51 protein-coding genes and 3 pseudogenes are annotated in these 55846 nt (G+C 69.5%); 28 read left to right on the top strand and 26 right to left on the bottom strand.

The genetic code is table 11. The features are described 5' to 3' along the window. Together R6V09_RS00945 and R6V09_RS00940 are read right to left on the bottom strand one after the other, a co-directional pair. Nucleotides 1–166 (bottom strand): annotated as a pseudogene (locus R6V09_RS00945) (IclR family transcriptional regulator); the annotation flags it as partial. A gap of 22 nt (nucleotides 167–188) precedes the next feature. Continuing rightward, complete coding sequence (locus tag R6V09_RS00940; RefSeq protein WP_262057552.1) at nucleotides 189–614, bottom strand: MarR family winged helix-turn-helix transcriptional regulator; 426 nt, start codon at nucleotides 612–614, stop codon at nucleotides 189–191. A 278-nt stretch (nucleotides 615–892) separates the two neighbouring features. Here R6V09_RS00940 and R6V09_RS00935 point away from each other — a divergent pair, with 278 nt between their 5' ends. From R6V09_RS00935 to R6V09_RS00920, 4 genes are read left to right on the top strand one after another with little or no spacing between them, the layout of a single operon-like run. Next, a complete protein-coding gene (locus tag R6V09_RS00935; protein ID WP_317879367.1) occupies nucleotides 893–1810 on the top strand; it encodes an SDR family NAD(P)-dependent oxidoreductase in 918 nt (305 codons plus the stop codon). 11 nt (nucleotides 1811–1821) lie between these two features. Then, nucleotides 1822–2691: an amidohydrolase family protein gene (locus R6V09_RS00930; protein WP_317879371.1), complete on the top strand. Its 870-nt coding sequence runs from the start codon at nucleotides 1822–1824 to the stop codon at nucleotides 2689–2691. A 10-nt stretch (nucleotides 2692–2701) separates the two neighbouring features. Next, a complete protein-coding gene (locus tag R6V09_RS00925; protein WP_317879366.1) occupies nucleotides 2702–4213 on the top strand; it encodes an acyl-CoA synthetase in 1512 nt (503 codons plus the stop codon). 14 nt (nucleotides 4214–4227) lie between these two features. Further along, nucleotides 4228–4683: a MaoC family dehydratase gene (locus R6V09_RS00920; protein ID WP_200714626.1), complete on the top strand. Its 456-nt coding sequence runs from the start codon at nucleotides 4228–4230 to the stop codon at nucleotides 4681–4683. 28 nt (nucleotides 4684–4711) lie between these two features. Here the strand turns inward: R6V09_RS00920 and R6V09_RS00915 are convergent, their stop codons facing one another. The 8 genes from R6V09_RS00915 to R6V09_RS00880 form a co-directional block, all read right to left on the bottom strand. Then, nucleotides 4712–5548 (bottom strand): hypothetical protein, encoded by an 837-nt coding sequence (locus tag R6V09_RS00915; RefSeq protein ID WP_317879365.1) that lies wholly within the window; start codon nucleotides 5546–5548, stop codon nucleotides 4712–4714. After that, entirely contained in the window at nucleotides 5548–7221 is a 1674-nt protein-coding gene (locus tag R6V09_RS00910) for a histidinol-phosphatase (protein WP_317879364.1), read from the bottom strand. The genes R6V09_RS00915 and R6V09_RS00910 overlap by 1 nt, the downstream gene beginning before the upstream one ends. Nucleotides 7222–7248: 27 nt before the next feature. Beyond that, entirely contained in the window at nucleotides 7249–9102 is a 1854-nt protein-coding gene (locus R6V09_RS00905; RefSeq protein WP_317879363.1) for a LamG-like jellyroll fold domain-containing protein, read from the bottom strand. 53 nt (nucleotides 9103–9155) lie between these two features. Beyond that, entirely contained in the window at nucleotides 9156–12077 is a 2922-nt protein-coding gene (locus R6V09_RS00900; protein ID WP_317879362.1) for a glycoside hydrolase family 2 TIM barrel-domain containing protein, read from the bottom strand. After that, nucleotides 12077–12940, bottom strand: a complete 864-nt coding sequence (locus tag R6V09_RS00895) for a carbohydrate ABC transporter permease (RefSeq protein ID WP_317879361.1) — start codon at nucleotides 12938–12940, stop codon at nucleotides 12077–12079. The genes R6V09_RS00900 and R6V09_RS00895 overlap by 1 nt, the downstream gene beginning before the upstream one ends. Nucleotides 12941–12953: 13 nt before the next feature. Then, nucleotides 12954–13913, bottom strand: a complete 960-nt coding sequence (locus tag R6V09_RS00890; protein ID WP_317879360.1) for a carbohydrate ABC transporter permease — start codon at nucleotides 13911–13913, stop codon at nucleotides 12954–12956. Next, a complete protein-coding gene (locus tag R6V09_RS00885) occupies nucleotides 13913–15199 on the bottom strand; it encodes an ABC transporter substrate-binding protein (RefSeq protein ID WP_317879359.1) in 1287 nt (428 codons plus the stop codon). The genes R6V09_RS00890 and R6V09_RS00885 overlap by 1 nt, the downstream gene beginning before the upstream one ends. 98 nt (nucleotides 15200–15297) lie before the next feature. Continuing rightward, entirely contained in the window at nucleotides 15298–16314 is a 1017-nt protein-coding gene (locus R6V09_RS00880; protein ID WP_317879358.1) for a carbohydrate kinase family protein, read from the bottom strand. Between the two features lie 151 nt (nucleotides 16315–16465). Between R6V09_RS00880 and R6V09_RS00875 the strand changes: the two genes are divergently transcribed. The 5 genes from R6V09_RS00875 to R6V09_RS00855 all read left to right on the top strand — a co-directional run bounded on the left by R6V09_RS00875 (nucleotide 16466) and on the right by R6V09_RS00855 (nucleotide 24125). Then, on the top strand, nucleotides 16466–17230 hold the full coding sequence (locus R6V09_RS00875; protein ID WP_317879370.1) for a DeoR/GlpR family DNA-binding transcription regulator: 765 nt from the start codon (nucleotides 16466–16468) through the stop codon (nucleotides 17228–17230). After that, a complete protein-coding gene (locus R6V09_RS00870; protein WP_317879357.1) occupies nucleotides 17227–18564 on the top strand; it encodes a 6-phospho-beta-glucosidase in 1338 nt (445 codons plus the stop codon). Before R6V09_RS00875 ends, R6V09_RS00870 begins: the two co-directional genes overlap by 4 nt. Before the next feature lie 101 nt (nucleotides 18565–18665). Then, the gene (locus R6V09_RS00865; protein WP_317879356.1) at nucleotides 18666–21725 is read left to right on the top strand and encodes an alpha-mannosidase; all 3060 of its coding nucleotides are present in this window, start codon (nucleotides 18666–18668) and stop codon (nucleotides 21723–21725) included. A gap of 91 nt (nucleotides 21726–21816) precedes the next feature. Continuing rightward, nucleotides 21817–23067 (top strand): alpha-L-fucosidase, encoded by a 1251-nt coding sequence (locus tag R6V09_RS00860; protein WP_317879355.1) that lies wholly within the window; start codon nucleotides 21817–21819, stop codon nucleotides 23065–23067. Nucleotides 23068–23240: 173 nt separating this feature from the next. Further along, nucleotides 23241–24125: a sulfotransferase family protein gene (locus R6V09_RS00855; RefSeq protein ID WP_317879354.1), complete on the top strand. Its 885-nt coding sequence runs from the start codon at nucleotides 23241–23243 to the stop codon at nucleotides 24123–24125. 3 nt (nucleotides 24126–24128) lie between these two features. Here the strand turns inward: R6V09_RS00855 and R6V09_RS00850 are convergent, their stop codons facing one another. Together R6V09_RS00850 and R6V09_RS00845 are read right to left on the bottom strand one after the other, a co-directional pair. Continuing rightward, nucleotides 24129–25814: a carbohydrate binding domain-containing protein gene (locus R6V09_RS00850; RefSeq protein ID WP_317879353.1), complete on the bottom strand. Its 1686-nt coding sequence runs from the start codon at nucleotides 25812–25814 to the stop codon at nucleotides 24129–24131. Between the two features lie 154 nt (nucleotides 25815–25968). Further along, a complete protein-coding gene (locus tag R6V09_RS00845) occupies nucleotides 25969–27117 on the bottom strand; it encodes an ATP-grasp domain-containing protein (protein ID WP_317879352.1) in 1149 nt (382 codons plus the stop codon). Nucleotides 27118–27428: 311 nt separating this feature from the next. Here R6V09_RS00845 and R6V09_RS00840 point away from each other — a divergent pair, with 311 nt between their 5' ends. Then, nucleotides 27429–28337 carry a metallophosphoesterase family protein gene (locus tag R6V09_RS00840; RefSeq protein WP_317879351.1) on the top strand — a complete coding sequence of 303 codons (909 nt, stop codon included), beginning with the start codon at nucleotides 27429–27431 and terminating at the stop codon, nucleotides 28335–28337. Further along, nucleotides 28285–28965 (top strand): 4'-phosphopantetheinyl transferase family protein, encoded by a 681-nt coding sequence (locus R6V09_RS00835; protein ID WP_317879350.1) that lies wholly within the window; start codon nucleotides 28285–28287, stop codon nucleotides 28963–28965. Before R6V09_RS00840 ends, R6V09_RS00835 begins: the two co-directional genes overlap by 53 nt. A gap of 6 nt (nucleotides 28966–28971) precedes the next feature. On the opposite strand, the gene R6V09_RS00830 is transcribed toward R6V09_RS00835, so the two are convergent. Continuing rightward, on the bottom strand, nucleotides 28972–29199 hold the full coding sequence (locus R6V09_RS00830; RefSeq protein ID WP_317879349.1) for a hypothetical protein: 228 nt from the start codon (nucleotides 29197–29199) through the stop codon (nucleotides 28972–28974). Between the two features lie 218 nt (nucleotides 29200–29417). Here R6V09_RS00830 and R6V09_RS00825 point away from each other — a divergent pair, with 218 nt between their 5' ends. Then, a complete protein-coding gene (locus R6V09_RS00825) occupies nucleotides 29418–30443 on the top strand; it encodes an alpha/beta fold hydrolase (RefSeq protein ID WP_317879348.1) in 1026 nt (341 codons plus the stop codon). A gap of 33 nt (nucleotides 30444–30476) precedes the next feature. Here the strand turns inward: R6V09_RS00825 and R6V09_RS00820 are convergent, their stop codons facing one another. Beyond that, nucleotides 30477–31133: a helix-turn-helix domain-containing protein gene (locus tag R6V09_RS00820; RefSeq protein WP_317879347.1), complete on the bottom strand. Its 657-nt coding sequence runs from the start codon at nucleotides 31131–31133 to the stop codon at nucleotides 30477–30479. 223 nt (nucleotides 31134–31356) lie between these two features. Here R6V09_RS00820 and R6V09_RS00815 point away from each other — a divergent pair, with 223 nt between their 5' ends. Then, nucleotides 31357–32019 carry an MmyB family transcriptional regulator gene (locus tag R6V09_RS00815; protein WP_317879346.1) on the top strand — a complete coding sequence of 221 codons (663 nt, stop codon included), beginning with the start codon at nucleotides 31357–31359 and terminating at the stop codon, nucleotides 32017–32019. 38 nt (nucleotides 32020–32057) lie between these two features. Here the strand turns inward: R6V09_RS00815 and R6V09_RS00810 are convergent, their stop codons facing one another. Both R6V09_RS00810 and R6V09_RS00805 read right to left on the bottom strand, forming a co-directional pair. Beyond that, complete coding sequence (locus tag R6V09_RS00810) at nucleotides 32058–32819, bottom strand: cache domain-containing protein (protein WP_317879345.1); 762 nt, start codon at nucleotides 32817–32819, stop codon at nucleotides 32058–32060. Nucleotides 32820–32857: 38 nt separating this feature from the next. Then, entirely contained in the window at nucleotides 32858–33601 is a 744-nt protein-coding gene (locus R6V09_RS00805; protein ID WP_317879344.1) for a FadR/GntR family transcriptional regulator, read from the bottom strand. 113 nt (nucleotides 33602–33714) lie between these two features. Between R6V09_RS00805 and R6V09_RS00800 the strand changes: the two genes are divergently transcribed. The 14 genes and pseudogenes from R6V09_RS00800 to R6V09_RS00735 all read left to right on the top strand — a co-directional run bounded on the left by R6V09_RS00800 (nucleotide 33715) and on the right by R6V09_RS00735 (nucleotide 48047). Next, nucleotides 33715–34752, top strand: coding sequence for an ABC transporter ATP-binding protein (locus tag R6V09_RS00800; RefSeq protein ID WP_317879343.1), 1038 nt, complete (start codon nucleotides 33715–33717; stop codon nucleotides 34750–34752). Between the two features lie 45 nt (nucleotides 34753–34797). Next, a complete protein-coding gene (locus tag R6V09_RS00795; protein WP_317879342.1) occupies nucleotides 34798–35991 on the top strand; it encodes an ABC transporter substrate-binding protein in 1194 nt (397 codons plus the stop codon). Between the two features lie 3 nt (nucleotides 35992–35994). Continuing rightward, the gene (locus R6V09_RS00790) at nucleotides 35995–36858 is read left to right on the top strand and encodes an ABC transporter permease (protein WP_317879341.1); all 864 of its coding nucleotides are present in this window, start codon (nucleotides 35995–35997) and stop codon (nucleotides 36856–36858) included. Between the two features lie 36 nt (nucleotides 36859–36894). Further along, the gene (locus R6V09_RS00785) at nucleotides 36895–37710 is read left to right on the top strand and encodes an ABC transporter permease (protein WP_317879340.1); all 816 of its coding nucleotides are present in this window, start codon (nucleotides 36895–36897) and stop codon (nucleotides 37708–37710) included. 49 nt (nucleotides 37711–37759) lie between these two features. Further along, entirely contained in the window at nucleotides 37760–38113 is a 354-nt protein-coding gene (locus R6V09_RS00780) for a VOC family protein (protein WP_317879339.1), read from the top strand. Nucleotides 38114–38135: 22 nt separating this feature from the next. Beyond that, nucleotides 38136–38477, top strand: a pseudogene (locus R6V09_RS00775) (FAD-dependent oxidoreductase); the annotation flags it as partial. A gap of 80 nt (nucleotides 38478–38557) precedes the next feature. Beyond that, the gene (locus R6V09_RS00770; protein WP_317879338.1) at nucleotides 38558–38869 is read left to right on the top strand and encodes a (2Fe-2S)-binding protein; all 312 of its coding nucleotides are present in this window, start codon (nucleotides 38558–38560) and stop codon (nucleotides 38867–38869) included. 468 nt (nucleotides 38870–39337) lie between these two features. After that, nucleotides 39338–39699 (top strand): annotated as a pseudogene (locus R6V09_RS00765) (GntR family transcriptional regulator); the annotation flags it as partial. Nucleotides 39700–39818: 119 nt separating this feature from the next. Continuing rightward, nucleotides 39819–40817, top strand: a complete 999-nt coding sequence (locus tag R6V09_RS00760; RefSeq protein WP_200715892.1) for a LacI family DNA-binding transcriptional regulator — start codon at nucleotides 39819–39821, stop codon at nucleotides 40815–40817. Between the two features lie 109 nt (nucleotides 40818–40926). Then, complete coding sequence (locus R6V09_RS00755) at nucleotides 40927–42273, top strand: ABC transporter substrate-binding protein (RefSeq protein ID WP_317879337.1); 1347 nt, start codon at nucleotides 40927–40929, stop codon at nucleotides 42271–42273. Between the two features lie 4 nt (nucleotides 42274–42277). Further along, nucleotides 42278–43234, top strand: a complete 957-nt coding sequence (locus tag R6V09_RS00750) for a carbohydrate ABC transporter permease (RefSeq protein WP_317879336.1) — start codon at nucleotides 42278–42280, stop codon at nucleotides 43232–43234. Beyond that, entirely contained in the window at nucleotides 43231–44106 is an 876-nt protein-coding gene (locus R6V09_RS00745) for a carbohydrate ABC transporter permease (RefSeq protein ID WP_317879335.1), read from the top strand. The genes R6V09_RS00750 and R6V09_RS00745 overlap by 4 nt, the downstream gene beginning before the upstream one ends. 39 nt (nucleotides 44107–44145) lie before the next feature. Further along, nucleotides 44146–45744, top strand: a complete 1599-nt coding sequence (locus R6V09_RS00740) for a glycoside hydrolase family 13 protein (protein ID WP_317879334.1) — start codon at nucleotides 44146–44148, stop codon at nucleotides 45742–45744. A gap of 122 nt (nucleotides 45745–45866) precedes the next feature. After that, nucleotides 45867–48047, top strand: coding sequence for a discoidin domain-containing protein (locus R6V09_RS00735; RefSeq protein ID WP_317879333.1), 2181 nt, complete (start codon nucleotides 45867–45869; stop codon nucleotides 48045–48047). Here the strand turns inward: R6V09_RS00735 and R6V09_RS00730 are convergent. Genes R6V09_RS00730 through R6V09_RS00715 form a run of 4 tightly spaced genes read right to left on the bottom strand, consistent with a single transcriptional unit; the run spans nucleotide 48016 to nucleotide 51369 of the window. After that, nucleotides 48016–48834, bottom strand: coding sequence for an ABC transporter ATP-binding protein (locus tag R6V09_RS00730; RefSeq protein WP_317879332.1), 819 nt, complete (start codon nucleotides 48832–48834; stop codon nucleotides 48016–48018). The genes R6V09_RS00735 and R6V09_RS00730 overlap by 32 nt on opposite strands. A 20-nt stretch (nucleotides 48835–48854) precedes the next feature. Then, on the bottom strand, nucleotides 48855–49634 hold the full coding sequence (locus R6V09_RS00725) for an ABC transporter permease (RefSeq protein ID WP_317879331.1): 780 nt from the start codon (nucleotides 49632–49634) through the stop codon (nucleotides 48855–48857). Next, nucleotides 49631–50404 carry an ABC transporter permease gene (locus R6V09_RS00720; protein ID WP_317879330.1) on the bottom strand — a complete coding sequence of 258 codons (774 nt, stop codon included), beginning with the start codon at nucleotides 50402–50404 and terminating at the stop codon, nucleotides 49631–49633. Before R6V09_RS00720 ends, R6V09_RS00725 begins: the two co-directional genes overlap by 4 nt. After that, nucleotides 50401–51369, bottom strand: coding sequence for an ABC transporter substrate-binding protein (locus R6V09_RS00715; protein WP_317879329.1), 969 nt, complete (start codon nucleotides 51367–51369; stop codon nucleotides 50401–50403). The genes R6V09_RS00720 and R6V09_RS00715 overlap by 4 nt, the downstream gene beginning before the upstream one ends. A 199-nt stretch (nucleotides 51370–51568) precedes the next feature. On the opposite strand from R6V09_RS00715, the gene R6V09_RS00710 reads away from it, so the two are divergent. Next, complete coding sequence (locus R6V09_RS00710) at nucleotides 51569–52384, top strand: IclR family transcriptional regulator domain-containing protein (RefSeq protein ID WP_317879328.1); 816 nt, start codon at nucleotides 51569–51571, stop codon at nucleotides 52382–52384. On the opposite strand, the gene R6V09_RS00705 is transcribed toward R6V09_RS00710, so the two are convergent. From R6V09_RS00705 to R6V09_RS00680, 6 genes are all read right to left on the bottom strand, one after another. Continuing rightward, the gene (locus R6V09_RS00705) at nucleotides 52335–53270 is read right to left on the bottom strand and encodes a PDR/VanB family oxidoreductase (protein WP_317879327.1); all 936 of its coding nucleotides are present in this window, start codon (nucleotides 53268–53270) and stop codon (nucleotides 52335–52337) included. The genes R6V09_RS00710 and R6V09_RS00705 overlap by 50 nt on opposite strands. Then, the gene (locus tag R6V09_RS00700) at nucleotides 53267–53446 is read right to left on the bottom strand and encodes a hypothetical protein (RefSeq protein ID WP_317879326.1); all 180 of its coding nucleotides are present in this window, start codon (nucleotides 53444–53446) and stop codon (nucleotides 53267–53269) included. The genes R6V09_RS00705 and R6V09_RS00700 overlap by 4 nt, the downstream gene beginning before the upstream one ends. Further along, nucleotides 53443–54507, bottom strand: coding sequence for an aromatic ring-hydroxylating dioxygenase subunit alpha (locus R6V09_RS00695; RefSeq protein ID WP_317879325.1), 1065 nt, complete (start codon nucleotides 54505–54507; stop codon nucleotides 53443–53445). The genes R6V09_RS00700 and R6V09_RS00695 overlap by 4 nt, the downstream gene beginning before the upstream one ends. Before the next feature lie 198 nt (nucleotides 54508–54705). Then, nucleotides 54706–55248 (bottom strand): hypothetical protein, encoded by a 543-nt coding sequence (locus R6V09_RS00690; protein WP_317879324.1) that lies wholly within the window; start codon nucleotides 55246–55248, stop codon nucleotides 54706–54708. A gap of 12 nt (nucleotides 55249–55260) precedes the next feature. Next, nucleotides 55261–55575 (bottom strand): RyR domain-containing protein, encoded by a 315-nt coding sequence (locus R6V09_RS00685; protein ID WP_317879323.1) that lies wholly within the window; start codon nucleotides 55573–55575, stop codon nucleotides 55261–55263. Then, a partial coding sequence (locus R6V09_RS00680; protein ID WP_317879322.1) for a hypothetical protein occupies nucleotides 55572–55846 on the bottom strand: 275 nt, incomplete at its 5' end. The genes R6V09_RS00685 and R6V09_RS00680, both read right to left, overlap by 4 nt.

Below are 55846 nucleotides of genomic sequence, written 5' to 3'. Positions count from 1 at the left end.
GGCCGATGTCGGACAGCGACAGCGCCGCGTGCTCGTGGTCGAAGGCGGCGAGCACGGCGAGCAGCCGGTCGGGAGCGGAACGCGCGGTGCGCGCGGACCGCGTCGCGGGCGTGGACCGGGCGGTCGTTTCGGACTGAACGGTCGTCCCGGACCGGGTGGTGGTCATCGCCGTGCCTCCTTGTCCGGCGTCAGGCGAGTCCGTCCTCGGCGACCTGTTGCAGCAACGTGTGCAGGGTCTCCCGCTGGGTCGCGTCCAGCGGGCCGAGCAGTTCGTTCGTCACCCGCAGGCCGGCCTCGTCCGTGTCGCGAAGGAAGCCGCGGCCGTCCTCCGTCAGGACCACGATGCGGCTTCGCCGGTCGTCGGGGGAAGGGCGCCGCTCGGCGAATCCCAGCTTCTCCAGGTCGTCGACCAGGCCGACGATCGCGCTCGGGTCGTAGCCGAGACGCGTGCTCAGTTCGCGCTGGAGGGCGCCCTCGGACGTGGCCAGGAAACGGAGCAGCGCGTAGTGGCGCAGGCGCAGGCCCGACTCCTGGAGGAACGTGTTGAAGAGCTGGCCGGAGCGCAGGCCCAGCCGGTACAGGAGGTAACCGGTGTCCGCGTGCAGCCCGCGCATCCACGGCTCGTGCGCGTCGATCGGGGGATTCGCGGCGTGCTGCTGGCGGGCGATGGCGGGCTCCCTGGGTCGAGGCCCCGGGCGGGGCGTGCGGTGGTTCGGGGCCAGTGTGACGCACATGGTCCATCGGCAACAACTATTGACGTCAACAATTATTGCTCTTAGCTTCGATCTCGAAGCCGCACCGGTGCCGCTCGCAGTCGTCGCAGTCCTCGCGCTCTTCGCAGTGACGGTCCCGGTGTGTCGTACCGCAGCCTCGTCTTGTGAAGGGACCGCTCGTGTCCAGCATCGATCTGACCGGCAAGGTCGCCGTCGTCACCGGCAGCGGCCGGGGCCTCGGCCTCGCCTACGCCCACGCCCTGGCCGCCCACGGCGCGTCCGTGGTCGTCAACGACATCGACGAGGCGGTGGCCGACCAGGCCGTGAAGTCGATCACCGAGGCGGGCGGCACCGCCGTCGCCGAGGTCGTCCCGGTCGGCACGACGGAGGCCGCCGAGCGGCTGGTCGGCCGTGCCGTCGAGGAGTTCGGGCGGCTCGACGTCCTGGTCACCAACGCGGGCATCCTGCGCGACAAGGTGCTGTGGAAGATGACCGACGAGGACTTCGACGCGGTGATCACCACCCACCTCAAGGGCACCTTCACCTGCGCCCGCGCCGCCGCCGTACGGATGCGCGAACAGGGCGAGGGCGGCAGCCTGATCCTGGTCGGCTCGCCGGCCGGCCAGCGCGGCAACTTCGGCCAGACGAACTACTCGGCCGCCAAGGCCGGCATCGCCGCCTTCACCCGCACCTGGTCGATGGAACTGGGCCGGGCCGGCATCACCGTCAACGCGATCGTGCCGGTCGCCGCGACCGCGATGACCGAGACGATCCCCGCGTTCGCCCCCTACGTCGAGGCCATGAAGAACGGCGAGGCGCTGCCCGACTTCCTCCGCAAGGGCGAGGGCTTCGGCACCCCCGAGGACTGCGCCGCCCTCGTCCCCTTCCTCGCCTCCGGGGCCGCGCGCTCCATCACCGGCCAGGCCATCGGCATCGGCGGTGACAAGGTGGCACTCTGGTCCCACCCGCAGGAGATCAGCACGGCCTACGCCGACGGCGGCTGGACCCCCGAAACCCTGGCCGTCGCCTTCGCCACCTCGGTGGGCGCCGAACTCCAGTCGGTGGGCATTCCCGCACCGAAGCTGCCGGAGGCGTGATGGCACCCCCCATGGACATCGACGGACTCGTCGCGATCGACGTCCACACCCACGCGGAGGTGTCCTCCAAGGGCCACTCCTCCCTGGACGACGACCTGCACGACGCCTCCTCCGCCTACTTCAAGGTCGAGGGCAAGCGGAAGCCGACCCTGGAGGAGACCGCCGCGTACTACCGCGAGCGGAGCATGGCCGCCGTGATCTTCACGGTCGACGCCGAGTCCGCGACCGGCACCGAGCCCGTCCCGAACGAGGAGGTCGCCGAGGCCGCCGCCGCCAACGCGGACGTGCTCATCCCCTTCGCGTCCATCGACCCGTTCCGGGGCCGGGCGGGCGTGAAGCAGGCGCGTCGGCTGGTCGAGGAGTACGGGGTGAAGGGCTTCAAGTTCCACCCCAACATCCAGGGCTTCTTCCCGAACGACCGGGCCGTGGCCTACGCCCTGTACGAGGTCATCGAGGAGACGGGCGCCATCGCCCTCTTCCACACCGGCCAGACGGGCATCGGCGCGGGGGTACCGGGAGGCGGCGGCATCCGCCTCAAGTACTCCAACCCCCTCCATGTGGACGACGTCGCCGCCGACTTCCCCCAACTCAAGATCATCCTGGCGCACCCGTCCTTCCCCTGGCAGGACGAGGCCCTCGCCGTCGCCACCCACAAGCCGGGCGTGCACATCGACCTGTCCGGCTGGTCGCCGAAGTACTTCCCGCCGCAGCTGGTGCAGTACGCCAACACCCTGCTCAAGGACAAGGTCCTCTTCGGCTCCGACTACCCCGTCCTCACCCCGGACCGCTGGCTCGCCGACTTCGAGAAGCTGCCGATCAAGGACGAGGTCAGGCCGAAGATCCTCAAGGAGAACGCCGCCCGCCTCCTCGGACTGACGTAAGGGGCACCGGATGCGCAACGAGGGACTGGGGTCGTGGCCCGCACGCCGGGCCCGCAAGACCCCGCACCGCACGGCTTTGGTACACGGTGGGTCGTCGACCGACTACGGCACATTGCATACACGAACCACACGCCTGGCCCACGCGCTCCGGACAAGCGGCGTCCGCCGCGGCGACCGCATCGCCTATCTCGGCCCCAACCACCCCTCCTACCTGGAGACCCTGTTCGCGGCGGGCACGCTCGGCGCGGTCTTCGTCCCCCTCAACGCCCGCCTCACCGCCCCGGAGATCGCCTACCAACTCGCCGACTCCGGAGCCAGGATCCTGGTCCACGGCCCGACGCACGCCGGTCTCGTCGCCGGACTGCCGGGCAGCACCGACGTCCGCACCTACGTCGAAGTCGGCACCGAATACGAGGAGTTGCTCGCCGGGGTCGCGTCCGCAGCCGAACCCGTCGACGAACGCGTCACCGCCGACGACACCTGCATCATCATGTACACCTCGGGCACGACCGGCCGCCCCAAGGGCGCCATGCTCACCCACGGCAACCTGACCTGGAACGCCCTCAACGTCCTCGTCGACACCGACCTGATCGCCGACGAACGTGCCCTGGTCTCCGCCCCGTTGTTCCACACGGCCGGCCTCAACATGCTCACCCTGCCGGTGCTGCTCAAGGGCGGTACCTGTGTCCTGGTCGAGGCCTTCGACCCGGACGCCACCTTCGACCTGGTCGAACAGCACCGGATCACCTTCATGTTCGGGGTGCCGACGATGTTCGACCAGATCGCCCGGCATCCCCGCTGGGCCGACGCCGACCTGTCCTCGCTGCGCATCCTCACCTGCGGCGGCTCCCCGGTCCCGTCACCGCTGATCTCCACTTACCAAGAGCGGGGCCTGACCTTCCTCCAGGGCTACGGCATGACGGAGGCCTCGCCCGGAACCCTGTTCCTGGACGCCGAACACGCGGTGAGCAAGGCGGGTTCGGCGGGCGTGCCGCACTTCTTCAGCGACGTACGGGTCGTACGGCCGGACCTCACCCCCGCCGACGTCGGCGAGACCGGCGAGGTCGTGGTGCGCGGACCGCATGTCATGCCCGGCTACTGGGGGCTGCCCGAGGAGACGGCCGCGGTCTTCGCCGACGGCTGGTTCCGCAGCGGGGACGCGGCCCGGACCGACGACGACGGGTACGTGTACATCGTCGACCGTATGAAGGACATGATCATCTCCGGTGGGGAGAACATCTACCCCGCCGAGATCGAGGACCTGCTCCTGGCCCACCCCGACGTCGTCGAGTGCGCGGTCATCGGCGTCGCGGACGACAAGTGGGGCGAGGTGCCACGGGCGGTCGTCGTACCGCGGGAAGGTGCCTCGCTGGACCCCGACGAGGTACTGGCCTCGCTGGCCGGCCGCCTGGCCAAGTACAAGATCCCCAAGTCGGTGGTGGTCGCGGACGAACTCCCGCGCACCGCCTCGGGGAAGCTCCTCAAGTCCCGGGTGCGCAAGCGCTTCGGCACCAACTCTTAAGTAGGGAAGGCGATATGGGCATCACCGTCAACGGCCTCGACGAACTCAAGAAGCTCGCGGGCAGCGACCTCGGCACCAGTGAGTGGATCGAGGTCACCCAGGAACGCATCGACACCTTCGCCGACGCGACGGGAGACCACCAGTGGATCCACGTCGACCCGGAGAAGGCCGCGGCGGGCCCCTTCGGCGCGCCCATTGCGCACGGCTATCTGACCCTCTCCCTCTTCATCCCGCTCTTCACCGAACTGCTGGACGTCGAGGGCGTGTCCACGAAGGTCAACTACGGCCTGAACAAGGTGCGTTTCCCCGCACCGGTCAAGGTGGGTTCGCGGATCCGGCTCGTCGCGAAGCTCGCCTCGGTGGAGGACGTGCCGGGCGGGGTGCAGATCGCCGTCGACGGAACGATCGAGATCGACGGCGGGCCGAAGCCCGCCGCCGTCCTGCAGAGTCTCTCGCGGTTCTACGCCTGACCGGCGGCTGCTGTCGACTGCTGTTTGTCTACTGCTGCCTGTACGAGTAGACGCTGGTCGACACCACGCACACGCCCGGCTGCACGACCTCGGCACGCAACGTGCCGCTGTTCACGTCGTAGTCGATGCCCTCGGCCTCGAACGTGCCCGTGCAGATGCTGCGTTGGGGCAGCGCGAACAGGCTCGTCACCGTGCCGGTGATCGGCTGGCCGTCCAGCTTGTGCGGCAGGTCGACCTGGAGGAGCGGGCGGATCTCGGGGAACTTGGTCCCCGAGGCGTCGTCCGAGACGCACACCAGGCGGGTGTCCGTCACGAAGTCGCAGCCCTGGATGTCGTTCACCGTCTTGTCCAGGGTGATCTGCCCGGCCTGCGGCAGCGTTCCGCCCGTCGCCGGAGTGGACGGGTTGAGCAGGGGAGTGGGGAAGACCTGGAGTCTGGACTGGTCGCCCCACTCGCCCGACACCATCCACTGCGTGTCGGGCGAGATGGCGTCGAACGAGTTGTTGATCTTCTCGCCCGAGTCGAGCGGGTGGACGTACGTGTAGCGCGTCCCGGACGGCGTGGTGACCGCGAACATCTTGGACGTGCCCGTGTCGGCGGCCTGGTAGGCGTCGAAGACGTAGCCGTTCGCGATGTCCGGGTCACCGATGTGGTTCCAGCCCTGGATGCGCAGATCCACCGGGATGGATGCCAGTCCGCGGTACAGCAGCGAGCCGTCCGCCTGGCTGGCGACACCCTCACCGCCGCCGAGACTGCCGGTGTACGCCGTGCCGGTCTCCACCCAGGTGGTGGCGGCCGAGGCGGTGCTCACGCCGAGCGTGAAAGCACTCAATAAGCAAGCGAGGAGGGTGAGTTGACGCTTCATCAGTTACCTGCCAGGTCGACGAAGATGGGGTTGGAATAGAACCATGTGTCGGCCCACGGGTCACCGTTTCCGGGCTCGTGGGGGATCGGGCCGTGCGGGTCGGTCGCGGCACCGAGGTAGCCCGCCCCGTGCCGCTTGCCGTCGCTGCCGCGCAGCCGCAGGTAGAAGGACTCGTCCCCGGCGGTCACCGGGATGCGCAGGGTGTACGTCCCCTTGCGGCCGCTCACGTCCGCCGTACGCACGACCTTCGTGTCCGGCGCCCGCCACGCGTCCCGGTCGGACACCGCACCGCGTACCGCGCCCCGGATCACGTCCACGTGCGCCAACTCCGGCAGGATTCCCTGGGCGTTGGGGCGCGAGGCGGTCGTCACCGTGACGCTCAGCGTGAGTCTGTCGCCCTTGCGGACCCGCAGTCGGCCGCCCAGCGTGACGCCCCGGCCGGGGTCGCAGTCCCGCTTCAGGCGGACATCGAGCCCGTCCAGCAGATGCCCGTGGTCGACCCAGACCCGGCCCGCGCGCATCCCCGCCATCACCGCGCCGTAGCCGTAACGGGTCACACCGACATGCGTGCGGCTGAACTCGCCGGGCCAGAAGTCGCTGCCGGGCTGCGGGGCGCCGGTCTGCACCGGGTCGGGCAGCTTGCCGGTGTTGTCGAAGTTCTGCCCGTCGGGCCAGGCACCGTTGGCCCAAGTGTCGTAGACCGTACGGTGGTTGTCGGAGTTCGTGGTGATCGAGAACAGCCGGCCCTCGGCCAGCATCGAGTCCCACAGCCCGCCGACGGTCGCCGTCGCCCAGTCGAAACCGCCGTACGTCAGATACGCGTCCGCCGGATAACCCGACCAGGACTGCGCCGACGGCTTGTTCTCGTACTCGCCGCGGATCGACGTCGCACCACGCCAGCCGGGCAGGGCCGCGCCCTGGGCGCCGGGCGCACCCTCCATGCCGATCATGATCTCGGGGGCCGCGTCCCGCCAGGCCCGTATCTCGTGCGGGGAGTCGATGCCGAGGCGCAGCGGGTGGTTGGCGAGGACCAGGACGTCGTCGACGTAGCCCGAACGGCGCTGCTCCGCCAGCCACTTGATGGCCTTCACGGCGTGAGCCTCGTTGCGCGCGGTGTCCGTCGCTCCGGCCGAGCCTTCCGTGTAGCCCAACAGCTTGCCGTCGTAGGCGAGTTCGAACTGCGTGAGCAGATCCACCTCGTGGCGGCCGGGTGCGGCGAACACCGTGCAGTGCTCGGCGGCCGGGATGTACCACTCCAGGCCCTGGAAGATCAGCTGGCGCGGGTTCTCGGCGCGTGCCTTGAGGATCTCGGCGTGCTCCAACTTCGCGCCGTAGTTGGCGTGTCCGAAGTTGGAGTGCTCGTTGAACACCATCCAGTCGAGGCCGTACTTCGCGGCGGCCGTCGCCTGCTGGGAGAACGTGTACTTCGCGTCGTGGCTGTACACGGAGTGCACATGGTGGTCGCCGACAAGGTAGGCGAGGCGCGGGTCGTTGCCGCCGTAGCCCCGCCCGGCCGCCACCGCGGGCGTGGCGAGCGGGCCTGCGCCGAGGGTGAACGCGGCGCCGAACAGGCCCGCGCGGCGCAGGAGTTGACGTCGGGAGACGCCTTGGGCGTCGAGGGCGGTGGGGGAGACGGACGGGTCGGCCCAGGTGGGCAGTTGCTGCTCGGCCATGATCTTTGTGAGTCCTCTGGAGGGCTGTCAGTGGGTCATGAAGGAGGTCACGGGCAGCGCCCGGGAGACGATCCGGACGTCGCCGAGGCGGCCGTGCAGGATCTGGTCGATCTTGTCCGCGTACTCGTATCCGCCGAGCAGCCAGGGCCGGCCGGAGGACGCGATGCCGATCGCGGGGGCGTGCGGGTTGCGGGCCACCGGGCAGCCCTGGACGTACATCGTGGTGTGCCGTCCGTCGTTGACGACGGCGAGGTGCCACCAGATCTCGGGGTCGGTCTCGTCACCCCAGTTGGTGGCCAACTGCTGCTGGTTCAGGGGGTGTACGGCCCACTGCGGGCCCGGCCCGTCGGACAGGGAGAGGGTGGCGAGGGGCTCGTCGGGGTCGTCCGTCACCGTGCCGACGGAGCCGTTGCGGCCGGTACGGCTGACCAGACCGGCCCAGGCATTGTGCGAGGCGTTCCAGTCGGCGGGCAGCCAGTAGAACGCCTCGATGGTGTAACCGTCCCTGAACGTCGCCGAGTTGAGCGGCGCGCCGTCGACGGTCCGCAGGTAGGCGCCCTTCAGCGGGGACTTGTAGCCCGTGAACTCCAGGCTGCCGTGGCCGGGTTGGTCGGGGTGGTGGTCCGCCGACCAGCCGAGGGTGCCGCCGTTCACGGAGACCACGGCGAGGTCGTTGCCGCGGCCGGACAGGTCACGGACGGTGCCGGAGACCGGGGACTCGAAACGCCAGTAGGCCGCCGTGCCCGGGATCAGCATCCTCGACGCGGGGCGCGCCGCGCGGACCGGCACCGGGTCGAAGCCCGCGAAGCGGTCCGCGAAGTCGATGCCGACGGAGAACCGGTCGGCGTCGCCGCTGAGTTCGATCTCCTGCCGCTCCAGCTCGTTGAGGCCCTTCGCCGCCCGGCCCAGGATCCACGGCGACACCGTCTCCACGTCGATGACGTCGCGGTCCAGGTCGAAGTGGTAGAGGCGGATCATCGCCGCGCCGCCGAAGTAACGGTTCTGATAGTTCGTCAGGTGCAGGTGGACGTCATTCCCCGCCGCGTTCTTGCGCGTTGCCCGGCGAGCCGGCCAGTAGTGGCCGTTCAGGGTCAGGAAGATCTGGTCGTGGTCCGCGATCAGCTGGTCCCACAGCTGCTGCCCGTAGTCCGACAACGTGTCGTCGTCCACGACCAGTTCGTGCGTGGTGAGAATGACCGGCGTCTTCGGGTGCCGCGCGATGACGTCCTTCGCCCACGCGTAGCCCTTCGCCGACAGCCGCCAGTCCAGCGCCAGCACGAGCCACTCCCGCCCGGCCGCCTTGAACACGTGGTACGTGTTGTAGCCGTCCGAAGAGGCGCCGCCGAACGTGGACTTGTTCTTGAACCGCTGCGGGCCGAACGCGTCCAGGTAGGGCGACGAGCCGCGCTGGTCGTCGGTCGACGACTTGATGTCGTGGTTGCCGGCCAGCACGCTGTAGCCGACGCCCCGCCGGTCCAGCAGCTTGAACGCCTCCCCGATGGCGGTGAATTCGGGCACGGCTCCGTTCTGCGTCAGGTCGCCCAGATGGGACAGGAAGACGATGTTGTCGTCCTTGCCGTGCTCCAGGAGATAGCGCAGTGATGCCTCGATCGGCGCCTTGTCGATGCTCGGCCCGTCGAAGAGGTACTGGGTGTCCGGCATCACGGCGAGCGTGAAGCGTCGGCTGTCGGTGTCGGGCCGCCAACTCGCCGTCGCCGACGCCGAGATCGGGTCTGCCTCGGCGACGCCCGGCAGCGCGACACCGGCCGTGGCGGCGGCGCCGAGCAGCGCAGTCGCCCGGAGGAAACTGCGTCGCCCGGCGCCGGCCTGGGCCGTCTCGCACTGATCGTGCTCATACTCGTGCTCATGCGAAGTACACATGTGGTGCTCCGTACAGGGTGAGTGCTCGTGAAAGCTGCTGAGAACTGGGGAGTTCAGAGAACGCGCAGGGTCCAGCTCCAGCGATGGACACCCGGTGCGACGAGATACTGCGGTGTGGTGTCGGGCCCGCACGAAGCCGTGCCCAACCCCCGGTGCGCCGCGTCGAGATGCACTACACAGGACGCACGCGGCACCAGCTCGTCGTGATGCCGTACGGCGGTCAGATCCTCGGCGCGATGGCGGGTCACCGAGACCTGGCGGGGCTCGTCGAGTTCGACCGTGAGACCGGTGGCGTCCGGTGCCGACAGCGTGAACCGCCGTACCCCGTGCCGGCCACCGCTCTCCTGCGGGCGCAGATACGGGGTGAACAACTCGTCGACGGGGACCGAGTGGTGGCCCACGGGCGCGCCCGTGCTGCGGTCGGGGTACGACTCCCATGGACCCCGGCCGAACCACTCCAGCAGATCAAGACCCGGCACCGTCTCGAACACGGTGCCCACCCGGGCCACGTCGTCGAACTCCTCGGGCAGCTCGGCCGACTCCTCGACCCGCACCCCGCCCCCGACCGGAGTGAACACCTGGCAGTGCCGGACGACACCGACGGCCCCGGCGTACTCGGCGACCGTGGTCACCCGCTCGCCGTCCCGCCGTACCGAAACGACCTTGCGGACCAGCGAGTCGAGCCCCCAGGTTCGCCAGCGCGCCGCCATACCGCCCAACTCGTCGTTGTCGGTGGGCGCCCGCCACAGGGACAGGGTCGGGGCGAGGGCCAGCAGCGGGTGGAGCAGCAGGCCCTCCCCGTCGACCTCGACACGGCCGCCGCCAACCACCGGCGGTGTCACGGGAGTTGCCGCCCGCAGCCGTACCTGGGGCGCGCACACCTCCGTGCCGCGCGGCGCCCACACCTGGTCCTCGGCGGTGGTCACCCGCAGCGTCAGCCAGGCCTCGCCGCCGTCCTCCGGCAGCGCGAACGGCAGCGGTACGGCCGCCGTCTCACCCGGGCGCAGGGCGGGCAGTTCGGCCGGAGCGATCAGCGTGCGGCCGTCCGCGAGCGCCAACTCCCAAGTCCCGGACAGCCATTCGAGGCCCCGGAAGTGCTGGTGGTTGCCGAGGACGATGCCCTCGTGCCGGAAGCACTCGATACGCACCGGCGCCGCGATCTCCCGGTGCTCGAACATCACCGGCTTGGGCGTGCGGTCGGGAAACACCACGCCGTCCGCGATGAACGCGCCGTCGTGGATCGCCTCGCCGAAGTCACCGCCGTACGCCCAGCGTTGACCGGGCGCGGTGACACCGTTGTCATACAGTCCGGCGCCCGCGCGGCCGGTGGGTCTTCCGTCGCTCACACGCTGCAGGATTCCGTGGTCCCAGAACTCCCAGATGAAGCCGCCCTGAAGACCCGGGGTTGACTCGATGGCAGCCCAGTGGTCCGCGAGGGTCCCGTTGCTGTTGCCCATCGCGTGCGAGTACTCGCACTGGATCAACGGCTTGGTCTGCTCACCGGACAGCGCGTGCGCGACACAGTCCTCCAACGGCGCGTACATCGGACACGCGATGTCGGAGGCCAGGCCCGGATCGGCCCAACCGCGCTTGGCCGCACCCTCGTACTGGATCGGTCTCGTGGGGTCGTGCCGTCTGACCCAGCCTGCCGCCGCGTCGTGGTTGGCGCCGTAGTCGGACTCGTTGCCCAGCGACCAGACGATGATCGACGGGTGGTTCTTGTCCCGCAGCACCATCCGCGACACCCGGTCCACGAACGCGTTCAGATAGCGCGGGTCGTCCGCGATCTCGTGCGCGTGGTCGTGCGACTCGATGTCCGCCTCGTCGACGACATACAGACCGAGCTCGTCGGCCAGGTCGTACAGCGCCGGGTCGTTCGGGTAGTGCGAGGTGCGGACCGCGTTGAATCCGAACCGCTTGAGCAGCACCAGATCCGCGCGCATGTCGTCGTACGACACCGTCCGGCCGGTCAGCGGATGGAAGTCGTGCCGGTTGACACCCCGGATGAACATCCGCTCACCGTTGACGAGCAGGTCCCGCCCGACGATCTCCACGTCACGGAAACCGATGCGCCGGTACGACATGTCGGCGACCGTTCCGTCGGCCCGGTGCAGCCGGACCGTCAGGCCGTACAGCTCGGGCGTCTCGGCGTTCCAGGTGCGCACCTCGGGGACGGACGCCCGGATACGGGCCTCGCCGAGGAAGTCGGAGACGCGGTCGTCCTCGGCGTTGAAACGGTCGAACTCCCCGTCCTGGGTGAGGAGTTGACCGTCGAGATCGCCACTGATGTACCACCCGGCGGGCAGCGCACCGCCCGCGTTCCGCACCTGGCAGTCGACCAGCAGATCGCCGTCGTAGCGCGCCCGCACGGTAACGTCCGCGAGATGCAGCGGGTCGGTCGCGTACAGCAGCACCGCCCGCGAGATGCCCCCGTGCCACCACTGGTCCTGGTCCTCGATGTGCGAGGCGTCCGACCACTTGACCACCGTCAGCCGTACGGCGGCCGGCTCACCGGGACGTACGACGCCCGACAGATCGAAGTCGGCGGCGAGATGGGAGTCCTTGGAGATGCCGACGGGCCGCCCGTCCACGTGCACGAGCAGCACACTCTCGGCGGCCCCGACCTGGAGCACGATGCGCCGACCGGCCCACTCGGCGGGGACGTCCACCTCACGCTCGTAGACACCCGTCGGATTGTCGGCGGGCGACAGTGGAGGGAATTCTGCATACGGCATACGGACGTTCGTGTACTGCGGAAGGTCGTCCGTATCCTGCATGGTCCATACGCCGGGCACGTATGCCATGGACCATACGTCGGCCGGCGGGGCGTCGGGCGACGGCAGCAGCTGGAAGCGCCAGTCCCCGTCGAGGGAGACCGCATCCGGTCGGCGGTCGACGGCCGACATGGGCAACCGCCCCCAGGAGGTCACCTCGGGTGACTCCCAGGGGCGGAGCGCGAAGAGCGGGTCGGTCATCAGCGGATGGCTCCCTTGCCGAGGTCGCCGATGATCTGCTTGGCGCCGACCGCGAACACGATCAGCAGGGGGACGAGGGCGAGGAGCGCGCCGGTCATGACCATTCCGTAGTCGGTGGTGCCGTGGGTGCCGTTGAGCTGGGACAGGGCGACCTGGAGGGTGACGTTGTTCGGGTTGGTGAGGGCGATCAGGGGCCAGGCGTAGTCGTTCCACTGGCCCATGAAGGTGAAGATGCCGAGGAAGGCGAGGCCCGGCCGGACCACGGGGAGGGCCACGTGCCAGTACTGGCGCAGGAAGCTCGCGCCGTCGATGCGGGAGGCGTCGAGGAGTTCGTCGTGGATCGCGCTCTTCATGTACTGGCGCATCCAGAAGATGCCGAACGCGTTGGCCGCCGCCGGCACGATCAGCGCGGTCATCGAGCCGATCCAGCCGAGCTTCGCCATGATGACGAACTGCGGGATGGCCGCGAGCTGCGCCGGCACCATGAAGATGACCATCAGCAGGGCGAACAGCACGTTCTTGCCGGGGAAGTGGAACTTGGCGAAGACGAACGCGGCCAGCGAGTCGAAGAGCAGGACCAGGAAGGTCACCGACCCCGCCACTAGCACCGAGTTGAACATCGAGCCGAAGAAGTCGATGTTGTCGAAGAGGCTGCGCACGTTCTCCAGGAAGTGCGTGCCCGGCAGCAGCTTCGGCGGGTAGGAGAAGATCTCCGACGAGGTGTGCGTCGACATGATCACGGCCCAGTAGAACGGGAAGGCCGAGAGCAACACGCCCAGGATCAGGGAGACATGGAGGGCGATGCCGCGGCTCCGGTCGCCCCGGATGCCCTTCGGTCGCCGTGTGCCTTGGAGGAATGCCATGGTGACCGACTCCCTAGTCTTCGCCCCGGCGCTGCACCAGGCGCCAGTTGACGATGGAGAAGATGATGACGACGAGGAAGATGCCCCAGGCCACGGCGGCCCCGTAACCGAAGTCGTTGTTGTCGAAGGTCTGTTGGAAGAAGTACAGGACCATCGTCTGGCCGGAGTGGCCCGGACCGCCCGCGAACGTCGAGTCGTTCGAGGTGTTCTGCAGCAGCACCTGTGGTTCGGAGAAGCTCTGCAGACCGGTGACCGTCGAGATGACGAGCACGAACAGCAGCACCGGGCGCAGCATCGGCAGCGTGATCCGGAAGAAGGTCTGCACCGGTCCGGCGCCGTCCATCCGTGCCGCTTCGTACAGTTCGCTCGGGATGGTCTGCAGACCGGCGAGGAAGATGATCGCGTTGTAGCCGGTCCACTGCCAGGTCATCAGCGTCGCGATGGCGATCTTGATGCCCCACGGTGTGTTCAGCCAGGCGATCTGGTCGATGCCCACCGCCTGCAACAGGGCGTTCACCAGGCCGAAGTTGGTGGAGAACACCGAGCCGAAGACGATCGCGATCGCCACCACCGAGGTGACGTTCGGGAGGAAGTAGGCGAAGCGGTACACGTTCTTGAAGCGGACCGCCGAGTTGAGCATCACGGCCGTGATCATCGCGAGGAAGATCATGGGGAATGTGGCCAGCGCCCAGATGATCAGCGTGTTGCCGATCGAGTTCCAGAAGTCGCTGTCCGCCAGCAGGTACTTGTACTGCGACAGACCCGCCCACTCCATCGAGCCGAGGCCGTCCCAGCGGTGCAGGGAGAGGTAGAACGAGAACCCGACGGGGATCAGCCCGAAGCAGAGGAACAGCAGATAGAACGGGGAGATCGCGGCATACAGATGCCAGTACTTGCGGAAGCCGCTCCTGGGCCGCGAGGTGGCGGACGAACTGTCCACGGCGGCGGGGGGCTTGTCCAGTGCGGTGGCCATCAGTAACTCACCCCCAGGTGGTCCGCGATGCGCCGGCACTTGCTCATGGCGTCACTCCAGGCCTTCTTGGGGTCCTTGCCGAGGACACCGACGTTCTTGATCTCGTCCTTGAGGGGCTGCCCGAGCGCGATGTCGAACGGGCTGTTGTAGGCGACCGTGATCTTCTGCGCGGCCGGCCCGAAGATGTCCATCGTGTCCTGGCCGCCGAAGAAGGGGTCCGCCACACGCACTGTCTTCAGGTCGTACGAGGCGGGGGTGGAGGGGAACAGGCCCGCGTCGACGAAGCCTTGGGCCTGGTTGGCCGCGTTCATCATCCAGGTGATGATCCGGAAGGCCTGCTCGGGCTCGCGGCACGCCTTGGTGATCGACAGGAACGAACCGCCGTTGTTGGCCGGCCGCACCGGCATGTCGGCGACCCGCCACCTGCCCTTGGTCTTCGGCACACCGGTCTTGAGGTCGCTGGTGGCCCAGGAAGCACCCAGCTGACTGGGCAACTTGCCGTCCTGCACGGCCGAGAGCTGGTCCGGGGTGCCGCTGACCAGGTCGGAGACGATCTGGCGCCGCTTGGCCTCCACCGCCAACGCCCAGGCATTGCGCACGTGTTCCTGGTCGCCGATGAAGTGGCGGTCCTTGTCGACGTACCGTTTGGAGCCCTGGTTCACCACGTTCTCGAAGATGCTGTTGACGTCGGTGACCAGAGACGCTCCGGAGACCCGCTTCTTGAGCTGCTCACCCGCCGCGAAGAACTTCTCCCAGGTGTTCAACTCCGCTGACACGTCGGCCGGTTCGTACGGCAGCCCCGCCTTGCGGAACACGGCGTACTGGTAGAAGTGCGCCACCGGACCGCAGTCGATCGGGAAGCCGACCATCGTGCCGTCGTCGGCGATGCCCTGCTCCCACTTCCAAGTCAGGTACTGGCTCTTGTACTTGTCCGCGCCCAGTGTCCTGAGGTCCACGAACTGGTCGGCGTTGGGCAGATAGGACGCCATGTCCTCACCCTTGAGGCCGGCGATGTCGGGGATGTGGGCCCGGCCGGCCATCGTGGTGATCAGCTTCGACCGGTAGTAGCCGCCGATCTTGATCGCCTGGAGGTCGACCGTACTGTCGTAACGCGCCTTGGCGTTCTTGACGACCGTGTCGCCGAGGCCGCCGTCCCAGTACCACAGGACCATGTTCCGGCCGGTGGAACCGGTCGGAACGGCGCAGCCGGACGCCAGGCCGCCGAGCGCCGTGGCGGCCGTACCGGCCAGGCCCGCACGGAGCAGGCCTCTTCGTGAGAGCCGCACAGCTCCCACCGCCTTTCGGATCTGTTCGATCTGTTCGGGTCGTGCATACGAGGGGCGAAGTGGGGGGACTTGCAAAGGACTTGCCAGGTGGTGGGGGGTTACTGCCGTGCGGGGGGAGTGACGGGCGCGTAGGAGACGGGCGGGCCGGGATCGGCCGGGATCCGGTCGACGAGGAAGCCGTATGCAGTCCGCAGTTCGGGATCGCGGACTGTATGCAGCCAACGGTCGACGCCGTACCAGCCGGGTGCCGCCAGCGCGCCGCCGTGGTGCTGGACGGACAGCCCGGCCGCGAGCACCGCGAACCGCAGCCGTTCCTCCAGCGGCCAGCCGCCGAGCGAGGCCGCGACGAAGCTCGCGCCGAACACGTCACCGGCGCCCGTCGCGTCCAGGACGTCGACGTCCAGGGCCGGGACCTCCGCGTACTCGCCCGTCGTCTGGTCGACGGCGATCGCCCCGTCGCCGCCCCGCGTGATCACCGCGACCGGCACCAGTTCGGTGAGGGTGCCGAGCGCCGCGACCGCGCTGTCGGTGCGGGTGTAGGCCATCGCCTCGGCCTCGTTCGGGAGGAAGGCGTGGCACAGGGCGAGCTGGTCGAGCAGGTCACGCGACCACTGCTCGGTGGGGTCCCAGCCGACGTCGGCGTAGATCTGCGTGCCGTTCGCGGAGGCCTTGGCGAGCCAGGCCCGGGGCTCGGCCTCCAGGTGCACCAGCGCCGTCCGCGCCTCGGGCGGGTCGCCCATCAGTACGTCCTGCGAGTACGGCGGTTCCTGGCCGTGGGTGACCAGCGCCCGGTCGTCACCGTGCGCGAGCGAGACGGTGACGGGGGTGTGCCAGCCGTTCGCGGTGCGGGACAGGGAGAGGTCGACGCCCTCCTGGCCGGCGAGGACCTCATGGCAGTACGCGCCGTAGAAGTCGTCGCCGAAGACCGTGGCCAGGGACGTCCTCAGGCCGAAGCGGGACGCGGCGACCGCCAGGTTCGCGATGCCGCCGGGGCCGCAGCCCATGCCGGTCGTCCAGATCTCCTCGCCCGGCGTCGGCGGCTGCCCCAGACCCGTGAGGACGAGGTCGTAGAAGAGCAGCCCGGTCAGCAGCACATCGGGCCGGTCGTCGTCCACGCGCACATCCTCTCGTCGGCACGGCGTCTGGAGAGTTCGTCAAAACTCTTCATTTCGGTGACCGGAATCGTGCGCTGCTCGACGAGATTGGTCAATACCCAAGCAGAACTGAGCATAGAAATGATTGAAGATGACGAGTAGTGTTCGCGACGTGCTGGCAGAACGACGACATCAACTCATCCTGCGGGCCCTGCGCTCCGGGGGCCCCGCGGCCGTGACCGATCTCTCCGAGCAGCTGGGTGTGAGCCCCGCCACGATCAGGCGTGACCTGCTCAAACTGGAGGAGGACGGACTGCTCACCCGGGTCCACGGCGGCGCCGTGGCCGACGAGGGCGACCAGCCCTTCGCCGAGGTCGCCGAGGTGCGGGTGGCCGAGAAGGACGCGATAGCCGCGCACGCCGCCGCCATGGTCGCGGACGGCCAGTCGGTCCTCCTCGACATCGGCACCACCGCCTACCGGCTGGCGCGCCAGCTGCACGGCCGCCGGCTCACCGTGATCACCAGCAACCTCGTGGTCTACGAGGAGCTGGCCGACGACGAGGGCATCGAACTGGTGCTGCTCGGCGGCATGGTCCGGCGCGAGTACCGCTCCCTGGTGGGCTTCCTCACCGAGGACAACCTGCGCCAGCTGCACGCCGACTGGCTCTTCCTCGGCACCAGCGGCGTGCGGCCCGGCGGACAGGTGATGGACACGACGGTCGTCGAGGTGCCGGTCAAACGAGCCATGATCAAGGCCGGCGAAAAGGTCGTCCTGCTCGCCGACGCGCAGAAGTTCCCGGGGACGGGGATGGCGAAGGTGTGCGGTCCCGAGGACCTGGACGCGGTGGTGACGAACGCCCCGGTCGACCCGGCGACCCGCTCCTCCCTGGAGGAAGCGGGCGTCGAGGTCGTCGTGGCAGGAAAGGTGAAAGCGTGAAGCTGACGATTCTGGGCGGCGGCGGGTTCCGGGTGCCGCTCGTCTACGGGGCACTGCTGACGGACCGCGGCGAGGGCCGGGTCACCGAGGTGGTGCTGCACGACCTCGACGACAGTCGACTGTATGCCGTCGCCCGTGTACTGGCTGAACAGGCCGCCACCGTGCCCGACGCCCCCACGGCCACCGCCACCACGGACCTCGACGAGGCCCTGCGCGGCGCCGACTTCGTCTTCTCCGCGATCCGCGTTGGCGGCCTGGAAGGACGGGCGAACGACGAGCGTGTGGCGCTAGCGCAGGGCGTCCTCGGCCAGGAGACGGTCGGCGCCGGCGGTATTGCCTATGGTCTACGAACCGTGCCGGTCGCCGTCGACATCGCCCAGCGCGTGGCCCGTCTCGCCCCCGACGCCTGGGTCATCAACTTCACCAACCCCGCGGGCCTGGTCACCGAGGCCATGTCCCGCCACCTCGGCGACCGCGTCATCGGCATCTGCGACTCACCGGTCGGCCTCGGCCGCCGTATCGCCAAGGTGCTCGGCGCGAACCCGCGCGAGGCCTTCATCGACTACGTCGGCCTCAACCACCTCGGCTGGGTACGCGGCCTGCGCGTCGCCGGCCGCGACGAACTCCCGCGCCTGCTCGCCGACCCGGACCTGCTCGGCTCCTTCGAGGAGGGCAAGCTCTTCGGCACCGACTGGCTCCAGTCCCTGGGCGCCATCCCGAACGAGTACCTGCACTACTACTACTTCAACCGCGAGACCGTCCGCGCCTACAGCGAGGTCGAGCGGACCCGCGGCGCGTTCCTCCGCGACCAACAGGCCCAGTTCTACGACGAGATGAAGCGTCCGGACACGTCCGCGCTGACCGCCTGGGACCGTACCCGCGCCGAGCGCGAGGCGACCTACATGTCCGAGAACCGGGAGACGGCCGGCGCCGGCGAACGCGACGCCGACGACCTCTCCGGCGGCTACGAGAAGGTCGCCCTGGCCCTGATGCGGGCCATCGCCCGCGACGAACGCACCACCCTGATCCTCAACGTGCGCAACCAGGGCGCGCTGTCGGTCCTCGACGCGGACGCCGTCATCGAGGTGCCGTGCCTGGTCGACGCCAACGGCGCCCACCCCGTCGCGGTCGCCCCGCTGCCCGACCACGCCACCGGCCTGGTCTGCGCGGTCAAGGGCGTCGAACGCGAGGTCCTCGCGGCAGCCGAGAACGGCTCCCGTACGACGGCGGTGAAGGCCTTCGCGCTGCACCCGCTGGTCGACTCCGTGAACGTCGCGCGCCGCCTGGTCGAGGGCTACACCGAGGTCCACCCGGGTCTGGCGTACCTTAAGTAGGCACCGTTCGGTAAGCGCTTTCCCCGAGCTCTCGGCGACTCACCGAGTTCTCGGCAGCACCCCAAGTTCTCAGCAGCTCCCTGGTTCCCTGGAGACTTCCCATGCACGACGAACGCCGCCGGATCGAGGAGCGCGTCGAGCGCGCCCACAACCAGCGCATCAAGCCCGCGATCTACGCGGCCACCGCGCCCTTCACGGTCGAGGCCTGGCAGGCCCCCGGTGAGCCGGTCCCCTTCGAGGAGGCCGCGGCGGCGCCGTACAAGCCGTTCGCGATGGACACCCCGTGGGGTCCGCCCTGGGGTACCACCTGGTTCCGGATGCGGGGGCAGGTGCCCGCGGAGTGGGCCGGGAAGCGCGTCGAGGCCGTCATCGACCTCGGGTTCGTGGGCGACTGGCCGGGCAACCAGGCCGAGGCGCTGGTCCACCTCGTGGACGGGACGCCGCTGAAGGCGGTCAACCCGCTCAACCAGTACGTGGCGATCGCCAACCCGGCGACGGGCGGCGAGGTGATCGACTACCTGGTCGAGGCGGCCTCCAACCCCGACATCCTCGCCAACGACTTCTCCGAGCCGACACCCCTCGGCGATGTACTGACGGCGGGCGACCGTCCACTGTATACATTCCGCCGCGCCGACCTCGCCGTCCTCGACGAGGAGGTCTTCCACCTCGACCTCGACGTCCAGGTGCTGCGCGAACTGATGCTGGAACTCGGCGAGCACGACCCCCGCCGGCACGAGATCATGCACGCCCTCGACCGCGCCCTGGACCTCCTCGACCTGGACGACGTCGCCGGTACGGCCGCCGATGTACGGGCCGTGCTCAAGCCGGTGCTGTCCAAGCCCGCCAACGCCAGCGCGCACGTCATCTCCGGTGTCGGGCACGCGCACATCGACTCGGCGTGGCTGTGGCCGATCCGCGAGACCAAGCGCAAGACGTCCCGCACCTTCTCGAACGTGACCTCCCTCGCCGACGAGTACGAGGACTTCATCTTCGCCTGCTCGCAGGCCCAGCAGTACGAGTGGGTGCGCGACAACTACCCGCAGGTGTGGGCCCGCATCCAGGAGTCCGTCAAGCGCGGCCAGTGGGCGCCGGTCGGCGGCATGTGGGTCGAGTCCGACGGCAACCTGCCCGGCGGCGAGGCCATCGCCCGCCAACTCGTCCACGGCAAGCGGTTCTTCATCGAGCACTTCGGCGTCGAGACCAAGGGCGTCTGGCTGCCCGACTCCTTCGGCTACAACGCGGCCTACCCGCAGCTCGCCAAGCTCGCCGGCAACGAGTGGTTCCTCACCCAGAAGATCTCCTGGAACCAGACCAACAAGTTCCCCCACCACACCTTCTGGTGGGAGGGCATCGACGGTACCCGCATCTTCACGCACTTCCCGCCGGTCGACACTTACAACGCCCGCTTCAGCGGCGAGGAGATGTCCCGCGCGGTCCGCAATTACCAGGAGAAGGGCAACGCCACCCGCTCCCTGGCCCCCTTCGGCTGGGGCGACGGCGGTGGCGGCCCCACCCGCGAGATCATGGAACGGGCGCGCAGGCTCGCCGACTTGGAGGGCTCGCCGAAGGTCGTCGTTGAGCACCCGGACGAGTTCTTCGCCAAGGCCCGCGCCGAGTACCCCGACGCCCCGGTCTGGGTCGGCGAGCTGTACCTCGAACTCCACCGCGCCACCTACACCTCCCAGGCCCGCACCAAGCAGGGCAACCGCCGCAGCGAACACAAGCTCCGCGAGGCCGAGTTGTGGGCGACCACGGCCGCGCTGCACGCACCGGGCTACGCGTACCCGTACGAGAAGCTCGACCAGCTGTGGAAGACGGTCCTGCTGCACCAGTTCCACGACATCCTGCCTGGTTCCTCCATCGCCTGGGTACACCGCGAGGCCGAGGCCGAATACGCCCGTGTGGCAACGGAGTTGGAGGAGCTGACGGCGGCGGCCGTGGCCGCGCTCGGCGGCAGCGGAACCCGCGTCTTCAACACCAGCCCCTACGACCGCGCCGAGGTCATCCGTACGGCGACCGGTGTGCCGATGTACGCGACGGTCCCCGCGAACGGCAGCGCCCCGCTGGCCGCCGAGTACGTTCCGCAGGAGGTGACCGTCACCGACCGCGTCCTCGACAACGGCATCGTCCGCGTCGAACTCGCCGACGACGGCACCCTCGCCTCCGTGCGCGACCTGCGCCACGGCGGCCGTGAAGTCCTCGCGGACCAGGGCAACTTGCTGCGCCTGCACACCGACCTCCCGAACTACTGGGACGCCTGGGACGTCGACAAGCACTACAAGAACCGCTTCACCGACCTCCTCGACGCCGACTCGATCACCGTCGTCGAGCAGGACCCGCTGCTCGGCGCGATCCGCGTGGAGCGGTCCTTCGGCAAGGGCTCGAAGATCGTGCAGACGATCACCGTCCGCGCGGGCAGCGCCCGGATCGACTTCGAGACCGACATCGACTGGCACGAGGCCGAGAAGTTCCTCAAGGCGGGCTTCCCCGTGGACATCCGGGCGGCGCACTCCTCCGCCGAGATCCAGTTCGGCCACATCCAGCGGCCCACGCACACCAACACCAGCTGGGAGGCGGCCCGTTTCGAGGTCTCCGGCCACCGCTGGGTGCACCTCGCCGAGCCCGGCTACGGCGTCGCCGTCATCAACGACTCGACGTACGGCCACGACGTCTCCCGCACGGTCCGCGAGGACGGCGGTACGACGACCACGGTCCGCCTGAGCCTGGTGCGCGCCCCGCGCATCCCGGACCCGGGCGCCGACCAGGGCAAGCACCGCCTCACCTACTCGCTGCTGCCCGGCGCGAGCATCGAGGACGCGGTCGCCGAGGGCTACGCCCTCAACCTCCCGCTGCGGGTGGCCGATTCGGGCGGCGCCCCGGAGCCGGTCGTCTCCGTCGACGGCGACGGCATCACCGTCGAGGCGGTCAAGCTCGCCGACGACGAGTCCGGCGACGTCGTGGTCCGGCTCTACGAGTCGAGCGGCGGTCGCGCCGAGGGCGTGCTGCACACGGGCTTCCCGCTCGCCGGCGCCCGGATCACCGACCTGCTGGAGCGCCCGCTTGAGGAGGAGGTCTCCTTCGACGGCGGCTCGGTAGCCGTCGCCCTGCGGCCCTTCCAGATCCTGACGCTCCGTCTGAAGCGGGCGGACGCGGGCCAGTAGAACCCGGTGGAGGGGCGGGCCCGGCAGCGGTGTCGCCGGGCCCGCCCTTCTTCATTCACCAACTCACCCTGTACGCGACGGGAGTTCAGCCGTGCCCATGCAACCGTGGTTCACCGACGCCAAGTTGGGGATCTTCGTCCACTGGGGGATCTACGCCGTCGACGGCGTCCAGGAGTCGTGGTCGTTCTACGACGACATCGTGCCGCACGACCAGTACATGTCCCAGCTGAGCCGTTTCACCGGGGCGAACTACGATCCGCGCGCGTGGGCCGACCTGTTCGCCCGTGCCGGTGCCCGGTACGCCGTCCTCACCAGCCGCCACCATGACGGAGTGGCCCTGTGGGACACGGAGTTCGGCGATCTCAACCTCGGCAGGGACTACCTCACCGGCTACGCGGACGCCCTCCGTGAACAGGGACTCAAGGTCGGCCTCTACTACTCGCACTCCGACTGGAACCACCCCGACTACGCCACCACCCGCAAACCGGGCCGCCCGCCGGAGCAGGAGGACAACCGCTACTCCGAGGTCGCGGCCGAGTTCGAGGACCTGGACGCCTGGGAGCGGTTCATCGCCTACCGGGACGGCCAGATACGGGAGTTGGCCTCCCGCTACCGGCCCGACCTGATGTGGTTCGACGGCGAGTGGGACCGCAGCGAGGAGCAGTGGCGCATCAAGGAACTCGCCGTGCTCATCCGCTCGTACTCACCGCACGTCGTCTTCAACGCCCGGATGCTCAGCGAGGGCGACTACGCGACACCGGAACAGGGCGCCCCCATCGAACCCCCGGACGGGCCCTGGGAGTTGTGCCTCACCATCAACGACTCGTGGGGCTATCAACACCACGACGACAACCACAAGTCCCTGAGCCAGCTGGTGCGTTACTTCACGGAGACGATCGGCGGGGGCGGCAACCTCCTCCTGGACGTCGGCCCGATGGAGGACGGCACCATCCCGCGACCACAGGTCGAGCGCCTCGAAGGACTGGGGGAGTGGATCCGCAAGCACTCCGACGCCGTGTACGGAACGGTGCGCGGGCTCCCGGCCGGACACCACTACGGTCCGAGCACCCTCTCCGCCGACCGGCGCACCCTCTACCTCACCCTGTACGACATCCCGCGCGCCGAGATCGGCGTCCGAGGCCTGGTGACTCCGGTCCGCAAGGTCACCGTGCTCGGCACCGGCACCGAACTCGCCCACCGGGTGGTCGGCGGACTGCACGAGGCCGTGGGCCAGTTGTGGATCGACCCGCCCGCCCTGGCCGACCTCGACCCGCTCGCGACCGTGCTCGCCGTCGAACTGGACGGGGAGCTGGACCTGTACCGGGGTTCGGGCCGGTTCTGAGACCGCTGTCTCAGGGGGTGGGCAAGTTCCCATGAAGAATTAAGGAAACGGTAAGTGGGCAGGTCAGCGGCGCTTTTCGGCTGATTTCGGCTTGTCGCGTTCGACTCCGCGACACCTGGAGTTCGCCTGCTCCCTCTGGGATCCGAGGGGAACGGCGAGTGAAAGGTGTCAGCATGCGAGACCCGCGTATATCCGCGATCGGCAAGGGGCTGCGGCGGCGGGGGAGGCTGATGGCGCAGGCGGTCAGCCCGCCGCGCCGCACCCTCGACGCGATGCCCGCGCCCCGGCAGCCGGCGGACGGCTACATGGCGCCGCCCGCCCAGCGCCTGGTGGAGTCGCCGGTCTTCGTACTGTCCTCGGTGCGCTCCGGATCCACCCTGCTACGGGTGCTGCTGAACAGCCACAGCCGGATCCGCGCCCCGCACGAGATGCATCTGCGCACTCTGCACGTCCATCTCTCCCGTGAGTTCACCGGGGACGCCATGCAGGCCCTGGACCTCGACAAGGACGAACTGGAACACGTCCTGTGGGACCGGGTGCTCCACCTCGAACTGGAGCGCAGCGGCAAGGACGTCATCGTCGACAAGACCCCGCCCAACACCCTCATGTGGCCCCGGCTGCACCGATGTTGGCCCAGCGCGCGGTACATCCTGCTGCTGCGCCACCCGGGCGCGGTCATCGCGTCCCTCACCGACCGCCGTGACGCTCCCGACCACGAGGCCATCCGCGCCGAAGTGCTCGACTACGCCGAGAAGTTGGAGGAGGCACGGCTCGGTCTGGACGCCCATGTGATCACGTACGAGGAACTCACCGCCGAGCCGGAGAAGACGACCCGCGGTGTGTGCGACTACCTCGGTGTGCCGTGGGAGAGCGCCATGCTCGAATACGGCAGCAAGGACCACGGCACCTACCGTCCGCAGCTCGGCGACTGGAGCAGCACCATCAAGTCGGGTCGCGTCCAGCCCGCCCGCACCGCCGATCCGATGGCCGAACTGCCGTCCAGACTCGCGGAGTTGGCACGCGCGTGGGGGTACCCGGACGGGGCACCCCCACGCTGACGCTCAGCCGGTGAAACCGGCCGTGATGGACGTGAACTGCCAGGTGTTCTGGCTGATGCCGGAGCAGTTGCTCACCACTCCGCCACCGGCGCACCCGCGGTCACGGTTGACCGACCAGAAGGCGAGCCGGGCGATGTGGTGCGAGTTCGACCAGTCCTTGATCGAGGTCCAGATCGCCGGCGTGGTGGTCTCCGACTGGTCGGAGAGACCGTTCATGCCCGAGATGCCGATGTGCGAGTAGGCCGTGGCGTCGTCCCACCCGAAGGTGGACTTCAGCTTGGTCTTCAGGCCCTCGGCCGCGGCGACCGTGTTGCCGTACATGTCGGCGCCGCCGCCGAAGTCGAACGGCATGATGGTGAAGACGTCGATGCCGGCGTTGAGCGACTGCGCCTGCTCGATGAGCCGGTTGCCGTAGTACGTCGGGCCGGTGGTCGAGGTGCCGAAGGTGACGATCGTCTTCAGGCCGGGGTTGTTGGCCTTGACGGTCTTCAGCGCGGTGAGGATCTTCGCCTGGACGGCCTCGTTCTCGAACTCGTCCGTGTTCTCGATGTCCATGTCGATGGCCTTGAGGCCGTAGGCGCTGATCACCTTCTGCAGCGCCCCGGCGAGCGCGCTCGCGGAGGAGCAGTTGGCGCCGAGCTTGCTGCCCTGCCAGCCGCCGAACGACGGCACGATGTCACCGCCGGCCGCGCGGATCTGGTTGATCGCCGTCTGGTCGACGCCGCCGGTCAGTGCCCGGCTGCCGTCCCAGGCGGGGTTGCAGCCGCCGGAGTCCAGCACGAACGCCATCGTGAACCACTTGATGCCGGTCGCGCTCATCACCGTGCTCGGGCTCGGCGGGTCGCCCCAGCCCTCGTAGAGATACGGCGCGGCCTGCGTGAACCCGGTGCCGCCGCCGGTGCCGGCACTGGTGGTGACGCTCACCGCGTTGGAGGCCGCCGAGCTGTTCCCGGCCGCGTCGCGCGCCTTCACGGTGAACGTGTAGGCGGTACTGGCCGCGAGCCCGCTGACCGTGCCGCTCGTACCGGACACGCTGAGGACCTGGTTCGCACCGCTGTAGATGTCGTACGCGGTGACGCCCACGTTGTCCGTCGAGGCGCCCCACGACAGGGACACGGTCGAGGACGTCTTGGCCGTGGAGGTCAGTCCGGTCGGCGCCGTCGGGGCCTGGGTGTCGCCGCCGCCGCCACCGCCGGGACCGTCCAGGCTGATGTCGTCCGCGTAGTAGGTGCCCTGCGCGTACCAGCCGTGGACGTAGATGGTGGCGCTGGTCTGCGAGGCGCCGGTGGTGAACGACGTCGTCAACTGGGCGTACGCCGACGGGGACGAAGTCCACGTCGAGGAACCGCCGTTGACACCGAGGTAGACGTAACTGCCGCGCACCCAGCCGCTGAGCGAGTACGCCGTGTTCGGTTGCACGGCGACCGTCTGGGAGCACTGTGCGGTGTCGCTCGAACTCACCGCGCCCGCAAGGGCCTTGGAGCCGCCGTGCACCGGTGAGGAGACCACCGAGCCGAGGTTTCCGGTGCAGGACCAGGGGGACAGGGAACCCGACTCGAAGCCGGGGTTGGTCAGGACGTTGGCCGCCTGCGCGGTACCGGGCAGGGCGATGGCCCCGGCCATGGCCAGGGCGGCGGTACCGAGCAGGGCAAGGAGCCGACGTCTGGAACGTCTGAGTGTGTCGCGCACGCGATCTCCCTGAAGGAATGGGGGTGTTCGGGAGTGCAGGAAGGTGCGCAACCAATTTGGTCTGGACCAATCATGGTGTCAAGGTGCTGCGCCATGATTGGTCCAGGCCGGTATGAAGTTGTGGTGCGGAGGGGGCAGGGGAGACCCGGGAGGCCTAGGCGCGGGCCGCCGCGCGGCTGCCCAGCTCCGGTGCGAGGGCGCTCTCCGGCTCCGCCTCGGTCTGTGCCGGCACCGTCGGGAGCAGGGGCTCCGACTCCTCCGCGCGCTGGTGCGGGAGCGTCACGGGACGCAGCTGACGCGGGCCCGAGACCACCGCGTAGTCCGCGCCCAGGAACGGCGGCTCCATCGTGCCCGGGTCCTCGCCGAGCGCCAACTGCACTGCCGCCCAAGGGGCGTTGACCCCGCACAGCGACAGCTGGTGCAGGCCGCCCGCGGGGCGGGTGTTGACGTCCATCAGTACGGGGTGGTCGCCGAACATCCGGAACTGGATGTTCGACAGGTAGTGCAGCCCGAAGCCCTCCGCGATCCGGCGGGCCGGCTCCAGCCACTGCTCGTGCAGGGTGAAACCGCGCCGGCGGCCGTTCTTCGTGCGGCCCACCGCGAGCCGGACCAGGTTGTCGGGACCGGTCAGGCAGTCCACCGACACCTCCGGCTCCTCCAGGCGCGGCATCACCAGCCAGTCGACCTGCTCGTCGGCCTGCTCCAGCGCCTCGACGACCGTGTCGAGCGGGACGTAGGGGCTCGGGAAGCCGTTGAGGTGCACGAGCGAGAAGGGGGCGCGCGTGATCACACGGAAGCCCACCCCGCCCGCGCCGGACGCCGGCTTGAAGCACGCCTTGTGTCCGGCCGCCTCCAACTCCTCGACGGCCGCGACGAGTTCGGGCGCCGTGCGGACCCGCCACCACGGCGGTACGGGCACGCCGATCGCCTGGACGGCCTCGTACGCGATCACCTTGTCGTGGAAGACGGCGACGGCCTCGGGGGTCGGCGCCAGCAGCGCCGTACCCACCGCCTCGAAGTCCGCGCGGTGCGCCACGATCTCCGACTGGTGCAGCCGGGGCACGAACACGTCGATACCGCGGCGGGCGCACTGGTCGAGGGCGTACTCGACGTATCCGGCCGGGGACAGGCCCTCGGGCTCCAGGTCGGCGGTGTCGGCGGCGGCCAGTACGGGGGAGTCCGCGTCGCCGTGCGTGGCATGGATCTCGACGGCCCGATCGCTGGGATTTCTCCGCAGCTGATCCATGAAGAACACGTTCTCCGCGTACGTGCGGTTGAGCCAGACGCGTACGCGAGAGACCATGCAGGGCCGTCCTTTCGGGTTCGCGGGCACGGCGGAGCGAGGCCGTGCCCGGCCAGGGTGGTTTGGAGGGACACCAAACCGCCCTCGGCGAAGAGGCGTTCGTGGCGGTGGTGTTGGGGCGATCATACGGCTTTCAAAGGGTGCCGCGTGCAACGCCCGTGTTACGGATTTCCCGGTCCTGCCCACCCGGCACGTGAATTCCCACCGCCGGGCCGCGCCGACCGCCTCCGCGACCTCGTCGTCTTGTCGCGCAACGGCGGGGTGTGATCTCGTGGCCTCATTCGTGCGCGCGCAAGCGGAAGGGGTCAGGGGTGGAGTCGACGGCCGGCGGTGCCGGACAGCTGCTGGCCATCAGCGACCTGCACATCGGGTACGCCGAGAACCGCGCCCTGGTCGAGAACATGCGCCCCGGCACGGACGAGGACTGGCTGATCGTGGCCGGTGACATCGCCGAGACCGTGGCCGACATCCGCTGGGTCCTCGAACTCCTCGCCGGCCGCTTCCGCAAGGTCCTCTGGGCCCCCGGAAACCACGAACTGTGGACCCACCCCAAGGACCCCGTCACCCTGCGCGGCGTCGCCCGCTACGAACACCTCGTCGCCCTGTGCCGGGAGCTCGGCGTCCTCACCCCCGAGGACCCCTACCCCGTCTGGGACGGCCCCGGCGGCCCGGTCGTCGTGGCCCCGCTCTTCCTCCTCTACGACTACTCGTTCCTCCCGGCCGGCTGCGCCACCAAGGACGAGGGACTGACGTACGCGCACGGCACCGGCATCGTCTGCAACGACGAGTTCCTGCTGCACCCCGACCCCTACCCCAGCCGCGAGGCCTGGTGCCGGGCCCGGGTCGCCGCGACCGAACGACGGCTCACCGAACTGCCCGACGCCCTGCCCACGGTCCTGATCAACCACTACCCCCTGGACCGGCACCCCACCGAGGTCCTGTGGTACCCCGAGTTCGCCATGTGGTGCGGCACCACCCTGACCGCCGACTGGCACCGCAGGTTCCGCGTGGACACCATGGTCTACGGCCATCTCCACATCCCGCGGACCACCCACCACGAGGGGGTCCGCTTCGAAGAGGTGTCCGTGGGATATCCCCGCGAGTGGCAGAAGCGCCCGGAACCCCCGGGACGACTGCGCCGCATCCTGCCGATGGAGGTCGGAGCCGGTGATCGAGGAGCTGCTCCCGGAGTCCGTGGTGACCGTGGAGACACACGGTGACGAGGGGTTCCAGGACGCCCCGCTGTACCCCGAGGAGGAGGCCAGGGTGGCCCGCGCGGTGCCCAAGCGGCGGCGCGAGTTCACCGCCGTACGGGCCTGTGCCCGGCGCGCCATGGAGAAGCTCGGTGTGCCTCCGCAGCCGATCGTGCCCGGTGTCCACGGCGCGCCGACCTGGCCCGCCGGTCTCGTCGGCAGCATGACCCACTGCGACGACTACTGCGCCGCCGCGCTGGCCCGCGCCACCGACGTCGCCTCCCTCGGCATCGACGCCGAAACGCACGCCCCGCTCCCCGAGGGCGTCCTCCCCGCCGTCGCGCTGCCCGCCGAACAGGAACGGCTGGCACGGCTCACCGCGCAGCGGCCCGACGTCCACTGGGACCGGCTCCTGTTCAGCGCCAAGGAGTCCGTCTACAAGGCATGGTTCCCCCTCACCGGGAAGTGGCTGGACTTCTCGGAGGCCGACATCGAACTCTTCGCGGATCCCGGCGACGAACCGCGCGGCGGTCTGCGCGCCCGCCTCCTCGTCCCGGGCCCGGTGGTCGGCGGCGAGTGCCTCGACACCTTCGAGGGCCGCTGGACCGTACGACAGGGACTGGTCGCCACGGCGATCACGGTCCCGCACCAATGAGCCCCCTCACCCTTCCGGGCACCAGCTCTCCAACAACCCGAAGAACGCCTCCTCGTTGCCCGCGAGCCCGGCGTCCGTCAGAGCCTGGTCCGCCTCGGCCAGCACCGAAGGTGGGACCAGGATTGGGCGTGGGTCGCCCGGGGGGCCGTCGAAGGCGGCTCTGACCGTGTGCAGCAGCCGTAGATAGGCCTGGACGGCGGCGCGCTCGCGGTCGGTCATCACTGCGGTCTGCATAGGACGGCTCTCCCCTGATCGGCGTCGTGCGCCCCCGCACGGCGGTGGCACGACTCCAGCTTGCCGCCTGCCACTGACAATCCCGTTTCCCCGGGCTGCGGTTCGCCCGCTTAGCGGAGGCGAAACGTCCCCGAAATCCCCCGTGGGACAGCGGCCCTACGCTGAGAGGAAGGGCTTTCGACCGCCTGCGGGCGGCCAGGTGAACGGGAGGCGAGTGCGTGGAGGACGTCCCGGCACGGCGCCCGGCGCGCGCCGTACGGCTGCGCCCGGTGGGCGACGCGGAACTCACGCTCCAGTACCGCGTCGTGCACGGATACCGCCGTGCCTTCCGTATGGCCGGCGAGGGTCCGGCGCTCGTCCTCATCCACGGCATCGGCGACTCCTCGGCCACCTGGGCCGAGCTGATCCCGCACCTCGCCCGCACCCACACGGTGATCGCCCCCGACCTCCTCGGCCACGGCGCCTCCGACAAACCACGGGCCGACTACTCGGTCGCCGCCTACGCGAACGGCGTGCGCGATCTGCTCACCACCCTCGGCATCGAGTCCGCGACCCTGCTGGGGCACTCGCTGGGCGGGGGAGTGGCGATGCAGTTCGCCTACCAGTTCCCCGAACGCACCGAACGGCTCATCCTCGTCAGCGCCGGCGGGGTGGGCCGCGAGGTCAACCCCGTGCTGCGGCTCATCACGCTTCCGGGTTCCCATCTCGCCCTGTCCGCCCTGCGGTTGCCCGGCATGCGCCTCCAAGTCGGCCTTACCGTCGGCCTGATGAGGCTCCTCGACACCGACCTCGGCCAGGACGCCCCCGAACTCCTCACCCTCGTCGACGCGTTGCCGGACGAGACCGCCCGCAACGCCTTCATCCGCACCCTGCGCGCGGTCGTCGACTGGCGCGGTCAGGTGGTGACCATGCTCGACCGCTGCTATCTGACCGAGGGCATGCCGACGATGCTGTTGTGGGGCGACCGGGACAGTGTGGTGCCGGTCCGGCACGCCTACGGCGCCCATGAGGCCATGCCGGGCAGCCGGCTGGAGATCTTCGAGGGGGCGGGGCACTTCCCGTTCCACACCGACCCGGCCCGATTCCTCGCCCTGGTCGCGGAGTTCACCGGCACCACCACCCCGGCCCACTGGAGCCGCGAGCACTGGCGCGACCTTCTGTGCGAGGGCCGGCCCGGCACCACGGCGCACAGCGGCGCCCTGGAACGGGACCTGCGGGAGGCGAGCGAACGCAGCGCGACCTGACGCTCCGTCAGCTCCCGGCCGCGCGGCCCCGGATCACGACTCGGGACGCTTCACGCTCTCCAGGAGCATGTCCAGCCACTCGGCGACCTTGTCGCGGTGCTGGTCGGTGGGCAACTGCGCGGCGCGCCAGGCGATGCCGCGCACCCCGTGGTCCTGCAGCAGCCGCTCCAGCGGGTCTCCCGCGGCCTCGGCCGCCGCCCGCTCGCGGTCGGCGAGCTTCTGCAGCAGCTCCTGCTCGGTGCGCTGGAGGGCGCCCGCGAGGGCCTCGGGGTCCTCGGCCGTGAGGAATCCGGCGTGCACCCGGAAGAAGCGCTGGAGCGCGTCGCAGTGCTCCATGGTGGGACGCCGGTCGCCGTTGATGAGCGCGCCCGCCTGCTGGCGGGACATGCCCGCGCCGTCGGCGATCTCCTGCTGGGTGTACTTGCGCCCGTTGGGCTTGAGTCTGGTGCGGCGCAACAGGTCGAGCCGCTGCAGGAACCGGGCCTGCACATCGGGCTCGCCCGCGGGGCGACCACTCAGCAGGGCCCTGACCACGGAGTCCGGGACACCGGAGGCCACGGAGAGCCGGCCCATGTGGAAGACCTCGGCCTGCGGAACGTCGAGCCGCTCGGCGAGCGCGGTGACGCGGTCGACGACGGCGGGCAGCACGGCGCCCGCCGTCGCGCCCGGTACCTCGAAGCCATCCGACACCGACAGATCTCCTACGTCTCTCACAGGCTTCTCACAAACGGTGGCCGTGAACATCCCGGAGGGTAGCGGTTCGTTCGAACTCGCATCCAGGTCTCGCCACAACTGTGGCCAATTTCAGCCGTCAACCATCATGAAATGCCACGATAGTTGACACGGCTCGCGTCGGGGCAGCAGGATCAGGGCGCCGCGAGAAGGCCGCATAGGCAAGAGGGGTGACCTCCCGATGGCGTATCAGGCAGGTGGGCAGCGGTCCGCGCCGCGGCCCGCCCCCGAGAGTCCCGAGGCCCGGGCGTATCTGCTGGACTACGCCATGCTGCTGGAGGCCGTCCCTTTCCCCTCCGTCGTCATGGACCACCGCTGGGACGTGGTGTTGACCAACGGCGCGTTCAAGTCACTTTTCCGGACGATCGGTCCGCATCCGACGGCCATGCCGGGCGACAACTTCCTTCGCTTCGTGCTCTTCCACCCCGACGCGAGCACGGTTCTCGGTGAGCACGAGTCGAGTTGGTGCCTGCCGATGCTGGCCCACTTCGCCTCCGTCGTGGAGAGCCACGGCCACGACCACGGCCTGCAGGCGATCCGCCGCGACATCGCCCAGGACCCGATCATGGAGGCCGCCTACCGGCAGGGCCTGCCGCACTGGATCCGCGCGGTGGGCGAGGAGGCCGTGGAGCACGACGGCGCGGTCCGCCCGGTACTGCACCCCGACCCGCGCTGGGGTGTCACGGACTGCCGGGTCGTCGGCGAGACCCCCAAGACCCTTGAGAACATGGGCTATACGCGGCTGACACTGGTCCTGCGCGAGGCCCGCCGCACCCTGCCGCCCAGGACGCGCAGGGCGGGACGCGGTGCGGGGCATCTGAGGGTGGTCCCGGCGGCCGACTGAGCGTCACCTCAACTCGCGGCACGGCCGGGCGAGTCCGGTCACCGCTCGGCGACGACCAGCACCAACGGCACTCCGTCGCACGGCACCAGCCGCAGCCCGCGCGCATACCCCGCCCGGCCCGACGCGAGCGCCTCGGCGAAGTCCGGGCCCTTGCTGAGCGAACCGACCAGCCGGCGCGGGTCGGTGGACGCGGCGACCCGGCCGCGCGCGTTCACCAGCCGTGCCGGACCAGGCAGTTGGCGCAGCATCGGCATCACGGCCGCCTCGAAGTGCCGTAGGTACACGTCCGCCGCGGCCACCCCCGCGAACCGTCCCTCCACGTGCACCGGCGCGGACAGGGTGAGGCTGTACTCGTCCGAGCAGAGGTAGTCGACGTACGGCCCGGCGACCGCCCGCTCCCCGGTGTCGCGGGGCAGCGCGAACCAGTCCCAGTGCGTGTAGTCGGCGTACGCCGAGTGCTCGGGATCGAGGTCGAGCAGCAGCGGCCGGATGCCCCCCTCGGACGTGGTCTGCCACCACTCCAGCCAGGCCGGTACGTCACTCAGCAGTCCCGGCGCGGCGACGAAGCCGACGCCGGACACCAACTCGTGCCGGGCCAGCCGGAGATGGAGGCCCGGGCGCAGCGCGGCCAGGTCCACGGTCGCCGGACGGCGGCCCTGTGCGGCCACTTTGGCGAGCAGCGCCGTGGTGTCGGCGCGGGTGGCGGCCACGGCGTCGAACACCGACTCCAGAGCCGAGCGCACCCCGGCCGCGACGGACTGCTCGGGTGCCGTGGCCGGCGTTGCCGTCGCGAGGCTCATGCGTGCCCTCCAGCAGACGGGGAGCGGACGCGGTGCCGCTACAGGGCCAGCCGCTCGGCGATCAGCCGAGCCGTCGACTCCTGCACGCACCGCTCGGCCAGCTCCCTGGCCGAATCGTGGGCCCCATCTTGCACGGCCGAGATTACGGAGCGGTGACGGTCTGCGGCTTCTTCACGATATTCGTCGCTGCCGAGCACGAGACACAGCAGCGCCCCGACCTCGGTCTGCAACGCGACCTGTTCCCGGGTGAGCCGGGCCGACTGCGCGGCGGCGGCCAGTTCGACATGGAACCGGCCGTACACCCGGCCGCGCGCCGCCGCGTTCTCGGCGTGCGTCAACTCATCGGCCGTACGCCGCAGTTGTACGAGGTCCTCGGGTTCGGTGCGCTCCGCGGCGAGCCGGGCGGCGGTGCCGGACAGGGCGGCCCAGTGGTCGCCGAGGTCGCGCAGCTCCTCGGTGCTCCAGCCGCGCAGCCGGACCTTCAGCCGCTCCTCGCCGGGGACCTCGGGCAGGGACACGAAGCTGCCGCCGCCGCGCCCGCGCCGGGTGGTGACCAGACCCTGCTGGCGCAGCGCCATCAGCGCCTCCCGCAGGGTCACCGTGGACACACCGAGCTGCCCGGCGAGCTCGCTCTCGCCCGGCAGCTGCTCACCGTCGGCGAGCAGTCCGAGTTCGATGGCGTCCCCGAGCCGGCTGACGACGGCGTCCACCCGCGCCCGGTTGTCGACCGGGGCGAAGACGGCTTTTCGGGCGCCGCCGTTGGTGTGCTGCTGCTGGTTCACGGCCACCACCTTGCATGTTGACTCAAGCTTTACCCTAAGGGGGCCTTGAGATTTGAACTATGACTTCATATGTTTCCGTGCAACGTCATAGAGCACCAGAAAGGTTCCCGCCCATGGAGGGGATTGCGATCCGGCTGCGGGATCTGCGGAAATCGTTCGGCGAGACGACCGCCGTGGCCGGCGTCGACCTGGAGATCAGGGACGGCGAGTTCTTCTCGATGCTCGGCCCGTCCGGCTCGGGCAAGACGACCGTGCTCCGCATGATCGCCGGCTTCGAGAGCCCCACCGGCGGCACCATCGAACTCGCCGGCCAGGACGTCACCGGCCTCGCCCCCTTCGAGCGCGATGTCCACACCGTCTTCCAGGACTACGCCCTCTTCCCGCACATGACCGTCGAGCAGAACGTCGCCTACGGCCTCAAGGTCCGCAAGGTCCCCAAGGCCGAGCGCCTGGTCCGCGCCCGAAACGCCCTCGCAGAGGTACGACTTGAGGGCTACGGCGCCCGCCGCCCCGCCCAGCTCTCCGGCGGCCAGCGGCAACGCGTCGCGCTCGCCCGCGCCCTCGTCGGCCGCCCCCGTCTGCTGCTGCTCGACGAACCGCTCGGCGCCCTCGACCTGAAACTGCGCGAGCAGATGCAGGTCGAACTCAAGGCGCTCCAGCGGGAGGTGGGCATCACCTTCGTCTTCGTCACCCACGACCAGGAGGAGGCCCTGACGATGAGCGACCGCATCGCCGTCTTCGACCAGGGCCGCATCCAGCAGGTCGGCACCCCGGCCGAGGTCTACGAGCGTCCCGCGACCCCGTTCGTCGCGTCCTTCGTCGGCACCTCCAACCTGCTGGCGGGCGAGGCGGCCGAGCGGATCGTCGGCACCACCGGTACGTACAGCATCCGGCCCGAGAAGATCCGCGTCCTCAAGGACTCCGCCGAGACCGGCGAACCGGACCACGAGAGTGCCGCCGGCACCGTCGCCGAGGTCGTCTACCTCGGGGACTCGACCCGCTTCCTCGTCGACCTCGACGCCGGCGGCCGGCTCACCGCGCTCCAGCAGAACCTGGAGACCTCCGCCGAGGACGTCGCCGCCTACCGCGGCAGCCGGGTGCTACTGCAATGGCACCGGCGCCACACGGTGCACGTCCCCGACCCCCGCTGACCCCGCTTGCTCCTTCACCCATCTCCTCCACCCATGGAGAACGCCGTGCGTCTCACCCGAACCCTTCAGGTGGCGGCCTGTGCCGCCGTCCTGCTCGCCGCCACCGCCTGCGGCTCCTCCGACAGCAGTTCATCGGGCGGCGGCCTCAACCCCCCTGACCTCAAAGCCCAGTCGAAGCTCGGCAAGACCGAGGGCGAGGTCAACCTGATCGCCTGGGCCGGCTACGTCGAGGACGGCTCCAACGACCCCAAGGTGAACTGGGTCAGCGACTTCGAGAAGCAGACCGGCTGCCAGGTCAACTCCAAGGTCGCCGCCAGCTCCGACGAGATGGTCAAGCTGATGAAGACCGGCGAGTACGACGCCGTCTCCGCCTCCGGCGACGCCTCCCTGCGCCTCATAGCCTCCGGTGACGCGGCCCCCGTCAACACCAGCCTGGTCCCCAACTACAAGGACATCTTCCCCGACTTGAAGCTCCAGGCCTGGAACTCGGTCAAGGGCAAGGCCTACGGCATCCCCCACGGCCGCGGCGCCAACCTCCTCATGTACAACACGCAGAAGGTCACACCCGCCCCGACCTCCTGGGCCGCGGTCTTCGACGACGCCTCCAAGTACAAGGGCCACGTCACCGCGTACGACTCGCCGATCTACATCGCCGACGCGGCCCTCTATCTCAAGGCCACCAAGCCCGAGTTGAAGATCAAGGACCCCTACGCGCTCGACCAGACACAGTTCGACGCCGCCGTCGCCCTGCTGAAGAAGCAGAACGCGGACATCGGCGAGTACTGGAGCGACTACCTCAAGGAGATCTCCGCCTTCAAGAGCGGCGACTCCGTCGTCGGCACCACCTGGCAGGTCATCGCCAACCTCACCGCCGACGAGGGCACCAAGATCAAGGCCTTCGTACCCAAGGAGGGTTCGACCGGCTGGTCCGACACCTGGATGATCTCCGCCAAGGCCAAGCACCCCAACTGCGCCTACAAGTGGCTCAACTGGATCGTCTCGCCGAAGGTCAACGCCCAGGTCGCCGAGTACTTCGGCGAGGCCCCCGCCAACTCCAAGGCCTGCACCGAGACCAGCGACAAGAACTTCTGCACCACCTACCACGCCGCCGACACCGCGTACTGGAAGAACATCGCCTTCTGGAACACGCCCATCGAGCAGTGCCTCGACGGCCGGACGGACGTCAAGTGCGTGCCGTACGCCAAGTGGGTACAGGCCTGGACCGAGATCAAGGGCTGAGACATGTCCCTGCTCAACTGGACCGCGGGGGCGCTGTACCGGCGCCCCCGGCTACGGCTCTCCCTGCTGCTCTCCGCACCGCTGCTGTGGCTGGCCGTGCTCTATCTCGGCTCGCTGAGCGTGCTGTTCGTCTCCGCGTTCTGGACGACGGACTCCTTCACCTCCGAGGTGGTGAAGGTCTGGTCGACCGACAACTTCCACGAGCTGTTCACGGTGCCCGTGTACCGGCAGGTCATCCTGCGCAGCATCGGCGTCGCACTCTCGGTCACGGTCCTGTGCGCGGTGATCGCGTTCCCGGTCGCCTTCTACACGGCCCGCGTCGCCAAGCCCAAGTGGCGCCCGCTGCTCGTGGTCGCCATCCTCACCCCGTTGTGGGCCAGTTACCTGGTCAAGGTGTACGCGTGGCGGCTCATCCTGTCCCAAGGCGGCCTGGCCGACTGGATGTTGAAGCCGTTCGGCCTGAGCGGACCCGGCTTCGGACTGCCGGCGACCGTCCTCACGCTCACCTACCTCTGGCTGCCGTACATGGTCCTGCCGATCCACACCGCGCTGGAGCAGCTGCCCGCCAACCTCCTCGACGCGTCGGCGGACTTGGGCGCGCGGGCCGGGCGGACCTTCAGGTCGGTCGTGCTGCCGATGGTGCTGCCGTCCGTCGCCGCCGGGTCGATCTTCACCTTCTCACTCAGCCTCGGCGACTACATCACCGTGCAGATCGTCGGCGGCAAGACCCAGCTCATCGGGAACCTCGTCTACTCCAACATCGAACTCAACCTGCCCATGGCCGCCGCCCTCGGCACCGTCCCCGTCGTCGTGATCGTCGTGTACCTGCTCGCGATGCGCCGCACGGGCGCGTTGAGCAGCCTGTAAAACACCATCGACCGCCTCTGAAGGAGGTGACATGTCATGCAGCTCTCCCGTTCCGCACGCATCGCCCTGCGCGTGGCCGCCGGGCTCGGCTTCGCGGTGATCTACGTCCCGCTCCTGCTCGTCCTCGTCAACTCCCTCAACCCGGACCGCAGCGCGAGCTGGCCGCCGTCCACCCTGACCCTGCACTGGTGGTCCGTCGCCTGGCAGAACTCGGGCGCCCGCGCAGCCCTTTGGGTCTCGGTGAAGGCCGGACTCGGCGCCACCGCCATCGCCCTGGTGCTCGGCACCCTGATCGCCTTCGCGGTCGCCCGGCACCGCTTCTTCGGCCGCGGCGCCATCTCCTTCGTGGTCGTGCTGCCGATCGCGCTGCCCGGCATCGTCACCGGCATCGCCCTCAACTCGGCGTTCAGCACGGTACTTGAGCCGCTCGGCGTGGGCCTCGGCCTGTTCACGGTGATCGTCGGACACGCCACCTTCTGCATCGTCGTCGTCTTCAACAACGTCGTCGCCCGGCTCAGGCGCACCTCCGGGTCGTACGAGGAAGCGGCGATGGACCTGGGCGCCGACACCTTCCGCGCCTTCGTCGACGTCACCTTCCCGCTGGTGCGCTCCGCGCTCCTGGCCGGCGGACTGCTCGCGTTCGCGCTGTCCTTCGACGAGATCGTGGTGACCACCTTCACCGCCGGACCCGGCATCGAGACCCTGCCGATCTGGATCTTCAACAACATGACCCGACCCCAACAGGCGCCGGTCGTCAACGTGGTGGCCGCGGTGCTCGTCCTGCTCTCGGTCGTCCCGATCTACGTCGCACAGCGACTGTCCGCCGACACGGCCACCGCCAGCCGGGTCTGACGGCCTGAGCACCTGTTTTTCGGGGCGTCGGCCGGTCTAAGCTCTGCGGATGACCTTGGAATGGGAACAGGTAATCGTGCACTCGGAGGATCCGGCGGCCCTGGGCCAGTGGTGGGCCACGGCTCTCGGCTGGGTGGTGGTCCACTCCTCCGACGACGAGTTCGAGATCCGTCCGGCGCCGGACCGCCTGCCGGGCATCGACTTCGTCCGGCTCGCCGAGAGCAAGAAGTCCAAGAGCCGACTGCATCTCGACTTCAGGCCCGACGACCAGGACGCCGAGGTGGCCCGTCTGGTGGCGCACGGCGCACAGCGGGTCGACATCGGCCAGGGCGAACAGTCGTGGGTGGTACTGGCGGACCCCGAGGGAAACGAGTTCTGCATCCTCGGGCAGCGGACTCAGTAAGCACTCCTGGATGAAATGAGTGGTGTCCCCGGCCCGTGCCGGCTCACGTCCTCGCGATGCCGTGGTCGGCGGAGCCGGACTGGTGGGCGCAGCCTGCGCCCTCTACGCGGCCCGGGCCGGCCTCGATGTCGTCATCGTGGATCGCGGCCCGGTGCCCGGCGGCACGACCGGCGCAGGTGAGGGCAACCTGCTCGTCTCCGACAAGGAACCCGGCCCCGAAGTTGGCCTCGCCCTCCTCTCCGCCCACCTGCCGGACCACCTCCCCGCCATCGGACCCGATCCCCGGACCCCCGGGCTCGTCCACGCCTGCGAGCACGAGGGCGCCGGCATCGGACTCGCCACCGGCACCGGGCACTTGATCGCCCAACTGCCCGGCGGCAAGACCCCCGACCTCGACATGGCACCCTTTCGGCCCGACCGATTCCAGGACGACGAGCAGGGCGAGTGAGCTCAAGATCCCCGCAGGACCTCGCCGATGGCCGCCCTGGACCGGCCTTCACGGTCACCCTGGACGGCCGCGAGATCGAGGCGCTTCCGGGCCGGACCGTCGCCGCCGCACTGTGGTCGGAGGGCGTGACGTCCTGGCGCGCCACCCGGGTCGGGGGAGCGCCGCGTGGCGTCTTCCGCGGCATCGGGATCTGCTACGACTGCCCCGTCACCGTCACCGTCACCGTCACCGTCACCGTCAACGACCGTCCGAACCAACGGGCCTGTCTGGTGCCGTTGCACCCGGGCGACGCCACCCGTACGCAGTAGGGAACGGGCCACGATGACTGAGCGACCGCACCTCACAGCCGCACGCCCGCAAGCCCTGCACCACCGGTGGCGGACGTGGCAGCGGCTCGGCGACGCCCTCGCCCCTCACGTGGAGGCAGGCCGTGCAACCCACTTGACGGGCCATCACGTCTGCTTCGTGGAGCGGAGGTTGAACGAAGGAGACGGTGCTGCCGACAGAATCGGCCCCCGTGACTCCTTCACCGTGCACGCCCTCCTCGGCCCCGAACAGGAGGTCCCCGTCGAGGTGCGCGCCGACGCCGTCCTCCTCGCCACCGCCGCATACGAGAAGGTCCTCCCTTTCCCCGGCTGGCCCCTCCCCGGAGTCCTCACCGCGGGTGGCGCCCAGGCCATGCTCAAGGGCTCCCTAGCGGTCCAGGGACGAACCGCCGTGGCCGCCGCCACAGGACCGCTCCTCCTGCCCGTGGCCACCGGTCTCACCGCGGCGGCGTCGAGGTGGCCGGGACCGCCGACCCCGTCTCCCTGGAGGCGCTGCGCCCCGCCGCCCGGGAGATCGTCGGCGCGGCCGTGTCCGGCGACCTCCTCGCGTACGTCGAGGCCGACACCCGCTTCCATCTCGGGCTGCTCGCCCTGGCCGGCAACGCCCATCTCGTCGAGGTCGTCGGTGATCTGCGGGGCGATCCCGCCTCTACGGGCTCACCGCCCTCGTCCAGGAGGGACGTCTGCCGGCCTCCGCCCAGGAGCACCTGGACCTCCTGGACGCGCTGGTGGACCGTGACAAGCGGGCCGTGCGTGAGATCATGACCCGTCACCTGGGACATGTCCGCGGTCTGTGGGCCGCACACGACTGACATCGGGGTCGTGACGCCGCGAGTGACGGGGTGGGTCCACTCCGTGATGTCGAGAGTCCGTCCCGTTCGGTTGCCCCATAACGCAAACCACTTGCATCACTTGCGCTATTCTTGCGCACATGACGCGACGACTTGCTGAGGTGGCGAAGAAGGTCGGGGTCAGCGAGGCCACGGTCAGCCGGGTACTCAACGGCAAACCGGGAGTCTCCGACTCGACCCGGCAGTCGGTGCTGTCGGCCCTGGACGTCCTCGGCTACGAGCGGCCCACCCAACTGCGCGGCGAACGCGCGCGACTGGTGGGCCTGGTGCTGCCCGAGCTGCAGAACCCCATCTTCCCCGCCTTCGCCGAGGTGATCGGCGGCGCGCTCGCCCAACTCGGCCTCACCCCGGTGCTCTGCACCCAGACCAAGGGCGGGGTCTCCGAAGCCGACTATGTGACGCTGCTGCTGCAACAACAGGTCTCCGGGGTCGTGTTCGCCGGCGGCCTGTACGCCCAGGCGGACGCACCGCACGACCACTACCGGCTGCTCGCCGAACGCAACATCCCGGTCGTCCTGCTCAACGCGGCCATCGACCACCTCGGTTTCCCCGCCGTCTCCTGCGACGACGCGGTCGCCGTCGAGCAGGCCTGGCGCCACCTCGCCTCCCTCGGCCACGAGCGCATCGGGCTGGTCCTCGGACCCGCCGACCACATGCCGTCGGCAAGGAAGTTGACCGCCGCGCGGGCCCTGTCCCCGGACCTGCCCGACGAGTTCGTCGCGCGCGCCATCTTCTCCATCGAGGGCGGCCACGCGGCGGCCTCCCGGCTGATCGACCGGGGTGTCACCGGCATCATCTGCGCCAGCGACCCGCTCGCTCTCGGCGCGGTAAGGGCCGCCCGCCGCAAGGGACTTGACGTCCCGTCACAGATCTCCGTCGTCGGCTACGACGACTCCGCATTCATGAACTGCACCGAGCCCCCGCTGACCACCGTCCGCCAGCCCATCGAGGCCATGGGCCGGGCAGCCGTGGAGCTCCTGAACTCACAGGTCGGCGGCGCCGTCGTACCCGCCGAAGAGCTGCTCTTCGAACCGGAACTGGTGGTCAGGGGTTCCACCGCGCAAGCCCCACGCAGCTGACAGGCGTCCTGCTGTCGAATAATTACAGATTCTGCGCGACATCTTGCGGAGAGATGTCGGCGGTGCTTGAGTGTGGGCGCCCACCGCTCCTGCCCAGAGGGGTCCACCGATGAGAAGCACCGGGTTCCGCCGCACCTTCGCCGCGATCGGCGTCTGTTCTCTCGCGCTCACTGCCTCCGCCTGCGGGTCCGGCGACGACTCGGCGAGCGGCAAGACACGCATCACGGTCAACTGCGAGCCGCCCAAGAGCGCCAAGGTCGACCGCAAGTTCTTCGACTCCGACGTCGCGGCCTTCGAGAAGAAGAACACCGACATCGACGTCGTCACCCACGACGCGTTCCCCTGCCAGGACCCGAAGACCTTCGACGCCAAACTCGCCGGCGGCCAGATGGAGGACGTGTTCTACACGTACTTCACCGACGCCAAGCACGTCGTGAACATCAACCAGGCCGCCGATCTCACGCCGTACATCAAGGAGTTGAAGAGTTACGACACGCTGCAGAAGCAGCTGCGTGACATCTACACCGTCGACGGCAAGATCTACGGCATCCCGCGCACCGGCTACTCGATGGGCCTGATCTACAACCGCAAGCTCTTCCAGCAGGCCGGCCTCGACCCCGACAAGGCGCCGACGACCTGGGCCGAGGTCCGCGCCGACGCCAAGAAGATAGCCGCGCTCGGCAACGGCACCATCGGCTACGCCGACTACAGCGCCCAGAACCAAGGGGGTTGGCACTTCACCGCCGAGATGTACTCCCAGGGCGGCGACGTCGTCAGCGCCGACGGCAAGAAGGCGACCATCGACACGCCTCAGGGTCACGCCGTACTGCAGAACCTGCACGACATGCGGTGGACCGACAACTCGATGGGCAGCAAGCAGCTCCTGGTCATCAACGACGTGCAGCAGCTGATGGGTTCGGGCAAGCTCGGCATGTACCTCTCCGCGCCGGACAACATCCCGATCCTGGTCAAGGAGAAGGGCGGCAACTACGACGACCTCGCCCTCGGCCCGATGCCCGGCGGCCAGGGCACGCTCATCGGCGGCGACGGCTACATGTTCAACAAGCACGACACGCCCGCCCAGATCCGCGCCGGCCTCAAGTGGCTCGACAGCATGTTCCTCACCCCGGGCAGCGGCTTCCTCGGCGACTACGCCCGCGCCAAGAAGGCCAACGCACCCGTCGGACTGCCCGAACCGCGGCTGTTCACCGGCGCCGCCGACGCCAAGGACCAGCAGGTCAAGAAGGCCAACTCCAATGTCCCGGTGGCGAATTACCAGGCCTTCCTGGACGGCAACCAGTCCCTCCAGATGAAGATCGAGCCGCCGGACGCCCAGCAGATCTACTCCGTCCTCGACTCGGCCGTCTCCGCCGTCCTCACCAAGAAGGACGCGAACATCGACCAACTCCTGAAGGACGCCTCCGGAAAGATCGACGGCATCCTGGCCCGGGGCTGACCCGATGACCCGGACGGCCACCCGGAGTCCCGCCCGGACGACGGCGGTACGACAGGTCGAGGCGCCGCCCCCGGCAGGGGACCGGAGGCGGCGCCGCCTCCTCGACCAGGCCCGCGCCTACGCCTTCCTCATCGGCGGCCTCGTCTGCTTCGCCCTGTTCTCCTGGTACCCGGCGATCCGCGCCGTCGTGATCGCCTTCCAGAAGTACACGCCCGGCTCCTCGCCCGAGTGGGTCGGCACCGCCAACTTCACCCGCGTCTGGCACGATCCCGAGTTCACCGCCGCCTGGCGCAACACCCTCGTCTTCACCCTGCTGGCCCTGCTCATCGGCTTCGCGATCCCGTTCGTACTCGCCCTGGTCCTCAACGAGTTGAGGCACTGGAAGGCGTTCTTCAGGATCGTCGTCTACCTCCCCGTGATGATCCCGCCGGTGGTCACCGCCCTGCTGTGGAAATGGTTCTACGATCCCGGAGCGGGCCTCGCCAACGAGACGCTGCGCTTCCTGCACCTGCCCACCTCGAACTGGTCCAACGGCACCGACACCGCCCTCATCTCCCTGGTGATCGTGGCCACTTGGGCCAACATGGGCGGCACGGTCCTCATCTACCTGGCCGCGCTCCAGTCCATCCCCGGCGAGCTGTACGAGGCCGCCGAACTCGACGGCGCGAGCCTTCTGCAACGCGTGCGGTACGTGACGATCCCTCAGACCCGGTTCGTCATCCTGATGCTGATGCTCCTTCAGATCATCGCCACGATGCAGGTGTTCACGGAGCCGTTCGTCATCACGGGCGGCGGCCCGGAGAGCGCCACCGTCACCATCCTCTACCTGATCTACAAATACGCCTTCCTCTACAACGACTTCGGCGGTGCCTGCGCGCTCAGCGTCATGCTCCTCGTGCTGCTCGGCGTCTTCTCCGCCGTCTATCTGCGGCTGACCCGCTCCGGAGAGGACGACCTGTGAGCACCCGCACACTTCTCTCCCCGGCAGCGCTCGCCAGGCCCCGCGGCAGGGCCGTCTACTGGACCGTGTTCACCGGCGTCGTCGTCCTCTTCGCCGTCGCCTTCCTCTTCCCCGTCTACTGGATGGTCACCGGCGCGATGAAGTCGCCGGACGAGGTGGCGCAGACCCCGCCCACGATCATCCCCAAGCACTGGCACCTCAGCGGCTACACGGACGCCTGGGACCTGATGCAGCTCCCGGAGCACCTGTGGAACACGGTCGTCCAGGCCGCCGGCGCCTGGGCCTTCCAGCTGGTCCTGTGCACGGCCGCCGCCTACGCCCTGTCCAAACTGAAGCCCGCCTTCGGCAAGTTGATCCTCGGCGGCATCCTGGCGACGCTGATGGTCCCCGCCCAGGCGCTGGTCGTACCGAAGTACCTGACCGTCGCCGACCTCCCGCTGATCCACACCAGCCTGCTCAACAGCCCCCTCGGCATCTGGCTGCCGGCCGTCGCCAACGCCTTCAACCTGTATCTCCTCAAACGGTTCTTCGACCAACTCCCGCGCGACGTCATGGAGGCCGCCGAGATCGACGGCGCCGGAAAACTCCGCATCCTGTGGTCCATCGTGCTGCCCATGTCCCGGCCCGTGCTCGGCGTCGTCTCGATCTTCGCCCTGGTCGCCGTGTGGCAGGACTTCCTGTGGCCGCTGATGGTCTTCTCCGACACCGACAAACAGCCGATCAGCGTGGCACTCGTCCAGCTGTCGCAGAACATCCAACTGACCGTGCTCATTGCCGCGATGGTGATCGCGAGCATTCCCATGGTCGCCATGTTCCTGGTCTTCCAGCGCCACATCATCGCCGGGATCAGCGCGGGCAGCACGAAGGGCTGACACCGCCCCTCGACGCCCTCCGACAGAAAGGCCAGCACAGTGGGACAGCCCACCCCTGCCCTCAGCCACGACTGGTGGCGCTCCGCCGTCATCTACCAGGTGTACGTCCGCAGCTTCGCGGACGGCGACGGCGACGGCACCGGCGACCTCGCGGGCGTCCGCTCCAGACTGCCCTACCTCGCCGAACTCGGCGTGGACGCCCTGTGGTTCAACCCCTGGTACCTGTCACCGATGAAGGACGGCGGCTACGACGTCGCCGACTACCGCGCCATCGACCCGGCCTTCGGATCGCTCGCCGAGGCCGAGAAACTCATCAGTGAGGCACGGGAGTTGGGCATCCGCACGATCGTCGACATCGTGCCCAACCACGTCTCCGACCAGCACCCGTGGTTCCGTGCCGCCCTCGCCGGCGGCCCCGAGCGCGACCTCTTCCACTTCCGCCCGGGACGCGGCGCACACGGCGAACTCCCGCCCAACGACTGGCCGTCCCAGTTCGCCGGCTCCACCGAACCCGTGTGGACCCGCCTCCCCGACGGCGACTGGTACCTCCACCTGTTCACCCCCGAACAGCCCGACCTCAACTGGGCCCACCCGGCCGTCCGCCAGGAACACGAGGACATCCTGCGCTTCTGGTTCGAACGCGGCGTCGCCGGAGTGCGCATCGACTCGGCCGCGCTGCTCGCCAAGGACCCCGCACTGCCCGACTTCGTCGAGGGCCGCGACCCGAACCCCTTCGTCGACCGCGACGAACTCCACGACATCTACCGAGCCTGGCGGGCCGTCGCCGACGAGTACGGCGCCGTCTTCGTCGGCGAGGTCTGGCTCCCCGACACCGAACGCTTCGCCCGCTACCTCCGCCCCGACGAACTGCACACCGCCTTCAACTTCGCCTTCCTGTCCTGCCCCTGGGACCCGGACCGGCTGCGCGCCTCGATCGACGAGACCCTCGCCGAGCACGCCCCGATCGGCGCCCCCGCGACCTGGGTCCTGTGCAACCACGACGTGACCCGCACGGTCACCCGCTACGGCCGCGCCGACACCGGCTTCGACTTCGCCACCAAGGCCTTCGGCACCCCGACCGACCTCGCCCTCGGCACCCGGCGCGCCAGAGCGGCGGCGCTGCTGTCGCTGGCCCTGCCCGGCGTCGTCTACCTCTACCAGGGGGAGGAGCTGGGGCTGCCCGAGGTCGAGCTTCCGGTCGACCGCATACAAGATCCGATGTACCTGCGGTCGGGCGGCACCGACCCCGGCCGCGACGGCTGCCGGGTTCCACTCCCGTGGGTGGCCGACGCGCCGTACGCGGGCTTCGGCTCGCGCGGCGAGCCCTGGCTTCCGCAGCCGGCCGGCTGGACATCGTATGCGGTCGACCGTCAGCAGCAGACCGTCGACTCCATGCTCAACCTCTACCGCGAGGCGATCAGCCTCCGTCCGGCCTTCGGCGACGGCCCCCTCACCTGGCTGCCCGCCCCTGACGGCGTCCTCGCCTTCGCCCGCGCGGACGGCGCGACGTGCGTGGTCAACCTCTCGGACACGCCCGCCGACCTCCCCGCGCACACCGAACTGCTGCTCACCAGCGGCCCCCTGGACGACCAGGGACGGCTGCCGCAGGACACGGCGGCCTGGCTGCACGCCGCGTAACGCCGACGGTCGACTGCCGACAGTCGACGATCAACGGTCGACGGCGGCCAGTCGCCAGTCGCCGGCCGACAGCCACCCCGCATCCCGCTATCCCCGTACCCCCACCTCGAAGGGATCAGCACATGCACAGCACCATGCTCAAATCTGTCAGGCGCATGCCAAGTATCGGTGCGGCCGTCGCGCTCGCCGCGGGCATGCTCGTCGTCCTGACCCCCGCCGCCGCCCACGCGGCCTCCGGCGCCTCCCTCCCCTTCACCTCCGTCGAGGCCGAGTCCGCCACCTTCACCGGCACCAGGATCGGCCCCGACTACACCCAGGGGACCCTCGCCTCCGAGGCCTCCGGGCGGCAGGCCGTGCGGCTCGACTCCGGGCAGCGGATCGAGTTCACCGTGCCGCGGGCGGCGAACGCCGTGAACGTGTCCTACAGCGTTCCGGACGGGCAGAGCGGCAGCCTCGACGTGTACGTCAACGGCACCAAGATCGCCAAAACCCTCGCCGTCACCTCCAAGTACTCGTACGTCGACACCAGTTGGATCGCGGGCGCCAAGACACACCACTTCTTCGACGACTCCCGTCTCCTGCTCGGCCAGAACGTGCAGCAGGGCGACAAGGTCGCGTTCGTCGCGACGGGCACCCAGGTCACCGTCGACGTCGCCGACTTCGAGCAGGTCGCCGGGGCCGCCGCACAGCCGGCCGGTTCGGTGTCCGTGGTCTCCAGGGGCGCCGACCCCAGCGGCGCGGGCGACTCCACCCAGGCCTTCCGGGACGCCATCTCCGCCGCCCAAGGGGGAGTGGTGTGGATCCCGCCGGGCGACTACCGGCTCACCTCCTCCCTCAGCGGCGTACAGAACGTGACACTCCAGGGCGCCGGTCAGTGGTACTCGGTCGTGCACACCTCGCGCTTCATCGACCAGTCCGGCTCCTCCGGCGGCGTCCACATCAAGGACTTCGCGGTCATCGGCGAGGTCACCGAGCGCGTCGACTCCAACCCGGACAACTTCGTCAACGGGTCGCTCGGGCCCGGGAGTTCGGTCTCCGGGATGTGGATCCAGCACCTCAAGTGCGGCTTCTGGCTGACCGGCAACAACGACAACCTCGTCGTCGAGAACAACCGGATCCTCGACACCACCGCCGACGGCCTCAACCTCAACGGCACCGCCCACGGCGTGATCGTCCGCAACAACTTCCTGCGCAACCAGGGCGACGACTCCCTCGCCATGTGGTCGCTCAACTCGCCGGACACCAACAGCGGTTTCGAGAACAACACCATCTCGCAGCCGAACCTCGCCAACGGCATCGCGATCTACGGCGGCACGAACATCACGGTCCGCAACAACCTGATCTCCGACACCAACGCCCTCGGCAGCGGCATCGCGATCTCCAACCAGAAGTTCCTCGACCCCTTCTACCCCCTCGCCGGCACCATCACGGTCGAGGGCAACACCCTCGTCCGCACCGGCGCGATCAACCCCAACTGGAACCACCCCATGGGCGCGCTGCGCGTCGACTCCTACGACAGCGCGGTCAACGCCACCGTCAACATCACCAACACGACCATCACCAACAGCCCTTACAGCGCCTTCGAGTTCGTGTCCGGCGGCGGGCACGGCTACTCGACCGGCAACGTCACCGTCAGCGGTGCGACCGTGCAGAACACCGGCACGGTCGTCGTCCAGGCGGAGGCGCAGGGCGCGGCGAAGTTCAGCAACGTACAGGCCACCGGCGTCGGTGCGGCCGGCATCTACAACTGCCCCTACCCGTCAGGCTCCGGCACCTTCAACATCACCGACGGCGGCGGCAACTCCGGCTGGAGCAGCACCTGGTCGGACTGCTCGACCTGGCCGCAGCCCGGCCAGGGCAACCCGCCCCCGGACCAGAACACCAACCTCGCCAAGGGCCGCCCGGCCACGGCGACCGGCTCGCAGGACGTCTACACGCCCGGCAAAGCGGTCGACGGCGACGCCAACTCCTACTGGGAGTCCGCCAACAACGCCTTCCCGCAGGCCTGGACGGTGGACCTCGGCTCGGCGCAGGCCGTCCGCAGGGTGGTGCTGAAGCTGCCGCCGGCGTCCGCGTGGAGCGCGCGCACGCAGACCGTCGCCGTGCTGGGCAGCATCGACGGCTCGACCTACTCGACCGTCGTCGGCGCCACCGGCTACCGCTTCGACCCGGCGACCGGCAACACGGTGACGGTGGCCCTGCCGAGCGGCACGAACCTGCGCTATCTGCGGCTCAACGTCAGCGCCAACACCGGCTGGCCGGCGGCGCAGTTCAGCGAAGTGGAGGCGTATCAGACTTCGTGAGCCGGTCCTGAACCGGGAGGGTTCCGCGCTTCGCCGCCTGGATCTGCTCGTACACATGGGTCCGCAGTTCGGCGAAGCGCGGGGCGACCCGGGTGTGCAACTGGTCGCGCTCCACGGGCAGATCGACCTTCAGCTGCTCCTGCACGACGGTCGGGGACGCGGACAGGACGACCACCCGCTCGCCCAGGTACACGGCCTCGTCGATGTCGTGGGTCACGAAGAGGATCGTGATGCCGCGCTCCCGCCACAACCCCCGTACCAGGTCCTCCAGATCGGCCCGGGTCTGGGCGTCGACCGCCGCGAACGGCTCGTCCATCAGCAGGACTTCGGGCTCGTACGCCAGCGCGCGGGCGATCGCGACCCGCTGCTGCATACCGCCGGAGAGTTGCCACGGATAAGCCCCCGCGGCTTCCGCCAGCCCCACCGACTCCAGCGCGTCCGCGACCAGTTCCCGTCGCCGGGACTTGCTCAAGGCCTTTTGCTTCAACGGCAGTTCGACGTTCTCGCCGACCCGCATCCAGGGGAACAGGCTGCGCCCGTACTCCTGGAACACGAACGCCATTCCGGGCGGCGGACCGCTCACTTTCCGTCCGCTCAGCAGGACTTCGCCCGCGGTCGGGGTGAGCAGTCCGCCCATGCACTTGAGCAGGGTGGTCTTGCCGCAGCCCGACGGGCCGACGAGACAGACGAGTTCGCCGGCGTCGACGGTGAAGGTGAGGTCCCGCACCGCCTCCACCCGTCGGCCGGAACCCTCGTAGACCTTGTTCAGGCCGCGTACGTCGAGCATGGACCGCCCTTTCACGATGTTCACGGGGACCGGCGGGTGGCCGCGCGCAGGCCGTGGTACCAGCCGAGCACCCGCCGCTCGACCATCTGGAAGACGACGGAGAGCAGGAATCCCAGCATCCCGAGAACGAGGATGCCGGTCCACATGTCGGGCACCGCGAAACTGCGCTGGAACTGGACGACGGTGTAGCCCAGTCCGTCGGTGCCCGCGAACATCTCGCTGATGACCATGAGGATGATCCCGATGGACAGCGCCTGGCGCAGCCCGGTGAAGATCTGCGGGCTCGCCGAGCGCAGCACCAGGCTCCGCAGGCGGGCGCTGCCCGTGATGCCGTAGGAGAGGGCCGTCTCCTTCATGACCGGGTCGACCGCGCGGACGCCCTCGACCGTGTTGAGGAGGATCGGCCAGACGCAGCCGCTCGCGATGACGACGATCTTCATGGTGTCGCCGATGCCCGCGAACAGCATGATGACCGGGACGAGGACGGGCGGCGGTACCGCGCGGAGGAACTCCAGGACCGGTTCGCACACCGCGCGCACCCGCCGGTAGGAGCCGATGACCGTGCCGAGCGCGACGCCGGCGACGGCCGCCGCGGCGTAACCGGCCGTCAGCCGCAGCACGCTGGGCAGTACGTCCGTCCTGAACCGGTCGGCGGTCCACACGTCCGGGAAGGTCTTGAGGATGGTCCGCAGCGGTGGCCAGAACACATTGGTGCTGCCGTCCGACGCCAGCCACCAGACGGTGAGCAGCACCGCCGGGAGCGCGACCACGAACAGCAGCCGGAGCAGAGCGCGCCTCACACCGTCACCTCCCCGCGCACCGACTGGTGCCAGGCCAGCGCCCGCCGTTCCACCGTACGCGCGCCCACGTTGATGACGAGCCCGAGCAGACCGGTCACCACGATCAGCGCGTACATCTCGGGCACGGCCTGCGAGCTCTGCGCGACCATGATGGTCGCGCCCAACCCCGGTGCTCCGATGACCAGTTCGGCGGTGATGGTCAGGATCAGCGCGACGGCCGCCGCCAGCCGCACGCCCGTCATGACGTACGGCAGCGCGCTCGGCCACAGCACGTGCCGCACCCGCGCCCAGGTGCCGAGACCGTAGGACCGCGCCGTCTCCTCGGCGACCGGGTCGACGTCCTGGACGCCGTAGAGGACCTGGATCAGGATCTGCCAGAAGGAGGCGTAGACGACGAGCAACAGCACCGACCTCAGTTCGGTGCCGTACAACAGCACCGCGAGGGGGATGAGGGCGACCGACGGGATCGGGCGCAGGAACTCGACCGTCGACGCCGTCGCCTCGCGGAGGTACGGGACGACGGAGAGGAGGACGCCCGCGACGATTCCCGCGCCGACGGCGATCGCGAGGCCCAGGGCCCAGCCGGTGAGGGTGTCGCCGAGCGCCGACCAGAACGCGCCGTCCTTCATCTCGTCCCAGAACGCGGACGCGATGCGGCTGGTCGGCGGGAAGTAGGCCTCCTTGACGATGCCGACGCGCGGCACGACCTCGCCGAGGGCGAGGAAGGCCGCGAGTCCGCCCGCACCGAGTGCGGTGTTCAGTCCTTTCACGGGAGCAGCGTGTTCAGGTCGGGGGTCTTCTTGAAGAGGCCGTCGGTCTCGCTCAGCTTCTCCAGTGCCTCGATCGACGAACGGTTCGGATCGGCCGGCCACTTGGGCAGGATCACCTTGGCCAGCACACTCGCCGGGACCTTGGTGTAGGTGGCGACGATCTGGCGTACCTCGTCCGGGTGGGCGTCGGCGTAGGCCAGGGACTCGGCGGTGGCCTCCTGGAACTTCTTGACCACGTCCGGGTTCTTGGTCGCGTACGCCGTCGACGTGAAGTACATGGCGACGGTGAGGTTCGGCGCGACGTCGACCAGCGGCCAGGCGATCTGCTGGGCGCCCTGGCTCAGCATCGTGGTGAGCGCGGGTTCGACGGCCATCGCGGCGTCGATCTGGCCCTTGTCGAGCGCGGCCGGCATCTGGTCGAAGGCCAGCTCGACGAACTTCACCTTGTCCGGGTCGCCGCCGGCCTTGCGGACGGATTCGCGTACGGCCGTCTCGTTGATGTTCTTCAGCGTGTTGACCGCGACCTTCTTGCCCTCCAGCTCCTTCGCGGACTTCAGGGTGCTGCCCTTCTTGACGACGAGGGCGCCGAAGTCCTTGCCCGACACGCCAGTTGAGGCGACACCGTTGGCGATGGCCTTCACCGGGACGTCATTGCTCTGGGCGAGCATCAGTGAGGTCATGTTGGAGAAGCCGAACTGGAACTGGCCGCTGACCACACCCGGCACGATGGCCGCGCCGCCCTGCGCGAGCGTCATCGACAGTTTCAGGCCGTGCTTGCTGAAGAAGCCCTCTTTCTGGCCGAGGTAGAGCGGGGCGACATCGACGATGGGGATGACCCCGACCTTGACCGTGGTGGTCCCGGTGGACGAACTGGACTTGTCCGACGCTCCGTTGCCGGACGAACCGCAGGCCGACGCGGCGACCAGCACTGTTCCGGCCGCGAGGCCGACGAGCAGACGACGCATGGCAACTCCTGTGCAGACGACGTTGTTCCGACAGGCTGTGCGCAGACCGCACAGTGGTGCTCAATTGGTGCTGAGCGGGAACGTAGAGCCCCGGCACCGCCGGGTCAATGCCTAATGCTCACAATATTGTTGACAGTTATCGAAGTGCGCTCTTGGCGTGTCCGAAGAGTGCACCCGGTGCATCCCCCTGGAGGCGACGATGCCTGCGGCCGCTCGCGAGCCCCACTTCGTCCGGTCGTTCGAGCGCGGCCTCGCCGTCATCCGCGCCTTCGACGCCGACAACGTGGAGATGACACTGAGTCAGGTCGCCCGCAGCTGCGACCTCACCCGCGCGGCGGCCCGCCGCTTCCTGCTGACCCTGGCCGACCTCGGGTACGTCCACACCGACGGCCGACTGTTCCGGCTCACCCCGCGCGTGCTGGAACTCGGCTACGCCTACCTCGCCGGACTGACACTCCCTCAGATCGCGCAACGGCATCTGGAACAACTCGCCGACCGCACACAGGAGTCGTCCTCGCTGTGCGTCCTCGACGGCGACGACGTCGTCTACGTCGCCCGGGTGCCCACCCGCCGCATCATGGCCGCGGCCATCACCGTCGGCACCCGCTTCCCGGCCCATCTGACCTCCGTGGGCCGGGTCATCCTCGCCCACCTGGGCGACGAGGAGATCGAACAGCGGCTCGCCCGCGCCGAGTTGCGCCCGCTGACCGCCCGCACGCTCACCTCGCCGACGCTGCTGCGGGACGAGCTGCGCCGGGTGCGGCGGCAGGGATACGCCATCGTGGACCAGGAGTTGGAGGAAGGACTGCGCTCGGTCGCCGCCCCGGTGCGGGACCGGGACGGCGCGGTGGTGGCGGCCGTGAACATCCCCGTGCACGCGGGCCGCAACTCCCTGGACTCGGTCCGCCGGGAGTTGCTGCCGCAACTGCTCACGGCCGTCGCCGGGATCGAGGCCGACCTGCGGATCACAGATCCAGCACGAGCCGCTTCCCCAGACAGCGCGAGACACAGATGAGCATGGTCTCCCCGGCCGCCCGCTCCTCCTCGCTCAGCACCGAGTCCCGGTGGTCCGGGGTGCCGTCGAGGACGTCCGTCTCACAGGTCCCGCAGGTGCCCTCGGTGCAGGAGAACAGCACCTCGACCCCGGCGGCGCGCACGGTGTCGAGCACGGACACGCCCACCGGGACGGTGACCGTCCTTCCGCTCCGCTCCAGCACGACGTCGAACTCGCCGTCGGCGCCCGCCTCCTGGACCTTCGGCTGGAACCGCTCCAGGTGCAGGATGCCGCCGGGGCAGCGGGCCTCGACCGCGTCGAGCAGCGGTCCGGGACCGCAGCAGTAGACGAGGGTGCCTTCGGGCACGCCGTCCAGGACGGACGGCAGGTCGAGCAGCCCGACCTCGTCCTGCGGAGCGACGGTGACGCGATCGCCGTAGCGGCTCAACTCCTCCGTGAACCCGAGGGAGTTGCGGGTGCGACCGCCGTAGAGCAGGCTCCACTCCGCGCCCGCAGCATCCGCCGCGGCGAGCATCGGCAGGAGAGGGGTGATGCCGATGCCGCCCGCGACGAAGCAATAGCGGGGGGCCGGCTCCAGGCGGAAGTGGTTGCGCGGTCCGCGCACCCGCACCTTGTCGCCCTGCCCCAACTGCTCGTGCACATACGCCGATCCGCCCCGCCCGTCCGGCTCGCGCAGTACCGCGATCCGCCATGCCGTGCGGTCCGCCGGGTCGCCGCACAGCGAGTATTGGCGCTCCAGGCCGGGGCCGAGCACGACGTCGATGTGGGCGCCCGGCTCCCAGGCCGGCAGTCGCTCGCCGAGCGGGTGGCGCAGGGTGAGGGCGAGCACGCCGTCGGCCGCGAACTCCCGCCGGTCGACGACGAGTTCGGCTTCGTATGCGGTCATGAGCTGTTTCCTTGCGGCTCGTCGAGTGCGTGCCCCCGGGGATGGGCGAGCATCCACTCCCACATCTCGATCGGATCCTGCGAGGTGTGCTCGCGTCCGCAGTGGCAGGTGCCGTGCAGGATGTCGGTGCCCGGCAGCCAGTCGATGCGGTAGACCTCGCCGGTCGGAGCGGTCACTGGACCCTCTCCACCGGCTTGGCGCCCTCCTCGACCAGCCGGGCGAGGATACGGCGGGCGGCGAGACCGCCGGTGTCGATGTTGATGCTCAGCTCCTGGTAGCCGGCGCGCTCCGAACCCAGCGTCCGCTGAAGGAGGTTCAGGGCGTCCACGTCCTGCATGACCACGGTGTGGTTGTTGGCCCGCAGGAACTCGGTGACCTCGGCGTCGTCCGTGGCCCAGTCGCGCGAGACCGCCCAGAAGTCGTACACCTTGCCGTCCGAGGAGGGCGTGATGGCGTAGGTGATCTCGGTGTGGAAGCCGTTCGGGTCGCTGCCGTCCTCCTCGGGGAGCACGCCGACCGGGGCGATGCGGCTGTGCAGGAGGTAGAGGCAGGGCGCGTGGTATTCGATGTCCTGCCAGCGCGTGATCCGGCCCGCGATGCCGGTCGACCTGGCGTAGAACGGCGGGCACTCGGCGTCGTCCATGTGCCGGCTCACCCGTACGACGCCCGCGCCCTCGTCGACCTCCGTGGTGATCGGCGTCTCGGCGACCTCGGGTGAGCCGATGTAACCGCCGTGCAGATACGTCTCGTGGGAGAGGTCGAGGAGGTTGTCGACGAGGAGGCCGTAGTCGGCGTCGATCGGCTCCATACCGCTGACGGTGACCCACTCGGGGGAGGCGAGGTGCGGGGCCCGGGGGATGACCTGCGGGTCCGCGAGGGCCGGGTCGCCGATCCACACCCACACCAGCGCGTCCTGCTCGACCACCGGGTACGAGGCGACGCGGGCGGTGCGGGGGATGCGTTTCTGCCCCGGCACGTACACGCAGCTGCCCGTCGTGTCGTAGGTGAAGCCGTGGTAACCGCACACGATCCGGTCCCCGTCGAGCCGGCTCTCGGAGAGCGGGAACCGCCGGTGCACACACCGGTCGTGCAGTGCCACGGCGGTGCCGTCGTCCTCGGTGCGGTAGAAGACGAGGGGCTCACCGAGGATCGTCCGGCCGAGCAGCTCACGGCCGACCTCGTGACTGTAGGCGGCGACGTACCACTGGTTCCTGGCGAAGGCGGTCATGTGCGGCATTGGCGGTCCCGTCCCTGTCGGCGGGGCTTCGTCGCCCCGCGTGCCGTGGTTGGACTCAGCGTCCTGACGCCGGCGGTGGCTCCGCAAGACGGCTTCTGCCAGACGGAAGAACTTCCGTGAGGAGCTGGTCCAGGATCGGCGTCACCGCAGTTCAACTGCCGTTCGTTCAGCGTGTCCTGCGCCGATCCCGGTTCACGATCATGAGCAACCCGGACCCGCGCACCCGTCGGCGGCGCCCTCGTGGTGCTCCCGGCGGGTGCGCTCGGCCCCGTCGGGCCACACCACGTCGACGGGGATGCCCGCCGCCCGGGCTTCGAGCACGGTGTCGGCGGTGCCGCCCCCTCTGCCGGTGGGCGGAGTGCCGTCCCAGACGGCGACGAGCCGGTCGGCACGTGCCACCAGGACGCTGTTCGCCGCCTCGTACGCCTGCCGGCCGGCGGTCTCGATCGGCAGGACGACGATGTCGTGGGCGGCCTCGACCAGACGGTCGAACAGGGGCGCGTGTTCGGGCCGCACCCGGGCGTGCCGGTAGTCCCGGGAGGGGATGACGACGTCCAGCCGGCCGCCGACGGCGAGCACGGACTCCGCGAAGAGGGAGTCGGCGCCCCTGGCGAGACAGGAGACCCCGACCAGTTCCCCGTCGGCGGTGTAGCCCCGCAGCAGTTCGTCCAGGGCGGTGCGCACCAGGGCGGAGGTCTTTGCCGTCAGGTCGATGTGCCCGGTCACCGCGATGGTCGTCATGGAGCGACCCTTTCACTGGCCGGCGGGCTCCTGGAAGGTGTATCCGTGGCGGAGGATCACCTTCACCGACCCCATGGCGACCACCCGGTCCGCCTCCTGCTGCGCATGGGTGAGCGCGGAGTACGGGACCAGCAGGGGGTGCCTCTTGCGTCGCCGGCTCAACCTGCGCCCGTACCGCCAGCCCTCGGACAGACGCTGCCGGGCCCAGTTGTCGTGGGCCTCCTCCGCGAGGATCTCGATCAGGGCGCGCAGGCTGTCGGGGACCTTCACCTCCACAGGGCCGGGTGGTGGGGGCGTCCACGGCTGCCGCCCGTCCCGTCGCATCATCCGTGTCTCCTGGGCGGACTGGGCCATGCCAACCGGATCGCTTCCAGGATCAGGGTGGCTGCCACGTCGCCCGCGTACTGCTTCCAGGCCTTCTCCTGCTCCGGCCGCGCCGAGTTGACGGAGATGCCTTCGGTGGCGGTGCCTGCCACCGCGCACACCATCGAGAACGACACATGCGTCCGGCCGCCCCTGCGGGTCTGGGTGACGGCACCCGCGGCGTCCGCACCCCCGAGCTCGACGGCGGCCAGCCTCGGCCAGGCGCCGATCACCG

The organism is Streptomyces sp. W16 (genome assembly GCF_033194735.1).
Lineage (GTDB): Bacteria > Actinomycetota > Actinomycetes > Streptomycetales > Streptomycetaceae > Streptomyces.
This window is presented reverse-complemented; position numbering and strand designations above follow the sequence as displayed.

Bases quoted from the DNA above. Each gene is read 5' to 3' on its own strand.
- R6V09_RS00940 (WP_262057552.1), bottom strand. From the start codon at position 614: ATGCGCGGGCTGCACGCGGACACCGGTTACCTCCTGTACCGGCTGGGC.
- R6V09_RS00930 (WP_317879371.1), top strand. From the start codon at position 1,822: ATGGACATCGACGGACTCGTCGCGATCGACGTCCACACCCACGCGGAG.
- R6V09_RS00925 (WP_317879366.1), top strand. From the start codon at position 2,702: ATGCGCAACGAGGGACTGGGGTCGTGGCCCGCACGCCGGGCCCGCAAG.
- R6V09_RS00920 (WP_200714626.1), top strand. From the start codon at position 4,228: ATGGGCATCACCGTCAACGGCCTCGACGAACTCAAGAAGCTCGCGGGC.
- R6V09_RS00915 (WP_317879365.1), bottom strand. From the start codon at position 5,548: ATGAAGCGTCAACTCACCCTCCTCGCTTGCTTATTGAGTGCTTTCACG.
- R6V09_RS00910 (WP_317879364.1), bottom strand. From the start codon at position 7,221: ATGGCCGAGCAGCAACTGCCCACCTGGGCCGACCCGTCCGTCTCCCCC.
- R6V09_RS00905 (WP_317879363.1), bottom strand. From the start codon at position 9,102: ATGTGTACTTCGCATGAGCACGAGTATGAGCACGATCAGTGCGAGACG.
- R6V09_RS00900 (WP_317879362.1), bottom strand. From the start codon at position 12,077: ATGACCGACCCGCTCTTCGCGCTCCGCCCCTGGGAGTCACCCGAGGTG.
- R6V09_RS00895 (WP_317879361.1), bottom strand. From the start codon at position 12,940: ATGGCATTCCTCCAAGGCACACGGCGACCGAAGGGCATCCGGGGCGAC.
- R6V09_RS00890 (WP_317879360.1), bottom strand. From the start codon at position 13,913: ATGGCCACCGCACTGGACAAGCCCCCCGCCGCCGTGGACAGTTCGTCC.
- R6V09_RS00865 (WP_317879356.1), top strand. From the start codon at position 18,666: ATGCACGACGAACGCCGCCGGATCGAGGAGCGCGTCGAGCGCGCCCAC.
- R6V09_RS00855 (WP_317879354.1), top strand. From the start codon at position 23,241: ATGCGAGACCCGCGTATATCCGCGATCGGCAAGGGGCTGCGGCGGCGG.
- R6V09_RS00845 (WP_317879352.1), bottom strand. From the start codon at position 27,117: ATGGTCTCTCGCGTACGCGTCTGGCTCAACCGCACGTACGCGGAGAAC.
- R6V09_RS00830 (WP_317879349.1), bottom strand. From the start codon at position 29,199: ATGCAGACCGCAGTGATGACCGACCGCGAGCGCGCCGCCGTCCAGGCC.
- R6V09_RS00815 (WP_317879346.1), top strand. From the start codon at position 31,357: ATGGCGTATCAGGCAGGTGGGCAGCGGTCCGCGCCGCGGCCCGCCCCC.
- R6V09_RS00810 (WP_317879345.1), bottom strand. From the start codon at position 32,819: ATGAGCCTCGCGACGGCAACGCCGGCCACGGCACCCGAGCAGTCCGTC.
- R6V09_RS00800 (WP_317879343.1), top strand. From the start codon at position 33,715: ATGGAGGGGATTGCGATCCGGCTGCGGGATCTGCGGAAATCGTTCGGC.
- R6V09_RS00790 (WP_317879341.1), top strand. From the start codon at position 35,995: ATGTCCCTGCTCAACTGGACCGCGGGGGCGCTGTACCGGCGCCCCCGG.
- R6V09_RS00785 (WP_317879340.1), top strand. From the start codon at position 36,895: ATGCAGCTCTCCCGTTCCGCACGCATCGCCCTGCGCGTGGCCGCCGGG.
- R6V09_RS00780 (WP_317879339.1), top strand. From the start codon at position 37,760: ATGACCTTGGAATGGGAACAGGTAATCGTGCACTCGGAGGATCCGGCG.
- R6V09_RS00760 (WP_200715892.1), top strand. From the start codon at position 39,819: ATGACGCGACGACTTGCTGAGGTGGCGAAGAAGGTCGGGGTCAGCGAG.
- R6V09_RS00755 (WP_317879337.1), top strand. From the start codon at position 40,927: ATGAGAAGCACCGGGTTCCGCCGCACCTTCGCCGCGATCGGCGTCTGT.
- R6V09_RS00750 (WP_317879336.1), top strand. From the start codon at position 42,278: ATGACCCGGACGGCCACCCGGAGTCCCGCCCGGACGACGGCGGTACGA.
- R6V09_RS00735 (WP_317879333.1), top strand. From the start codon at position 45,867: ATGCACAGCACCATGCTCAAATCTGTCAGGCGCATGCCAAGTATCGGT.
- R6V09_RS00730 (WP_317879332.1), bottom strand. From the start codon at position 48,834: ATGCTCGACGTACGCGGCCTGAACAAGGTCTACGAGGGTTCCGGCCGA.
- R6V09_RS00715 (WP_317879329.1), bottom strand. From the start codon at position 51,369: ATGCGTCGTCTGCTCGTCGGCCTCGCGGCCGGAACAGTGCTGGTCGCC.
- R6V09_RS00710 (WP_317879328.1), top strand. From the start codon at position 51,569: ATGCCTGCGGCCGCTCGCGAGCCCCACTTCGTCCGGTCGTTCGAGCGC.
- R6V09_RS00705 (WP_317879327.1), bottom strand. From the start codon at position 53,270: ATGACCGCATACGAAGCCGAACTCGTCGTCGACCGGCGGGAGTTCGCG.
- R6V09_RS00695 (WP_317879325.1), bottom strand. From the start codon at position 54,507: ATGCCGCACATGACCGCCTTCGCCAGGAACCAGTGGTACGTCGCCGCC.
- R6V09_RS00690 (WP_317879324.1), bottom strand. From the start codon at position 55,248: ATGACGACCATCGCGGTGACCGGGCACATCGACCTGACGGCAAAGACC.
- R6V09_RS00685 (WP_317879323.1), bottom strand. From the start codon at position 55,575: ATGATGCGACGGGACGGGCGGCAGCCGTGGACGCCCCCACCACCCGGC.